Source organism: Streptomyces lavendulae subsp. lavendulae (assembly GCF_002803845.1).
Classification (GTDB): domain Bacteria; phylum Actinomycetota; class Actinomycetes; order Streptomycetales; family Streptomycetaceae; genus Streptomyces; species Streptomyces lavendulae.
The window spans coordinates 4,891,854-4,947,689 of record NZ_CP024985.1; the positions used below are offsets into that span (position 1 = coordinate 4,891,854).

Annotated in this window: 50 protein-coding genes and 1 tRNA gene (2 of these 51 running past the window's edge); 25 read left to right on the forward strand and 26 right to left on the reverse strand. The window is 73.6% G+C overall.

All coding sequences use genetic code 11. The features are described from left to right. Positions 1-1,460, reverse strand: the 5' portion of a protein-coding gene (locus SLAV_RS21715; protein WP_078950402.1) for a WD40 repeat domain-containing serine/threonine protein kinase. It extends 463 nt beyond the left edge of the window; 1,460 of the gene's 1,923 nt are visible here — the first part of the coding sequence; it begins with the start codon at positions 1,458-1,460; its stop codon lies off the left edge, out of view. A 437-nt stretch (positions 1,461-1,897) separates the two neighbouring features. On the opposite strand from SLAV_RS21715, the gene SLAV_RS21720 reads away from it, so the two are divergent. Then, positions 1,898-2,707, forward strand: coding sequence for a helix-turn-helix domain-containing protein (locus tag SLAV_RS21720; protein WP_234333677.1), 810 nt, complete (start codon positions 1,898-1,900; stop codon positions 2,705-2,707). A 10-nt stretch (positions 2,708-2,717) separates the two neighbouring features. Here the strand turns inward: SLAV_RS21720 and SLAV_RS21725 are convergent, their stop codons facing one another. The 3 genes from SLAV_RS21725 to SLAV_RS21735 all read right to left on the reverse strand — a co-directional run bounded on the left by SLAV_RS21725 (position 2,718) and on the right by SLAV_RS21735 (position 4,165). Then, entirely contained in the window at positions 2,718-3,128 is a 411-nt protein-coding gene (locus SLAV_RS21725) for a PLL family lectin (RefSeq protein WP_051841068.1), read from the reverse strand. A gap of 47 nt (positions 3,129-3,175) precedes the next feature. Beyond that, positions 3,176-3,589, reverse strand: coding sequence for a hypothetical protein (locus tag SLAV_RS21730; protein ID WP_051841067.1), 414 nt, complete (start codon positions 3,587-3,589; stop codon positions 3,176-3,178). A 201-nt stretch (positions 3,590-3,790) separates the two neighbouring features. Next, positions 3,791-4,165 (reverse strand): VOC family protein, encoded by a 375-nt coding sequence (locus SLAV_RS21735; RefSeq protein WP_030232049.1) that lies wholly within the window; start codon positions 4,163-4,165, stop codon positions 3,791-3,793. A gap of 101 nt (positions 4,166-4,266) precedes the next feature. Between SLAV_RS21735 and SLAV_RS21740 the strand changes: the two genes are divergently transcribed. Continuing rightward, on the forward strand, positions 4,267-4,614 hold the full coding sequence (locus tag SLAV_RS21740) for a GntR family transcriptional regulator (RefSeq protein WP_030232046.1): 348 nt from the start codon (positions 4,267-4,269) through the stop codon (positions 4,612-4,614). Further along, positions 4,611-5,561, forward strand: coding sequence for a DUF1648 domain-containing protein (locus SLAV_RS21745; RefSeq protein WP_051841066.1), 951 nt, complete (start codon positions 4,611-4,613; stop codon positions 5,559-5,561). The genes SLAV_RS21740 and SLAV_RS21745 overlap by 4 nt, the downstream gene beginning before the upstream one ends. Before the next feature lie 20 nt (positions 5,562-5,581). Here SLAV_RS21745 and SLAV_RS21750 read toward each other — a convergent pair whose 3' ends face one another. Further along, positions 5,582-6,313, reverse strand: a complete 732-nt coding sequence (locus SLAV_RS21750; protein WP_030232040.1) for an LppU/SCO3897 family protein — start codon at positions 6,311-6,313, stop codon at positions 5,582-5,584. A gap of 297 nt (positions 6,314-6,610) precedes the next feature. On the opposite strand from SLAV_RS21750, the gene SLAV_RS21755 reads away from it, so the two are divergent. Further along, positions 6,611-8,470 (forward strand): AMP-dependent synthetase/ligase, encoded by a 1,860-nt coding sequence (locus tag SLAV_RS21755; protein WP_030232038.1) that lies wholly within the window; start codon positions 6,611-6,613, stop codon positions 8,468-8,470. Between the two features lie 130 nt (positions 8,471-8,600). Further along, positions 8,601-10,262, forward strand: coding sequence for an alpha/beta hydrolase (locus SLAV_RS21760; RefSeq protein ID WP_234333676.1), 1,662 nt, complete (start codon positions 8,601-8,603; stop codon positions 10,260-10,262). A gap of 33 nt (positions 10,263-10,295) precedes the next feature. Here the strand turns inward: SLAV_RS21760 and SLAV_RS21765 are convergent, their stop codons facing one another. The 3 genes from SLAV_RS21765 to SLAV_RS21775 form a co-directional block, all read right to left on the reverse strand. After that, positions 10,296-11,459, reverse strand: coding sequence for a lipase family protein (locus SLAV_RS21765; RefSeq protein WP_030232032.1), 1,164 nt, complete (start codon positions 11,457-11,459; stop codon positions 10,296-10,298). A 191-nt stretch (positions 11,460-11,650) separates the two neighbouring features. Continuing rightward, complete coding sequence (locus SLAV_RS21770) at positions 11,651-12,307, reverse strand: hypothetical protein (RefSeq protein WP_030232030.1); 657 nt, start codon at positions 12,305-12,307, stop codon at positions 11,651-11,653. A gap of 85 nt (positions 12,308-12,392) precedes the next feature. After that, positions 12,393-13,403: an AraC family transcriptional regulator gene (locus SLAV_RS21775; RefSeq protein ID WP_030232027.1), complete on the reverse strand. Its 1,011-nt coding sequence runs from the start codon at positions 13,401-13,403 to the stop codon at positions 12,393-12,395. Between the two features lie 132 nt (positions 13,404-13,535). Here SLAV_RS21775 and SLAV_RS21780 point away from each other — a divergent pair, with 132 nt between their 5' ends. Beyond that, complete coding sequence (locus SLAV_RS21780) at positions 13,536-15,290, forward strand: AMP-dependent synthetase/ligase (protein WP_030232025.1); 1,755 nt, start codon at positions 13,536-13,538, stop codon at positions 15,288-15,290. Here SLAV_RS21780 and SLAV_RS21785 read toward each other — a convergent pair. Beyond that, entirely contained in the window at positions 15,287-16,495 is a 1,209-nt protein-coding gene (locus SLAV_RS21785) for an aminotransferase-like domain-containing protein (protein ID WP_030232022.1), read from the reverse strand. The genes SLAV_RS21780 and SLAV_RS21785 overlap by 4 nt on opposite strands. A gap of 127 nt (positions 16,496-16,622) precedes the next feature. On the opposite strand from SLAV_RS21785, the gene SLAV_RS21790 reads away from it, so the two are divergent. After that, positions 16,623-17,501: a hypothetical protein gene (locus SLAV_RS21790; RefSeq protein ID WP_030232019.1), complete on the forward strand. Its 879-nt coding sequence runs from the start codon at positions 16,623-16,625 to the stop codon at positions 17,499-17,501. 154 nt (positions 17,502-17,655) lie between these two features. On the opposite strand, the gene SLAV_RS21795 is transcribed toward SLAV_RS21790, so the two are convergent. The 3 genes from SLAV_RS21795 to SLAV_RS21805 form a co-directional block, all read right to left on the reverse strand. Continuing rightward, entirely contained in the window at positions 17,656-17,853 is a 198-nt protein-coding gene (locus tag SLAV_RS21795; protein ID WP_030232017.1) for a DUF397 domain-containing protein, read from the reverse strand. Positions 17,854-18,057: 204 nt separating this feature from the next. Beyond that, positions 18,058-18,945: a helix-turn-helix domain-containing protein gene (locus SLAV_RS21800; RefSeq protein ID WP_030232014.1), complete on the reverse strand. Its 888-nt coding sequence runs from the start codon at positions 18,943-18,945 to the stop codon at positions 18,058-18,060. Between the two features lie 289 nt (positions 18,946-19,234). Further along, on the reverse strand, positions 19,235-19,978 hold the full coding sequence (locus tag SLAV_RS21805) for a GOLPH3/VPS74 family protein (protein ID WP_030232012.1): 744 nt from the start codon (positions 19,976-19,978) through the stop codon (positions 19,235-19,237). Between the two features lie 185 nt (positions 19,979-20,163). Here SLAV_RS21805 and SLAV_RS42540 point away from each other — a divergent pair, with 185 nt between their 5' ends. The 3 genes from SLAV_RS42540 to SLAV_RS21820 all read left to right on the forward strand — a co-directional run bounded on the left by SLAV_RS42540 (position 20,164) and on the right by SLAV_RS21820 (position 25,320). Further along, the gene (locus tag SLAV_RS42540) at positions 20,164-23,040 is read left to right on the forward strand and encodes a D-alanyl-D-alanine carboxypeptidase family protein (protein WP_030232010.1); all 2,877 of its coding nucleotides are present in this window, start codon (positions 20,164-20,166) and stop codon (positions 23,038-23,040) included. A gap of 117 nt (positions 23,041-23,157) precedes the next feature. Next, the gene (locus SLAV_RS21815; RefSeq protein ID WP_394298623.1) at positions 23,158-25,017 is read left to right on the forward strand and encodes a DUF8823 domain-containing protein; all 1,860 of its coding nucleotides are present in this window, start codon (positions 23,158-23,160) and stop codon (positions 25,015-25,017) included. Positions 25,018-25,116: 99 nt separating this feature from the next. Continuing rightward, positions 25,117-25,320 carry a hypothetical protein gene (locus SLAV_RS21820; RefSeq protein ID WP_234333674.1) on the forward strand — a complete coding sequence of 68 codons (204 nt, stop codon included), beginning with the start codon at positions 25,117-25,119 and terminating at the stop codon, positions 25,318-25,320. Positions 25,321-25,416: 96 nt separating this feature from the next. Here the strand turns inward: SLAV_RS21820 and SLAV_RS21825 are convergent, their stop codons facing one another. The 7 genes from SLAV_RS21825 to SLAV_RS21855 all read right to left on the reverse strand — a co-directional run bounded on the left by SLAV_RS21825 (position 25,417) and on the right by SLAV_RS21855 (position 33,021). Continuing rightward, a complete protein-coding gene (locus tag SLAV_RS21825) occupies positions 25,417-27,726 on the reverse strand; it encodes a hypothetical protein (protein WP_100660935.1) in 2,310 nt (769 codons plus the stop codon). A 63-nt stretch (positions 27,727-27,789) separates the two neighbouring features. Further along, positions 27,790-28,134 carry a hypothetical protein gene (locus tag SLAV_RS21830; protein ID WP_030232000.1) on the reverse strand — a complete coding sequence of 115 codons (345 nt, stop codon included), beginning with the start codon at positions 28,132-28,134 and terminating at the stop codon, positions 27,790-27,792. Positions 28,135-28,331: 197 nt separating this feature from the next. Continuing rightward, positions 28,332-28,407, reverse strand: a tRNA-Arg gene (locus SLAV_RS21835). Positions 28,408-28,518: 111 nt separating this feature from the next. After that, positions 28,519-29,022: a nucleoside deaminase gene (locus SLAV_RS21840; RefSeq protein ID WP_030231998.1), complete on the reverse strand. Its 504-nt coding sequence runs from the start codon at positions 29,020-29,022 to the stop codon at positions 28,519-28,521. A gap of 1,075 nt (positions 29,023-30,097) precedes the next feature. After that, on the reverse strand, positions 30,098-31,054 hold the full coding sequence (locus SLAV_RS21845; RefSeq protein ID WP_030231996.1) for an endonuclease/exonuclease/phosphatase family protein: 957 nt from the start codon (positions 31,052-31,054) through the stop codon (positions 30,098-30,100). A gap of 52 nt (positions 31,055-31,106) precedes the next feature. After that, positions 31,107-31,595, reverse strand: a complete 489-nt coding sequence (locus SLAV_RS21850; RefSeq protein WP_030231993.1) for a RidA family protein — start codon at positions 31,593-31,595, stop codon at positions 31,107-31,109. A gap of 148 nt (positions 31,596-31,743) precedes the next feature. After that, the gene (locus SLAV_RS21855) at positions 31,744-33,021 is read right to left on the reverse strand and encodes a M6 family metalloprotease domain-containing protein (protein ID WP_030231990.1); all 1,278 of its coding nucleotides are present in this window, start codon (positions 33,019-33,021) and stop codon (positions 31,744-31,746) included. Positions 33,022-33,295: 274 nt separating this feature from the next. On the opposite strand from SLAV_RS21855, the gene SLAV_RS21860 reads away from it, so the two are divergent. The 4 genes from SLAV_RS21860 to SLAV_RS21875 all read left to right on the forward strand — a co-directional run bounded on the left by SLAV_RS21860 (position 33,296) and on the right by SLAV_RS21875 (position 38,093). Then, positions 33,296-34,027 carry a TetR/AcrR family transcriptional regulator gene (locus SLAV_RS21860; RefSeq protein WP_037687597.1) on the forward strand — a complete coding sequence of 244 codons (732 nt, stop codon included), beginning with the start codon at positions 33,296-33,298 and terminating at the stop codon, positions 34,025-34,027. A 100-nt stretch (positions 34,028-34,127) separates the two neighbouring features. Then, positions 34,128-35,672: an MFS transporter gene (locus tag SLAV_RS21865; protein ID WP_030231986.1), complete on the forward strand. Its 1,545-nt coding sequence runs from the start codon at positions 34,128-34,130 to the stop codon at positions 35,670-35,672. Positions 35,673-35,826: 154 nt separating this feature from the next. Continuing rightward, positions 35,827-36,609 carry a dioxygenase family protein gene (locus SLAV_RS21870; protein WP_030231983.1) on the forward strand — a complete coding sequence of 261 codons (783 nt, stop codon included), beginning with the start codon at positions 35,827-35,829 and terminating at the stop codon, positions 36,607-36,609. Positions 36,610-37,115: 506 nt separating this feature from the next. Continuing rightward, entirely contained in the window at positions 37,116-38,093 is a 978-nt protein-coding gene (locus tag SLAV_RS21875) for a sigma-70 family RNA polymerase sigma factor (protein ID WP_030231980.1), read from the forward strand. 65 nt (positions 38,094-38,158) lie between these two features. Here SLAV_RS21875 and SLAV_RS21880 read toward each other — a convergent pair whose 3' ends face one another. Then, positions 38,159-39,148, reverse strand: coding sequence for a helix-turn-helix transcriptional regulator (locus SLAV_RS21880; RefSeq protein ID WP_100660936.1), 990 nt, complete (start codon positions 39,146-39,148; stop codon positions 38,159-38,161). Between the two features lie 62 nt (positions 39,149-39,210). On the opposite strand from SLAV_RS21880, the gene SLAV_RS21885 reads away from it, so the two are divergent. The 3 genes from SLAV_RS21885 (at position 39,211) to pfkB (ending at position 42,722) form a co-directional block, all read left to right on the forward strand. After that, positions 39,211-40,800 (forward strand): MFS transporter, encoded by a 1,590-nt coding sequence (locus SLAV_RS21885; RefSeq protein ID WP_078950615.1) that lies wholly within the window; start codon positions 39,211-39,213, stop codon positions 40,798-40,800. 216 nt (positions 40,801-41,016) lie between these two features. Then, a complete protein-coding gene (locus SLAV_RS21890; RefSeq protein ID WP_030238863.1) occupies positions 41,017-41,784 on the forward strand; it encodes a DeoR/GlpR family DNA-binding transcription regulator in 768 nt (255 codons plus the stop codon). Further along, positions 41,781-42,722, forward strand: a complete 942-nt coding sequence (pfkB, locus tag SLAV_RS21895) for a 1-phosphofructokinase (protein ID WP_030238860.1) — start codon at positions 41,781-41,783, stop codon at positions 42,720-42,722. Before SLAV_RS21890 ends, pfkB begins: the two co-directional genes overlap by 4 nt. 37 nt (positions 42,723-42,759) lie before the next feature. On the opposite strand, the gene SLAV_RS21900 is transcribed toward pfkB, so the two are convergent. Next, the gene (locus SLAV_RS21900) at positions 42,760-43,530 is read right to left on the reverse strand and encodes a DUF6227 family protein (protein WP_030238859.1); all 771 of its coding nucleotides are present in this window, start codon (positions 43,528-43,530) and stop codon (positions 42,760-42,762) included. Between the two features lie 183 nt (positions 43,531-43,713). On the opposite strand from SLAV_RS21900, the gene SLAV_RS21905 reads away from it, so the two are divergent. Beyond that, a complete protein-coding gene (locus SLAV_RS21905; RefSeq protein ID WP_391386454.1) occupies positions 43,714-44,364 on the forward strand; it encodes a vitamin K epoxide reductase family protein in 651 nt (216 codons plus the stop codon). Positions 44,365-44,473: 109 nt separating this feature from the next. On the opposite strand, the gene SLAV_RS21910 is transcribed toward SLAV_RS21905, so the two are convergent. Next, the gene (locus SLAV_RS21910; RefSeq protein ID WP_030238854.1) at positions 44,474-44,884 is read right to left on the reverse strand and encodes a rodlin; all 411 of its coding nucleotides are present in this window, start codon (positions 44,882-44,884) and stop codon (positions 44,474-44,476) included. A gap of 283 nt (positions 44,885-45,167) precedes the next feature. On the opposite strand from SLAV_RS21910, the gene SLAV_RS21915 reads away from it, so the two are divergent. Together SLAV_RS21915 and SLAV_RS21920 are read left to right on the forward strand one after the other, a co-directional pair. Then, positions 45,168-45,638: a hypothetical protein gene (locus tag SLAV_RS21915; RefSeq protein ID WP_030238852.1), complete on the forward strand. Its 471-nt coding sequence runs from the start codon at positions 45,168-45,170 to the stop codon at positions 45,636-45,638. 156 nt (positions 45,639-45,794) lie between these two features. Continuing rightward, on the forward strand, positions 45,795-46,037 hold the full coding sequence (locus SLAV_RS21920) for a chaplin (RefSeq protein WP_030238850.1): 243 nt from the start codon (positions 45,795-45,797) through the stop codon (positions 46,035-46,037). An 80-nt stretch (positions 46,038-46,117) separates the two neighbouring features. Here the strand turns inward: SLAV_RS21920 and SLAV_RS21925 are convergent, their stop codons facing one another. The 4 genes from SLAV_RS21925 to SLAV_RS21940 all read right to left on the reverse strand — a co-directional run bounded on the left by SLAV_RS21925 (position 46,118) and on the right by SLAV_RS21940 (position 48,997). Beyond that, positions 46,118-46,462: a hypothetical protein gene (locus SLAV_RS21925; RefSeq protein WP_030238847.1), complete on the reverse strand. Its 345-nt coding sequence runs from the start codon at positions 46,460-46,462 to the stop codon at positions 46,118-46,120. Between the two features lie 207 nt (positions 46,463-46,669). After that, on the reverse strand, positions 46,670-47,998 hold the full coding sequence (locus tag SLAV_RS43200) for a chaplin (RefSeq protein WP_030238844.1): 1,329 nt from the start codon (positions 47,996-47,998) through the stop codon (positions 46,670-46,672). A 116-nt stretch (positions 47,999-48,114) separates the two neighbouring features. After that, the gene (locus SLAV_RS21935; RefSeq protein WP_030238840.1) at positions 48,115-48,348 is read right to left on the reverse strand and encodes a chaplin; all 234 of its coding nucleotides are present in this window, start codon (positions 48,346-48,348) and stop codon (positions 48,115-48,117) included. Positions 48,349-48,586: 238 nt separating this feature from the next. Then, entirely contained in the window at positions 48,587-48,997 is a 411-nt protein-coding gene (locus tag SLAV_RS21940; protein ID WP_030238838.1) for a rodlin, read from the reverse strand. Between the two features lie 319 nt (positions 48,998-49,316). Between SLAV_RS21940 and SLAV_RS21945 the strand changes: the two genes are divergently transcribed. The 5 genes from SLAV_RS21945 to murJ all read left to right on the forward strand — a co-directional run. Then, positions 49,317-50,432, forward strand: coding sequence for a hypothetical protein (locus SLAV_RS21945; RefSeq protein ID WP_030238835.1), 1,116 nt, complete (start codon positions 49,317-49,319; stop codon positions 50,430-50,432). 19 nt (positions 50,433-50,451) lie between these two features. Beyond that, a complete protein-coding gene (locus SLAV_RS21950; protein WP_030238833.1) occupies positions 50,452-51,660 on the forward strand; it encodes a glycosyltransferase in 1,209 nt (402 codons plus the stop codon). Next, the gene (locus SLAV_RS21955; protein WP_199922225.1) at positions 51,657-53,195 is read left to right on the forward strand and encodes an exopolysaccharide biosynthesis polyprenyl glycosylphosphotransferase; all 1,539 of its coding nucleotides are present in this window, start codon (positions 51,657-51,659) and stop codon (positions 53,193-53,195) included. The genes SLAV_RS21950 and SLAV_RS21955 overlap by 4 nt, the downstream gene beginning before the upstream one ends. Positions 53,196-53,198: 3 nt before the next feature. Further along, a complete protein-coding gene (locus SLAV_RS21960; RefSeq protein WP_100660937.1) occupies positions 53,199-54,557 on the forward strand; it encodes an O-antigen ligase family protein in 1,359 nt (452 codons plus the stop codon). Between the two features lie 512 nt (positions 54,558-55,069). Beyond that, positions 55,070-55,836, forward strand: the beginning of a protein-coding gene (murJ, locus tag SLAV_RS21965) for a murein biosynthesis integral membrane protein MurJ (RefSeq protein WP_388096881.1). Its footprint extends 1,099 nt past the window's final position; the window shows 767 of its 1,866 coding nt (coding positions 1-767); its start codon is at positions 55,070-55,072; its stop codon lies off the right edge, out of view.

Below are 55,836 nucleotides of genomic sequence, written 5' to 3' on the forward strand. Positions count from 1 at the left end.
GGGCTGAACGCCAGCGCGGTCGCCGTGACGTTCATTTTGACGACCAGGCCGGTGGCCTGTCCGAGCCCGGTGTCCCAGATCTGGAGCACCCCTCCTTCCCTCCCGGTGGCGAGGGTCTTGCCGTCCGGGCTGAAGGCCATCGACCTCAGGACGCCGCCACCGTCACCCGTGCCGGAGGGTTCGGTGAAGACGGTGCCGGAACGGCGGGCGACGTCCCACAACTGCACCTCGGTCCTGGCGAGGGCGAGCGTGGTGAGGCCGGGACCGAAGGCCACTGCCTGCGGGCGGTCGGAACTGCCGGTGGGGGTGGCCGTGCTGGTGCGTTTGGAGGTGTCCCAGAGGCGGACGACGCGGTTCCCGTCCACGCTCCCGAGGTTCGTGCCGTCCTGGCTGAACGCCATCGCCCGCACGGAACCGGAGTGACCGGCGAGGACGACCGACGGCTCCGTGCCGTCGCCCCCGAGCTTCCAGGCCGCGAACCCGCCCCCCGACGCGGCGGCCACGATGCCGAGGCCTCCGAGGACGAGGCCCCGGCGGGAGGGACCGCGTCGCGCGGCGGGGACGGCCGGCCCGGCGGGCGCGGTCTCCGGTCGTCCTGCCGCGGGCGCCGGTGCTGGAGACGGCGCGGGAGCCGGGCGCAGCAGGGCCCGGAGCCGCTCGGTGGTGGCGGGGGCGTCCGGACGGTCGGCGGGGTCCTTGGCCAGGAGGGAGGCCACCAGCTCCGCGAGGGCGGCCGGTACGTCGGCCCGTACGTCGCCCAGCGCGGGCGGGGTCTCCTCCAGGTGCCGGCGCATCAGCACCCAGACCGCCTGCCCGTCGCCGGGGAACGGCGGCCCGCCGGTCAGCAGCGCGAACAGCACGCACCCCAGGGCGTACAGATCGCAGCTCGCTTCGACGTGTTCGCCGCGCCACTGCTCGGGCGCCATGTACGACGGCGTCCCGAACACTCGGCCCGTGACGGTGAGGCCGCCGGTGGAGTCCGCGGTGCGGGCGATGCCGAAGTCGCAGATCTTCAGGCGGCCGTCGGTGAGGAGGAAGAGGTTCGCGGGTTTCAGGTCCCGGTGCACCACCTTCTGGGCGTGCGCCGCCTCCAGGGCCTCCGCCGTCCGGAGGCCGAGCCCGAGCGCCTCCGGCAGCGGCAGGCCGCCGCCGGGGGAGCGGGCCAGCAGGTGGGCGAGGTCCTCGCCCTCCAGCAGCTCCATGACGGTGAACAGCCGGTCCTCGTGCTGCCCGATGTCGTGGACGACCGTGATCCCGGGATGCTGGAGCCGCGCCCCGATCGCCGCCTCGCGCCGGAACCTGCGCAGCAGTTCCTCGGAGGCGTCGAACTCCAGCAGCACCTTCACCGCAACGGCCCGGCCCAGCTCGACGTCGTACGCCCGCCACACCTCGCCGCTGCCGCCCTGTCCGAGCCGCACGTCCAGCCGGTACCGCCCGGCCAACCGCTCCCCCGCCCGCATCGTGCCCCCTGGAATGACTCAACCCCGTTGTCGTCAGGGGCCATTGTGTAGCACGGGAGTGCGAGAGGAAGCCGTGTGGGGGAGGAGGCGTGGAGCGTGGCCGGGACCGTGAAGCGGGGGTCGGGATCCGGTGTTCCTCGACGTAAACCGATTCAAGTACCGGGGGAAATCCAACCAACCCACCCCTCCGGCTCCCCGCTCACTCACACGGGTGAACTGTGCCAACTGGGCTGGATTTCAGGAGGGTTGCCGGGCATATGCTCGCCCCGCAACCTCAGAACTGAGACGGCCCCCGCCGGGACTGGCATCCCGGGCGAGGGCCTGACCAACTAGGAAGTAGCACCTTCCCAATGGCTCTTGAGCACCCTAGCGCGCGCCCGCGCGCCGCGTCCCGGCATCGCACCGGAACCGCCCCATCAGGTGTCATCCACGTCAACGTGCGGCACGCCGATCAGTACACCGTGGTGGGCAACCACCTCGCCCAGCACCGGGTGTTGTCGCTCGTCGCGATCGGCCTCGCGCTCCACATCCAGTCGCTGCCCGCCGGTGCCAGGGTCGGCATCAAGGCGCTCGCCGAGCGGTTCCCCGAGGGGGAGGTCCGGATCGCCACCGCCCTGCGGGAGCTGGAGGCCCACGGGTACCTGGAGCGCAGCCGCGTACGGACCGAGCACGGGCGGCTGGTGACCCGGACCGTGTCCTACAACCGGCCCCGCACGCCCGGCGGCCCCGTCCCCGACCCGCCGCCACCGCCGCCGGGCCGGGTGCCCGTACCGGAGCCGGAGCCGGTGGCGGAGGCCGTGGCGCAGGCCGTGGCGGCACCGGTGGCCGAGCCGGGGCCCGCGGCCGAGGCCCCGCCGGCGGACCCCGCCCGGCAGGAGGCCGTCGACCTGCTCGCCCGGCTGCGGGCCGACGACCCCCGGCTGCTGCTCGCGGAGCGCGACGTGCGGCAGCTCGCGCCGGGGGTGACCGCCTGGCTCGACCGGGGCGCCGATCCGGAAGCGGTGCGGCACGCGCTCTCCGGGAACCTGCCCGCCGACCTGCGCAGCCCGGCCGCGGTGATCGGCTACCGGCTGCGGGCCGGGATCCCGCCGCGGATGCCGACGGCCCCAGCTCCCGCTCCGCAGGCCCGGCGGCCCGATCCGTTCCAGACCTGCGACGGCTGCGAACGCGCCTTCCGCGCCCCGGCCCCGGGCCGCTGCCGCGACTGCCCGCCGCCCGGGGGGCCGACGGCCGCGAACGCGGCGTAGCGGCCCGCCCCTACCCGCCGCACCGCATGCAGAAGAACGGGGTCCACTTCAGGCCCGGGGCCATCCGCTTCGTGGCCCAGGGCTTGCCCCCCGGGCCCGCGGCGTAGACGGTGATCGCGTACGGGTATTCGGGTTCGGGCCGTTCCTGGACGTAGATCTTGCCCCGGAACACGCCGCCGAGGTAGACCCAGCCGCTCCACTTGCCGTCCATGTTGTGGCGCGTCCACATCGCTTCGTCGGTGCCGACGATGAACTGCTCCTTGTGGCCGTCCGGGAGCGCGTGGTCGGTGACCCCGTACTCGCAGATGTAGAGGCCTCCGCCCCCCGCCTCGCACGTGGACGCCTGCGCCGCGGGTGCGGCGGCCAGGGTCAGTCCTGCGACGGCCGCGCCCGCGAGAACGACCGCCTTGATCCTCTTCATGGTGCGCGTGTGCCCTTCGGTGTTCGTCCGCGGTGGCCCGGCCGTTCCTACTCGGCCTCGGGGCACTTCAGGCAGTCGAACGGGGTCCACTCCAGCCCCGGCGCCAGCCGGGTCCGGCCCCAGGCCTTGTCCCACTGGCCCGTGGCGTAGATGGTGATCGCGTACGGGTGGTCGGGGTCGGGGCGCTCCTGGATCGAGATCTTGCTCTTGACCGGGCCGCCGAGCGAAACCCAGCTGCTCCACTTGCCGGCCGTGGTGAAGCGCGTCCACATCGCGTTGTCGGTGCCGACGAGGAACTGTTCCTTCTCGCCGCCCGGGAGCGCGTGCTTGGTGACCCCGTACTCGCAGATGTAGAGGCCCCCGCCGCCCGCCTCGCACGTGGACGCCTGTGCCGGTGTGGCGGCGACGGTCAGTCCGGCGACGGCGGCGGCCGCGAGGATGACGGCCTTCAACTTCTTCATGCTGGAACAGCCCTTCTGTGCAACGTCGGTAACCGTTGGTCGGTCGGCTCCCGTACGCCCGTTCACCCTAGGGGCGGTCCGCGGCCCCTTCCGGCGCGTGGCGGGTGCCTGTGGGAAGGGCTGCCCGAAGAAGCAGCGGCCGCGTGGGCCGGGAGGTCCGGCAGGGCAGTTCCGGCAGGTCGCGAGGGCAGGGGCGGCCGGTCAGGCCTTCCGCTCGGCGGCGCTGCGCTCGACGCAGAACTCGTTGCCCTCGGGGTCCGTCATGGTCACCCAGCCGGTGCCGTCCGGGTTGCGGTGGTCGCCCGCGACGGTGGCGCCGAGGGAGAGGAGCCGTTCCACTTCCTCGTCGCGGGTGCGGTCCTGTGGCTGGAGGTCCAGGTGCACCCGGTTCTTGGCGGTCTTGGTGTCCGCGACGGTGATGAAGAGGAGGGAGGTGCCGGGCGCGGTCACCAGCGCTTCCGGGTCGCCCGGGTGGTCGTCGTCGGCGAGGGAGCCGTCCAGGGCCCCGGCCCAGAAGCGGGCCAGGGCGTAGGCGTCGGAGCAGTCGAAGGTCACGTGGCGCACGAGAGAACTCATGGGCGGCACTATCGGCCGCCCGGGCGGTGGCTGTCCACGGAGTTTCGGGCCGTCGGCGCTTCTGGCGGGGTGGTGGTGATGGTGCTACGGTCACTAGCACCATGTTGCTGAGGCTGAACACCGCGGACCCACGTCCCCTCCACGAACAGGTGGCGGGAGCCGTCCGGCGCGCCATCGCCGAGGGCGAATGCGCCCCCGGAGACCGGATCCCGCCCGCACGGGACCTGGCGGGGGCGCTCGGGGTCAATGCCAACACCGTCCTGCGGGCGTTGCGCGTCCTGCGCGACGAGGGGCTGCTGGAGTTCCGGCGGGGCCGCGGGGTGACCGTCGCGGAGGGGGCGGGCGGGCGCTCGGGGCTGCTGGACCGCGTGCGCGGACTGGTGGAGGACGGGGCGCGGCTCGGGTACAGCAAGGCCGATCTCATCGAGATGATCAGGGAGTTGCCGTGAAGGACCGGACGGGGTGGGGCGTGGCCGGCGGGGCCGCGGGGGTTCTGGTGCTACTGGTGGGGATGCCGGTGGCCGCGAGCGGGCGGCTGCCGGAGCGGCTGGCCACGCACTGGTCCTCGGGCTCGGGGGCCCCGGACGGCTCGATGCCGCTGTGGGCGGCGGCGCTGTTCCCGGCGCTGATCTGGGCGGTCGTCGTGGCGGGGGTCGTCCTCGTCCGGCGGTTCGCGGGGCCGGGCGGCGGCTGGACCGCGGGCACGCTGCCCGGTGTCGGGGTGGGGCTGGCCGGGGCGCAGGCCGCGATCGTACGGGCCAACCTGGACCGGGCGGACTGGCGGCAGGCCGGGTCGTTGACGGCGTGGGTCGTGGGGGTCGCGGTGGCGGCCGTACTGGCGGCGGTCGGCGGGGCGCTGGCGGGCCGCCGGGATGCGGCCGGGGCACAACCTCCCGCCGCCGGGCCCCGGATGGAGATCCCGGACGGCGAACGGCTCGTCTGGCTCTCCCGCGAGAGCAACCCGTGGCTGCGGCTGACCGCCGCCGTACTGGGCCTGGTGGCGGCGGCCGGCGCCCTGGCGGCCCTGGCCGGACTGGCCGGCCCGGCGGCGTGGGCCGTGGCCGCCCCGACCGGCTTCGCCGCCCTGGCCGTGCTGATCTGCTCGTCGGTCCGGGCGCGGGTGACGGCGGACGGCCTGGAGGTCGCCTTCGGCCCGCTCGGGCTGCCGGTGCGGCGCTGGGCGGTCCGCGACATCGAATCGGCCCGCACCGAACACCGCACACCGGCCCGGGCGGGCGGCTGGGGGTACCGCATCAACGGCCTGGGCACGACGGTGATGCTGCGCGGCGGCGAATGCCTGGTCATCCGCGCGAAGGGCCACGACTTCGCGATCAGCGTGAACGACGCGGAACGCGGCGCCGCACTGCTGAACTCCCTCGTGGTGCGCCGGGGTTAGGTCCGCGCGGGGGCCGGGGGTCAGGAGCGGGAGTAGGAGCCCAGGCCGATGAGGCAGTACACGTACTGGTTGATGACGCTGCCGTTGAGCGTGTAGCGGTACGAGAAGGCGTACTCCGTGTCCGGGTTGCTCTTGCACTGCTCCATGTCGGAGGAGAAGGGGAACCGCTGGATCACCTTGTAGTGCGCGTCCGACGCCGAGCAGGAGACCTCCTTGACGTCGTCCACCCGCTGGGCCGTCTCCGAGTCCGGGAGCCGGCCGTTGAGGCAGGTGCCCTTGTCGAAGGGGGTGGGGGCGGCCTCCGTGGTGGGGAGCGGGAGCGCCGGGAGGGTGGGCAGGGTGGGGCGCGTGGTGCTCGGGGCGTAGGTGTAGGTGGGGGTCGGGTACGGGTCCCGGGTGGTCGGGGCGGCGTACGTCGGGGTGTGGGAGGCGGTGCTCTTCGAGTCGTCGTCCTTGCCGTCGTTCGTCACGACGATGGCGATGATCACGGCCGCCACGACGCCCAGCGCCAGCAGGCAGCCCAGCGGGCTCGACTTCTTCGGCGGCGCGGCCGGCGCGGGCGCGGCCCCCGTCGGTGTCACCCGGACCCGCAGCAGCACCTCGTTGTCGCCGAAGCGGGCGCGGACCAGGTCGCCGTCGCGGGACGGCGGGATGCGCAGCCGGGCCGTGCCGTTGGGCAGGGGAACGGTGACGACCGTGCCCTCGGCGGCCTGCTGCGGGGTGAGCGGTAACTGGATTTCCTGCGGCGACACCGGCGGACTCCTCACGGCGGACGGGAGTGCGGAAGCCGTCGACCGGGCCCCCGCGGGGGATTCTGCCCAGTGGGCATGGCCTGACGCAGGCGTTCCGCGGTGCTGTTGCCGGTTGGTTACCGGCCGTGGGCCGGGGGTGGGGCAGGGGGCGGGGCCGGGGCCGGGGTGCCGATTCGTGCCGGTGGGTGTGGGCAGGGGGTGGGAGGTGGGTGAAGAAGGCGTCCTGGGGGTGGTCGGGGGTCGTTACCCGTGCGTAGATTACCGGCGGTAACCCCGGAACGACCGAGGAGAACAGCCGTGGAAGCCGAGCCGAAGCTGGTCGAGCCCGTCAAGACGACCGTCGCCGGGGTGGTGCGCGAGGTGGCGGTCCCCGCCCTCGCCGGGTTGCCCGTGAGCGGCTCGCTCGGGGACCTCCCCTTCGAGAACGCCCGGCAGGCCCCGCACGAGCCCGTGCTCGCCCGCAAGGAACCCGACGGCACCTGGCGCGACGTCACCGCCGCCGAGTTCGCCCGCGAGGTGCTCGCCGTCGCCAAGGGGCTCATCGCCGAGGGCCTCCAGGAGGGCGACCGGCTCGCGATCATGGCCCGGACCACCTACGAGTGGACCCTGCTGGACTTCGCCGGCTGGGCCGCCGGGCTGGTGACCGTACCGATCTACCCCACCTCCTCGGCCCTCCAGGCACGCTGGATCATCCACGACTCCGGGGCCGTGGCCTGCGCCGTCGAGGACACCGCGCAGGCCCGCATCATCAGCGCCGAGCGCGCCAACCTGCCCTGGCTCGCCCACCTGTGGGAGTTCGACACCGGGGCGGTCGCCCGGCTCGTCAAGGCCGGGGAGCACCTGCCCGACGCCATCGTGCACGCCCGCAGGTCCACCCGTACACCGCAGTCCGTCGCCACGATCGTCTACACCTCCGGCACCACCGGCCGGCCCAAGGGATGCGTGCTGACCCACGCCAACTTCTACGCCGAGGTCGACAACGCGGTGGAGCTGCTGCACCCCGTCTTCAAGTCGGTCACCAACGATCCGGCCTCCACCCTGCTCTTCCTCCCGCTGTCCCACATCTTCGGACGGATGGTCGCCGTCGGCTGCCTGCGGGCCCGCGTGAAACTCGGCCACGCGCCGAGCATCGCCACCGAGGACCTCCTCGCCGACCTCGCCGGCTTCCGGCCGACCTTCCTGTTGGCCATCCCCTACGTCCTGGAGAAGGTCTACAACACCGCCCGCGCCACCGCCGAGAAGATGGGCAAGGGCGCCTCCTTCGACCGGGCCTCGCGCATCGCCCAGAGCGTCGGCGAGGCGCAGAGCGAAGGCAGACGGCCCCCGATGGGCACCCGGGCCGCGCACGCCCTGTACGACCCGCTCGTCTACCGCCGCGTCCGCGCCGCCCTCGGCGGCCGCGTGCGCTACGTCCTCAGCGGCGGCTCCCCCCTCGGCCGGCGCCTCGCCGCCTTCTACACCGGCGCCGGGATCGAGGTATTCGAGGGCTACGGGCTCACCGAGACGACCGCGGCCGCCACCGTCACCCCGCCGTTGCGCCCCCGGCTCGGCACGGTCGGCTGGCCGCTGCCGGGGACGGCGGTGCGCATCGCCGACGACGGGGAGGTGCTGCTGCGCGGGGCGCACGTCTTCGCCGGCTACTGGAACGTCGCCGCGCAGCAGCCCGGCGGCTGGCTGGCCACCGGGGACATCGGCGAGCTCGACGCGGACGGGTACCTCACCATCACCGGCCGCAAGAAGGACCTGATCATCACCTCCGGCGGCAAGAACGTCGCCCCCGCCCCCCTGGAGGACTGGCTCCGCGCCCATCCGCTGGTCGGGCAGTGCATGGTCGTCGGCGACAACCGGCCCTACGTCACCGCCCTGATCACCCTCGAACCGGACGGGCTGGCGCACTGGCGGCAGATGCACAAGAAGCAGGGCGTGCCGATCCGCGAACTGATCACCGACGAGGCCCTGCTCGCCGACCTCCAGCGGGCCGTCGACGAGGCGAACGCCCTGGTCTCGCGGGCCGAGTCGATACGCCGCTTCGCGGTCCTGCCGGGGGACTTCACCGAGGAGCGGGGGCACCTGACCCCGTCGATGAAGCTCAAGCGGGGCGCGGTCGCGCGGGACCACGAGCGGGAGATCGAGGAGCTGTACCGCAAGGAGCGGTGAGCCGGGCCCGCGGCCACCCGCCCGGCGCGGGGGCAGGACCCGTCCGGCGGCGGCCGGGGGGCGGTCGGGGCGGGGCGCGCTTAGGGTGAGCTGGGCTGACCGGTCCGGGGGGCCACCCGAGGAGGGTGCCGTGCACCGTTCCCACCGCCGTACCCGCACCCCCGGCCGTACCCGCGCCCGGACCGGTGCCGCCGTCCGGACCGGCATCGCCGGACCGGCCGGTGCCCCGGCCCGGTACCCGACCACCGGCCGGCCCCGTACCCCCGTCCGGGCCCGCCTGCGTGTGCGCGGGGCCGCCGCGGTCTGTGCGGTCGTGCTGGCCTCCGCCCTCGGCGCGGGCCCCGGCCCCGGGAGCGGATCCGCCGCCCCGTCGCCCGCCGCGGGGTCCATACGGTGGGGGGACTGCCCCGAGAAGCCCGTGGCCGACGGCATGACGTGCGGATCCGTGACCGTCCCCCTCGACCACGACGACCCCGCCAAGGGGACCATCCGGGTGGCCCTCGCCCGGATCCCGGCCACCGCCCCCGGCCGCCACCCCCTCGGCTCACTGCTGCTGAACTTCGGCGGCCCCGGCGGACGCGGGACCACCTCCCTCGCCGCCGACACCGCCACCTTCGCGAAGCTCGGCGAGCGCTACGACCTCGTCACCTTCGACCCCCGAGGTGTCGGCCTCAGCGAACCCGTCTCCTGCGGCGGCTCCCAGGAGGTCGGCGACCGGGTCCCGGCCGACGCCGCCTCCCAGCTCGCCGCCCTGCGCGCCGTGGCCCGCCGCTGCGCCCTGCACTCCGGACCCGTGTTCCCGTACGTCGGCACCGTCCAGGTGGCCCGCGACCTGGAGGTCATCCGCCGGGCCCTGGGCGAGCGCAAGCTCAACTACCTCGGCTTCTCCTACGGCACCCGGCTCGGCGCCGTCTACGCCGCCCTGTTCCCCCGCCGCACCGGCCGGATGGTCCTCGACGGGGTCGACACCCTCGGCGAACCGCTCGCCGAACAGGCCCTCGCCTCGGCGCGCGGCCGCCAGCGCGCCCTGGAGCGCTTCCTCACCTGGTGCGCCCACCGCCAGACGTGCGTCTACGGCACCAACACCCGCACCGCCAAGGAACGCGTCGACGACCTCGTCGCCCGGCTCGACCGGGACCCGCTCATCGGGGACGACGGCTCCTGGTTCACCGGGCAGGACGCGGTCGACGCCATCGCCACCGCCCTGTACGCGCAGGTCGCCTGGCCCGCCCTCGCCGACGCCCTCGCCCTCGCCGAGCGGCGGCACGACCCCGTCGGGCTGATGCAGCTCGGCGGCCCCACCGGCCCGGTGCCCGACGCGGGCGACGGCCCCGCCACGGTCCCCGCCGACAACGCCGAGGCCGCCCTCACCGCCGTGAACTGCGCCGACGACCCGGACCGGAGCGAGGACCGGGCCGCCCCCGCGGCGATCGAACGGGAGATCCGGGACCTGGAGCCGGAGTTCCGCGCGGTGTCGGAGGTCTTCGGGCCGGGCCAGCTGGGAACCGTACTGGCCTGCTACGGACGCCCCGCCGGTACGGACTTCATCCGCCGGATCGACCACCCGGGTGCCCCGCGCATGCTCCTCGTCGGCACCCGCGGCGACCCGGCGACCCCGTACGAGTGGACCGAGGAGACGGCCCGCCGGCTGGGCTCGGCCGTGATCGTGGACCACAAGGGCGACGGGCACACCGGCTACGGGACCTCCGCCTGCGTACGCGGATACGCGGACGCCTTCCTCACCGAGGGCCGCCTCCCGCACGGGACGCGCGCCTGCCCCGCCGGGGAGTGACGTCCCCCGGCGGGGCGTACGGCCGCGCGGCGGCTAGCAGTTCGGGTGCGTGGCGCGTCCCGCGAAGCGGTCCGCCATCCAGTTCCCGACCTCCGGGGAGTGGGTGATCACCCCGCTGACGTGCTCACCCACCCAGACGGTGTCCCACTGCACGTCCGCGCCCCGCGCGCACCACTCGGAGCGCAGCTGCCGCCCCACGGCGTACGGGATGAGCTCGTCGCCGAGCGCGTGGTACTGGTACACCGGCGCGGCCGGGGCCGTCCGGCCGAGCCGGCTCTGGTCGAGGCGGGCCCGCCAGTCCGGCTGCGCGAGCGGGTCGCGCGTGGTGAGGTCGGAGATCCGCTCGAAGGAACCGGCGATCGCGTCGACGGCGACGCAGTTCTCCTTCATCCCGGCCACCAGGGCCCGGCCCGCCGGGTTGAGGTAGGAGTCGAGCCGCAGCTCGGGGAAGGCCGCGTCCTGCCCGGCCGCCGCCATGAAGATCAGCCCGGAGCCGTAGGAGCCGTCGTTGAAGGCGGCCACCTTCATCAGGTCCGCCGGGACCCCGCCGGTCGCCGTGCCCTTCACCTTCAGCTCCGGGGCGTACGAGCCCTGCAGCTCGGCCGCCCAGCCACTGGCCTGCCCGCCCTGCGAGTAGCCGATGATCCCGACCGGGGTGTCCGCCCCCAGCCCGGCCTCCGGCAGCCGGATCGCGGCACGGGCGGCGTCGAGCACGGCGTGGCCCGCCGAGGGGCCGACGGTGTAGGTGTGGACGCCCGGGGTGCCGAGGCCCTCGTAGTCGGTGACGACCACGGCCCAGCCGCGCAGGGTGTACTGCTGGATGAGGTTGGCCTCCATCGCGGTGCCGTTCGGCAGGTTGTTGCTCGGGGCGCAGGAATCGCCCATGCCCACGGTGCCGACGGCGTACGTGATCAGCGGGCGGGGGCCGGTGCGGCCGTCCTGCGGGACGATGACGGTGCCCGAGACCACGTTCGGGGCGCCGTCGGCGGTGGTCGAGCGGTAGCGGACCTTCCAGGCCCTGGTGCCGGTGGGCTGGCCGGGCAGCGGATGGAAGGCGGACGGGGCGCTGGAGACGATGTCGCCGGGGCGGGCGGAGTCCCCGCCGTCGGCGGCCGCGGCGGGGGCGGCGGGAATCCAGACCAGGGCGGCCAGGGCGGCCACGGCGGCCAGGGCGGTGCCGGTGCTTCGGATGCGCATGGGCGGCTCTCCCGGGGGTCCGTGTGGGGGTGGGTGAGGCGAAGGTAGTGACCGACCGGTCGGCATGTGCCTGACCCGGCAGCTCACCTTTCCTGACCCGGACTCCCACCCGCCCGCGCCGCGCAGCCCAGCCGCGCCGCCCGTCCATGCCGTCCCTCGGGAGCGCCGCCGCCTCGGCCGCGCGCCGCCCCTCAGCCGAGCGTCGAGCCCGTGACCGGATCCGGCCCGAAGTGCCGGGCGGCCACCGAGGCGATGGCCGGCACCGGCCCGGACCCCGAGACGATCTTGTACGTGTGCGCCAGGCAGGTGCGGACCGGATGGGTCCGGCCGCGCCGGGTCCCGTAGAACTCCGCCTTCAGCGGCCGCTCCTGCGGGCGCGCCAGGGCGTAGCAGACGACGGTCGTGCGGGGGTCGTCGTACCAGAACCAGTCCTTGACCGCCGGGTTGGCGAAGTCCACCCCGGCGAAGGCCACGGAGACGTCCTCGGTGCCGTACGGAGCCGTCCGCAGGGCCGCCACCAGGCCGTCCATCGACTCCCCGCGCGCCAGCACCCGCGCCTCCTCGTCGGAGTCGCCCCAGGGCGGCGGATCGTCGTCCACGTTCTCCGGGAAGGGCTCCTCGGTGCGCAGGACGGTGCCCGGCCCGGCCTGCGGGTCCCAGTTGGCCTCACCGCTGACGCTGCCCCAGTTGAGGCTCGCGTTCGCGCACAGCCGGCCCGCGAGCAGCACCCACGGCATGCGCACCACCCGCTCCCGCCCCAGGTCGAGCAGGAGCCGCCCGAAGTCCTCGCGCGTGATCAGCAGCCCCGGCTCGGCGGGGGCGAAGAAGGCGTCGGTCCAGGTACCCATGGGGCCGTTGTACCGGGCGGTCCGGCCGCGCGGCGAGCGAATTCGCCGCCGCCGGGGCCGCCACCGCCGCGCCCCGCACTACCCACTACCCCCCGGACGCGATCCGGTACGCCCCCGGGGTGGTGCCCGTCCAGCGGCGGAAGGCGCGGTGGAAGGCGGTGTCCTCCGAGAAGCCGAGGCGGGCGGCGAGTTCGGCGATCGGCTCCCCGCCCTCGGCCAGCCCCGCGATCGCCGCGTCCCGCCGGACGTGGTCCTTGAGCTGCTGGAAGGAGGTCCCCTCCTGCCGGAGCCGGCGCCGCAGGGTGGCCGGGGAGACCGCGAGGCGGGCCGCCACCTCCCCCAGCTCCGGCAGCCGCGGCGACTCCCGCAGCCGCCGCGTCAGGCTCCGGCGCACCTGCTCCGCGACGGTGGTCCCGTACGCGGGGCGCGAGAGCAGGTCGAAGGGGGCCCGGCGCAGCATCGCGTCGAGCTCGGCCTCGTCCCGCACGAGCGGCGCGGTCAGCCAGTGCGCGTCGAAGGCGGCGCCCGTCCGCCCGGCGCCGAAACGGACCGGGCAGCCGAAGAGGGCCTCGTACTCCTGCGCGTGCGGCGGCGCCGGATAGGCGAAGGCCGCGTGCGCGAGGGGGATCCGGCGCCCCACCAGCCAGCTGCTGAGCCGGTGCCAGATCGCGAGCACGCACTCGGTGAGGAACCGCTCCTCGTCGCCCTCGAAGTCCTTGCGTACCGTGAACCGGGCTTGGCCGTCCGCCACTTCCAGTGCCAGCTCCGGCCCGCCCGGGAACAGCCCGTAGAAGACCGCGGCCCGCTCCACGGCCGCCCCCAGGTCCCGGGAGCCCAGGCAGGCATGGCACATCATCGCGAAGGTCCCCGGCCGGCTCGGTACGCCGGACAGCCCCAGGAACTCGTCCTGGGTGGTCCGGTACAGCGCCCGGAAGAGGCGCGCGAACTGCGCGGGCGTGATCCGCGCCCGGTCGTCGCCGAGCAGCAGCGGCGGGATGTGCGCCTCCTGGAGCAGCGGCACCAGGTCGAAGCCGCCGCGCCGCGCCCCCGCGAGCACGGCGCGCACGTGGTGCACGGTGATCGTCGGCCTCCCCATGGCTTCGACGGTAACCCCGATGAGCGCTGGGGTCAGCGGTGGTGACGCTTCCGGTCATGCCGCGGCGGGTGCGCCGGTGCCTAGCGTCGGGGGTGCGGGGTCACCTGTCACCTGTCACCGGGAGGGCAAGAGATGGACGGTCGGCCGGACACGCTGGCGGAGTTCACCCAGTGGACCGAGGAGCGGTACGGGCCCACGCCCGCGCTCCGCTTCCGTACGGGACCGGCGGAGGGGGACCCCGGGTGGCGGACCCGGAGCTACGCCGAACTCGCCGCGGAGGTAAGGACGGTGGGCCGGCGCCTGCTCGGCCTCGGCGTCGCCGCCGGGGACCGGGTCGCGGTCCTCGCCGAGACCCGGCCCGAGTGGACCTACGCCCACTTCGGGATCCTCGCGGCGGGCGCGGTGCTCGTCCCGGTGTACCCGACCGCGGGGGAGGAGGAACTGGCCTGGGTGCTCTCGGACTCCGGGGCGGTGGTGGCCCTGTGCGAGGACGCCGCCCAGGCGGCCCGGGTGGAGGCGCTGCGTCCCAAGCTGCCCGCCCTGCGCGAGGTCCTGCGGATGGACGCGCCCCAGGGGCCGCCGCTCGCGACCGGGGCGGCGCTCGCCGCCCGGGCCGCCTCGGTCACCCCCGGCGCCGACGCCGCCATCGTCTACACCTCCGGGACGACGGGCCTGCCCAAGGGCTGCCGGCTCACCCACGGCAACCTCGGGGCCGTCCAGGACGCCACGCTCCCGCTGACCCGGGGCGGGCCGGGCGACTCCACGTACCTGTACCTGCCGCTGGCGCACCTGCTGGCGCAGCTCATCCAGTTCACCACCCTGCTCCGGGGCGGCGAGCTCTGCTACTTCGGGGGCCGGGTGGAGGACGTGGTGGCGGAGCTGGCGCAGGCCCGGCCCACCCACCTGCCGTCCGTGCCCCGCCTGTTCGAGAAGGTGCACGCGGTGGTGGCGGCCCTGGCCGAGGGCACCGAGCGCGGGCGGGAGCGGTTCGAGGAAGCCGTCCGGCTGGGGCTGCTGGCGGCCGACGGCAGGCTCCCGGACACCGCCGAGGAGGCGTACGCGGAGGCGGAGCGGTCCCTCTACGCCCCGGTCCGGGCCGCCTTCGGGGGCCGCCTCGAATGGGCGCTGACCGGCGGCGCCCCGATCGCCCCCGCCACCCTGGACTTCCTGCGGGCCTGCGGCATCCGGGTCTTCGAGGGCTACGGGATGACCGAGTCCGCCGGGGTGATCAGCCTCAACCACCCCGGCGCCGTCCGCCCCGGAACGGTCGGCCGCCCGGTCGCCGGCTGCGAGGTCCGCATCGCCGCGGACGGGGAGGTGCTGGCCCGCGGGCCGATGGTGTTCCCCGGCTACCACGGCGACCCCGCCGCGACGGCACGGGTGCTGGACGCCGACGGCTGGCTGCACACCGGGGACCTCGGCAGGCTCGACGAGGACGGCTTCCTGACGATCACCGGCCGCAAGAAGGAGCTGATCATCACCTCGGCCGGCAAGAACATCACCCCGACCGAGGTGGAGTTCGCCGTCCGCAACGCCTCCCCCCTGGTCTCCCGGGCCGTCCTCGTCGGCGACCGGCGGCCCCACCCGGTGGCCCTGATCACCCTGGACGGGCCCGAGGTCGCCGCCTGGGCGGCCCGGCGCTCCCTCGACCTCGGCGCTTCCCCCGCCGCCCACCCGCAGGTGCGCGCCCTGGTCGCCGAGGCCGTAGCCGCCGCCAACGCCACCGTCTCCCGCCCGGCCCGGATCCGCGCCTTCCGGATCCTGGACGGGGAGCTCTCGGTCGCCGACGGGACGCTGACGCCGACCCTGAAACTGCGCCGCGGGGCGGTGGCCGAACGCTACGCCGCCGAGATCGAGGCCCTGTACGCGGACGGCGCCCCCGGCTAGCCCAGGGCGCGGCCCAGCCGGACGAGGCCCTCGGCGATCTCCGCCGGGGTGTGGGTGGTGAACGACAGGCGCAGCGTGCGCGGATCCGGGGTGCCCGTGAAGAAGGGCGCGCCGGGGACGTACGCCACGTCGTGGGCCACCGCGGACTTCAGCAGGGCGCCCGCGTCGTAGCCCTCGGGGAGCCGTGCCCACACGAACATGCCGCCCTCGGGACGGTTCCACCCGGAGCCCTGCGGGAGCGCCCCGCCCAGTCCCGCGAGGAGGGCGTCCCGGCGGGCCCGGTAGGCCTCGCGGACCCGGGCGACGTGGGCGTCGAGGTCGGCGGCGCCCAGGTAGTGGGCGGCGGCCAGCTGGTCCACCGTCGAGGTGTGCAGGTCGGCGGCCTGCTTCGCGACGACCGCCGCGCGCCGCAGGGCGCCGGGGGCGCGCAGCCAGCCCAGGCGCAGCCCCGGCGCCATCACCTTGGAGAAGCTGCCGAGCAGGGCGGTGCGGTCCTCGGCGCCCGGATGGGCGGCGATCCAGGGCTGGTGGTCGCCCTCGTAGCGGAGGTCCCCGTACGGGTCGTCCTCGACGAGCCACAGCCCGAGGCGGGCCGCGGTCCGGGCCACCTCGGCGCGGCGGCCGCCCGGCAGGGTGCGCCCGGTCGGGTTCTGGAAGGTGGGGACGGTGTAGAGGAGCTTCGGGCGTTCCCGGGCGGTGAGTTCGGCCAGGGCGTCGGGCAGCAGGCCCCGCTCGTCGCAGGGCACGGGTATCACCCGGGCTCCCGCGAGGCCGAAGCACTGGAGGGCCGCGAGGTAGGTCGGGTTCTCGACGAGGACGGTGTCGCCCGGCTCCAGGAGGGTGGCGGCGATCAGGGTCAGGGCCTGCTGCGAGCCGGTCGTGACCAGGACCTCGTCGGCGGTGGTGGGCAGGCCCCGGGCGCTGGCCCGCGCGGCGACGGCCTCGCGCAGCTCCGGGGCGCCCTCGGTGGTGGAGTACTGGAGCGCGCGGGCGGCGCCGGGCCCGGTGAGGGCGGCGTCGTAGGCGGCCCGCAGGCCCGCGGTGTCGAAGAGTTCGGGCGCGGGCAGGCCCCCGGCGAAGGAGATCACCCCGGGGCGTTCGGTGAGCGCGAGGATCTCCCGAACGGGCGAGCCGCCCACGGAGGCGGCGCGGGCCGCGAAGGGCGGGAGCGGGGCGGCGGCCGGGGTGGGGGAGTCGAGGGGCATGGGGGCTCCTTCGGGTGGCGGATGCCGCGCAGCCTAGCGGGGGAAGGTGTAGACGGCACCTACTGTCCAGCGGTCGAACGGCGCCCGACCCCTCCACAACTGACGTCCCATCAGCTAGACCGGTGGCATGACGACCAGAGACGAACGGGAACGGCGGGGACCGGGGCGGGAGCCCGAGGACACCCGGGCCGGGGACTACGCGGACCTGGCGGCCGTGGGCCCGTACGGGGTCCGCCCCGGCCACGCCCTCATCACCATGGTGGAGCCCCACCCGGGCCACGAGTACGCGTACAACCGCTGGTACGAGGACGACCACTACTACGCCGGCGCCATGGCCATGCCCTGGATGTACGCGGGCCGCCGCTGGGTCGCCACCCGCGACCTCCAGGAACTGCGCTACCCGGAGAAGTCGGGCGTCGCCCAGCCCGTCACCGCCGGCTGCTACCTCTCCACGTACTGGGTGACCGAGGGCCGCTACGACGAGCACATGAAGTGGACCGTCGGCATCAACAAGCGCCTCAATCGGGACGGCCGGGTCCACCAGGCACGGACCCACGTCTTCACGGCCTTCCAGGACCACGAGGCGACCGTCTACCGCGACGGGGCCGCCGGTCCCCGCGACTTCCACGCCCTCGACCACCCCTACGCCGGGCTCGTGCTCCAGGTCGTGGACGCCGAGGACCCGGGCCGGCGGGCGGAGCTGCTGGAACGTTTGTGCTCGCGGGACCTGCCGCGACGGCTCAGCGGCTCGCAGGCGGCGATGGTGACCGTCTTCCGGCCGACGCCGCTGCCCGGCGACCGGATGACCTACGTGAAGCAGGTGGAAGGGGTCGACACCCGGCTCACCCTGCTGTGGTTCCTCGAAGCCGACCCGCGCACCTGCTGGGACCGCTTCCAGGGACTGGACGCGGAGGTGGCGGAATCGGGGCTGGGGCGGGTGGAACTGGTCGCGCCGTTCATCCCGACGGTTCCCGGAACCGACCGCTACGTGGATCAGCTGCGCTGACGTCCCCGGGACGGCAGGGCCCCCTCGGCCAGGACGGCGGGCCGGTCGAGGGGGCTGTGGTCGGCGTTGCCGGACCGGCCGCGGGATCCGGAGCCGGACCCGGTATCGGATCTGGCGTCGGACAGGGCGCTTCGGTGTTCAGGCGAGGCGCCCCTTACCGGCCCGCGACGACGTCGGCGACGAAGGAGGTCCAGGAGCCCGGCGCGAAGGTGAGGGACGGACCGTCCTGCACCTTGGAGTCGCGGACCGCGATCGCTTCCACGGCGGGGGACTTGACCTCGACGCAGGCGCCGTTTCCGCCGGAGTAGGAGGACTTGGTCCAGTTTTCCGTGGCGCCCTGACGAATTGCCATGTTTCTCTCCGGTTCAGCGAGTAGTTCCGGTAGTTCCGGTCGTGCGCCGGTCAATTCCCTGACCGACGTGATCGACGCTACCGGCACCTCCCGAGGCCTGAAGGAGACGTTCACTCGACCGGGTGGCATATTCCGGTCAGGCCTTTTGTGGCCGGGTACCGACGGTGTACCGTACCGGCCCCCTCGCCACATCAGGCCATCAGGTCACTTTCCGGTCTTGCCCGCGTAGTGGTCGATGATCTCGCCGATGAACTGCCGCGTCTGGTCCACATTGAGGGCCTGGGCGCGCAGGTGCTCGTACATCACGCTGTATTTCTGGACGTCGTTGGCCTTCTCCAGGCACAGGTCGCTCGTGACGCCCTCGATGTAGACGACCGTCGAGTCGGAGGCGTCCGGGAATTCCAGAATGGCGTACTGGCCGTTCACGCCGGGGTGCGCGCCCATCGAGAACGGCATCACCTGCACCGTGATGTACGGCTGCTGCGACTGCTCTATCAAGTACTCCAGCTGCCGGATCATCAACTGCGGGTCACCCACGTGCCGGCGCAGCGCCGCCTCGTCGATGACCGCCCACAGGCGCAGCGGCCCGACGTCGGGATTGTTGTTGTCCGTCTCCGAGAGCCGCTTCTGGCGGTGCATGCGGACCTGGACGCGCTTGTCCACGTCGGCGGGGGCCGTCTCCGGCAGGGCGCCGCGGATGAGGGCCTGGGCGTACTCCGGGGTCTGGAGCAGGCCGGGGACCATCTGCGGTTCGTAGGTGCGCAGGCTGGCCGCGTCGGTCTCCAGCCCGATGTAGACGCTGTACGGGATGTCCCCGAAGGCGTGCCACCAGCCCTGCTGGCGGGAGTCCTTGGCCATCTGCATGAGCGAGTCCACGAGCCGGAGGTCGTCGACCTCGTACACCTCGCACAGGTCGCGGACGTCGCGCTGGCTGATGGACCGGCGGCCGTTCTCCAACCGGCTGATCTTCGACTGGGAGACGAGCAGGCGTTCGGCGACCTGTTCGGCCGTCATGCCCTTGTCCTCGCGCAGCTTGCGCAATTCCATGCCCAGTCGGCGGCGTCGGACGGTGGGATTGACATTGGACGCCACGGATACGGCACCTCCGCCTTCTTCTAGCTGTCTCTCTGCGTGTCTGCTGTTCAGCAGACTGCCACCGAAGGGTGCGACGCCGCTGGGGAACGGCAGGGAAAAGCAGACACGCGGGGTGGCGTGACCGGCTCACCGGTCACGCCACCCCGCGTGCGGGCGGCTTCCGCGCCGGTCCTTGGGGGACCTCCGGTCGCGGTGATCTGTGCCCCGTTCGGCGGATCAAGGGGTGTCACGGGGCCCGTGCGTGCTGCCTGTGCGTGGTGCCTGTACGGGTGTTGCGGGTCCGTCCCTAGTGCGCTGCCGCCCGTGCCATCGCACCCGTCCGGCGCGGCTGCAGCGGCACACCGCTGCTCGCCGTGGCCCGGGCGGCGGGCGGCTGGGCCGGAGCCCGGTCACGGCGCGGCTGGGCGGCCACACCGTTCTGGACGTCCATCACGGCGTGCGCCACGAGACCGCCCATGGGGTCGTGCCGGATCAGGTCCCGCAGCCGGGACCGTGACGACCGCCCCTCGTTGCCGGGGTACAGGTGCTTGCCGAGTCCGACCGCGTGGGCCAGTGCGGCGAGCGCCGCGGTCCGCGGGTCCGGCGGTACACCGGTGCGGATCGCACTGTCGAGCCGGGCACGGATCTCCCGGCTGATCGCCGTGTCGGTCGCCTGGTAGCGAGTCGTCGGCAGCACCCCGCACATCTGTCCCGCGACGGCATGCACCATGCCGCAGCGCTCCAGGTGGGCGAGGTAAATCTGGCGGAGCCCCAGCCGGGGTCCGCCGATCCAGTGGACGGCCCGGACCGGACTGCCGCGCCTGCGCAGCAGTTCCAGTGCGGAGTCCAAAGTCGGATCTCCTGTCGGCCGTGGCATCACCACGGCGATACGATCCCCGTCAGGGGCTATCCGTCCTGCCAGAGCCAGCTCCACTAGCTGTGCCCCGGCCAGGCCGAGGTCGAGCGACTGCGGCTGCGCCGTGGTTCCCGTGGCCGGGTCCAAGGCGAGCAGCAGAAGCTCCTCTGGAATTGTTCTGCGGCTCCTGCCCATCCATGCCTCCCCGCGTGGATGAGTGACAGGGTGACGCCTCTCACATTCATCTGTCGAGAGCGCCTGGCCGCTTTGCGGGGGAACCTGCAGCTATGTCGTTCTCGTCTAGCACAGGGGCGATGCCCCCTAGACGGGACACTGTTAGACGGTTCGGACAGCGACCGGACGGCGATCGAGGAGGAACGGTGGCGGGCGAGTCCCCCGACAAGTCGGTAGATGAAGGAACGTCGGGAGCGGCGAAGTCCTCCTCCGCGGAACAGGACCCGAGGCTTTCGGTCTTCCAGCCGCCGCCGCGGCGCGACGCGCTGAAGGAGGCCGTGGCCGCGTGGGTCGCGACCGCCGAGCCGGAGGACGCGGCCGCGGACACCGACGCGGATGCGGATGCGGACACCGAGGTGGACGCCGCTGTGGACGGTGAAGGCGCCGGCGGTACGGACGCGGGCGCCGGTGCCGGTGGCGGTGCGGCCAAGGCCGCCACCGTTCCGGAACCGTCCCCCGGTCGGGTGGACCCCGCGAAGCAGGCCGCGCCCGGCGTGGTCCGCCAGGGCTCGGCCCCGTCGGAGGCCTCCGAAGGCCGGGAGAAGCCGTCCGCGACCGGTTCCGGTTCCGGTGCGGCGGAGGACGCCGAGCCCGCGCGGGACCCGCGCGGAGCCGAGCCGGCCGACGCGAAGAAGGGCGAGAAGCCCGCGGCTGCCGACAGCGAGCGCACGGCCGTCTTCCGCACGGCGAAACCGGGTTCCGGTTCCGCTCCGGCGCAGGACGGGAAGCCCGCGCGGGACCCGCGCGGGGGCGAGCCCGCCGACGGCCCGAAGAAGCCGTCCGCGGACGTGCGTACCACCGCCTTCGGCGTCGTCGTGCCCGGTTCCGGTTCTGGTTCCGGTGCGGCGGAGGACGCCGAGCCCGCGCGTGACCCGCGCGGGGGCGAGCCGGCCGACGCGAAGAAGACCGAGAAGGCCGACGCGTCGGACAAGCCCGGGAAGCCCGCGGCTGCCGACAGCGAGCGCACGGCCGTCTTCCGCACCGTGAAGCCGGGTTCCGGTTCCGGAGCCGGTTCCGGTTCCGCTGCGGCGCAGGACGGGAAGCCCGCGCAGGACCCCCGCGGGGGCGGGCCGGCCGATGGCGAGAGCGAGCGCACGGCCGTCTTCCGGGCGGTCAAGCCGGGCTCCGACGGCCCGAAGAAGCCGTCCGCGGACGTGCGTACCACCGCCTTCGGCGTCGTCGTGCCCGATTCCGGTTCTGGTTCCGGTGCGGCGGAGGACGCCGAGCCCGCGCGTGACCCGCGCGGGGGCGAGCCGGCCGACGCGAAGAAGACCGAGAAGGCCGCGGACAAGCCCGGGAAGCCCGCCGCTGCCGACAGTGAGCGCACGGCCGTCTTCCGCACCGTGAAGCCGGGTTCCGGAGCCGGTTCCGGTTCCGCTCCGGCGCAGGACAAGAAGCCCGCGCAGGACCCCCGCGGGGGCGGGCCGGCCGACGGCGACAGCGAGCGCACGGCCGTCTTCCGGGCCGTCAAGCCGGGCTCCGCCCCGGCCGGGGAGAAGAAGCCGGCGGACGCCGCGAAGGGCGGGGCGCGGTCCAGCACCTTCGTGCCGCTGCGCGGGGACGACCAGCCGGCCCCGCCGAAGCCCGCGACGCCGAAGCCCACGACCCCCGCGCCCGCGGCCCCCGCGACGCCGAAGCCCGCGCCCGCCGCGCCCAAGCCGTTCGCCACGCCCCCGGCCCCGCCGGCGGCGGCCGGCCGGCTGGACTCCAGCGAGCGCACCACCCAGCAGCCGCTGCCCCCGCGCCCGCCGCTCGACATGCTGGCGGACCTCACCAACAACCCGCCCCCGCCGCCGAGCCCCCTGCGCACCGCGGTCAGGCGGTTCAAGATCTACGCTCCGATCGTGCTGCTCCTGGCCATCGTGCTCGCCGTCGCGCAGCTGGTGCGCCCGCTGCCCGCGCCGAAGCTGGCGATGACCGGGAAGGCCACGTACACCTTCCCGGGCGGGAAGCCCGATCTGCCCTGGCCCACCGAGGGGCAGGCCTCCATGGCCGCCGCCGGCCTCGGCACCATCGGCTCGTCCGGTGAGCAGAAGCCCGTGCCGATCGCCAGTGTCACCAAGTCGATGACGGCGTACATCATCCTGCGCGACCACCCCTTCAAGAAGGGGGAGAAGGGCGCGATGATCGACATCGACAAGACCGCCGAGACCGAGGGCCAAAAGGACAAGTCGGACAACGAGTCCACCCTCAACACGGTCAAGGAGGGCGAGAAGATCTCGGAGTACGACGCGATCGCCGCCCTCATGATCCCGTCGGCCAACAACATCGCGCGGCTCCTCGCGCGCTGGGACTCCGGTTCCCAGGAGGCGTTCGTCAAGAAGATGAACGACACCGCCAAGGAACTCGGCATGACGAACACCACCTACACCGACCCCTCGGGCCTGGACGCGACCACGGTCAGCACCGCCGAGGACCAGGTGAAGCTCGGTCTGAAGATCGTCGAGATCCCGGCGCTGGTGGACATCACCCGCATGTCCAGCTGGACCGACCAGACCGGCAAGGCGTGGCCCAACTGGAACCGCCTGGTCCCGTACAACGAGTCCCTCGGCATCAAGACCGGTACGACGACCAAGGCCGGCGGAAACCTCCTCTTCGCCGCCTACAAGAAGGTCGGCGACACCAACCAGCTGATCGTCGGCGCCGTCCTCGGCCAGCACAAGCCGCCGATCATCGACACGGTCATCGCCGCGAGCCGGACGCTGCTGATCCCCACCCAGAAGGCCATCGAGGGTGCGACCGTCGTGAAGAAGGGCGACGTCGTCGGCTACGTGGACGACGGCCTCGGCGGCCGGACCCCGGTCGTCGCCACCGCCGACGTCCAGGCCGTCGGCTGGTCCTCGCTGACCGTCGCCCTCAAGCTCGGCGACAACGGCACCAAGATCCCGGAGACGGCCAAGGCCGGAACCCAGGTCGGGGTGCTGACCGTGGGCGAGGGGGCCAGCCAGGTGAAGGTGCCCGTGGCGCTCCAGCGGGAGCTGGTCGCGCCGGGCGTCGGCAGCAAGCTGACCCGTATCGGCTGATCCGATCGCAGGTGCGTCGCCGCGGCGCCCCGGGCAACCCCGGGGCGCCGCGGCGCGTCTAGGGTGCCGGGGCGGGACTCGTGTGTCGTGTGTCGTGTCGGGGAGAGAGCGTCGGTTGTGACCACCGCTGAGCAGCATGAGCAGCACGAGCAGGGCCGGGGGCCGGCCGGGGCGTCCCCCGGGCGGCCGGGCGCCCTGGGCGCCCGGCTGCTCGCCGGGGCGCACAGCCGTCCCGTGGCCGTGGCCGTCGCCGTGGCCGCCGTCCTGCACGTGGTGTGGTTCTTCTGCTTCGCCAACAGCGGCGGGGACCTGGCGGCGCAGGACGCGTGGGCGGAGTTCGTCGGCCGGCACCCCGACACCGCGTACAACCTCGCCTGGTACGGGGGCATGCACCCGGTCTCGTACAGCGTCGTGTCCCCGTACGTCATGCACATGATCGGCGTCCGGACCACGATGATGATCGCCGGCACCTGCTCGGCGGGGCTCCTGGCGCTGATCCTGACCCGTTGCCGCGGCGCCGTCCGCCGCCCCCTGTGGCCGGCCCTGGCCGGGGTCTACGGACTGCTGTGCAACGCCCTGTCGGGCCGGGTGACCTTCGGGCTCGGGGTGCTGTTCGCCCTCGGGGCCGTCGCCGCCGTCTTCTGCTGGCCCCGCAAATGGGCCCGGCGGCGCTGGGCCAAGGCCGCCGTCGCCGTGCCGCTCGCGGGGCTGGCGACCGCGGCCAGCCCGGTCGCGGGGCTGTTCCTCGGGGTGGTCGCGGCCGCGCTCTTCCTGAGCGGGCGACGGCCGGGTGCGTACGCCCTGGGGCTGGCCCCGGTGGCCGTCGTGGGGCTGTCGGCCTGGCTGTTCCCGTTCTCCGGTACGCAGCCGATGAAGCTGGGCTCGGCCTGGCTGCCCTTCCTCTTCGGCCTGTCCCTGGTCTTCCTGGTGCCCAAGGGGTGGAAGACGGTCCGGATCGCCTCGGCCGTCTACACCTTCGGGGTGTTCCTGACCTGGGCGATCGACTCCCAGGTCGGATCGAACGTGACCCGCCTGGTCATGCTCTTCGGCGGGGCGGTGCTGCTCGCCGCCCTCCCGTACTGCGCCCCGCGCTCGCGGCGCCGGTACGCGGTGCTGGCGGCCTTCGTGGGGCTGACCGCCTGGATCACCACCAACAGCGTCACCGACATCGTCCGCACCACCCCGGTGGCCGCCTGGAACCGGGAGCTGGCCCCGCTGGTCGACCGGCTCCAGAAGGCGGACGCCGACCGGGGCCGGGTCGAGGTGGTCCCCGCCAGCAGCCACCGCGAGTCCTCGGCCTTCCCCGCGTACGTCAACCTCGCGCGCGGCTGGAACCGGCAGGCGGACCTGGAGCGCAACCCGCTCTTCTACGACGGCAGCCTCACCGCCGACGGCTACCGGGCCTGGCTGGAGCGCTGGGCCGTGCACTACGTGGTGCTGCCCGCCGACAAACCCGACTCGGGAGGGGAGGCCGAGGCGAAGCTGGTGCGCGCGGGGCTCCCGTACCTCCGTGAGGTGTGGGGCGACGAGAACTGGCGGCTGTTCCAGGTGACCGATCCGACGAACCTGGTGTCCGGACCGGCCTCCGTGGTGCGGGCCGGCGCCGATCAGCTGGTCATCGACGTCAAGGCCCCCGGCCGGATCCTCGTACGCATCCCCCACTCGCCCTGGCTGGGCCTGGTGGACGAGGCGGGCAAGGCGGTCGAGCCCCCGCAGGAGACCCCCGCGTCCAAGGCCCGCGGCACCGCCGCCTCCGGTACGGGCGCGGCGCCCAAGGAGTACGCCAACACGTCCGGGTGCCTCTTCAAGGCGGCCCCCGACGCCGCCGGGGACACCTGGACGGAGCTGCTGGCGCCCGCGCCGGGGGAGTACCGGGTGGCGGCGAAGTACCAGCTCCCGCGGGGTACGCCCTGCCCCGAGGAGCTGATCCGGGCCACCGTGGGCACCCCGCAGCGGCCCGCCGCGCCACGGCCTTGATCCACCATTCTTTACGTATGGTCCGGGTGCATTGGTCCGTATATCTGCATACGATCCCAGTAGTCCGATTGGGTGCTTCCCGAGGGAGTTGACGACGGGATGAGCAAAGAGCAGAAGCAGGACGTCCAGGCGGCGATCACGAAGGCGGGGCAAGGGCTCCACCTCCCACGCGCGCAGGGTCACGGCTTCGAGGGTCCGGTCCGGAGCAAGGTGAAGGGCGGGGCCCACACCAAGGCGTCCCTGAAGCGGGCCGGCACTCCCCAGGGCGACCGGATCGGCGAGCGCAGCAGAGGCCTCAGCTGACCGGCGCGGCCCGACGCGCCGCCTGCCCCGATCACGACGCACTTCGCCCTCCCGGCCCGGCCGGGAGGGCTTCCGTCCGCGCCGGCCGGGTCCCGCCTAGCCCCGCCCCTCCTCCGTGTCCTCCCCGTCCTCCCCGTCGTCCTCCTCGTGCAGGTCCTCGGTCCGCCGCCGCAGGTTCTCGATGTCGGTGGTGAGGCCGATCAGGATCCGGTTCAGCTCCTTGAGGCCGGGCAGCGGGATCACCGGGGTGTGGGCGCCCACCTCGGGCTCCAGCAGCTTGAGCCGCTCCAGCGCGTCGTGGGCGGCCGCCAGGCTCGTGCGCAGGACGTCGCGGTCGTCGGCCGCCCGCTGGCTCGCGGGCCGGCCGTCCAGGCCCGCGGGCGCCAGGAAGACGGCCGCGGCACCCGGCCCGCCGCCCCCGTCCGCCGCTCCCTCCGACGAGGCGGCGCCGGTGCCGGCGGCGGCGTCCGGCGCGCCGGCATCCGCCCCCGTCCCGGCTCCGGCCCCCGCCCCCGCCCCGGCGGCCGCCTTCGCCGGCTTCGCCCGCTTCTCGTCGGACGCGGCGACCACGTCCCACTGGTACAGCTGCTCCGGGACCCCGTTCTCGTCCCGGGCGATCCTGTCCGGCTGCGCCAGGTCCACCCGGAAGTGCACGTACGCCCGGCCCACGGCCCCGACGTCCGGATCCTTGCGGATCAGCTGGCGCAGGGTGACGGCGTTCTCGGGCAGGGCGTCGGCCCGGAAGGCGTTCGCCGCCAGCGCGAGGGTCCACAGGCCCAGCTCGTTGTCCTGCCGGGACAGGTCCTGGACCACCTGGTTCACGTCCGAGCGGAACGGGACCCCGCCCTTCTCCTTCGCGGCGCCCAGCGCCGAACCGACGTTGCGCGTCAGCAGCTTGTCCGCGATCAGGGCGATGCCCCCGGCGACCGCCAGGGTGCAGCGCGCGTTCAGGTCCCCCTGCGAGGCCGGCCCGATCAGCGAGGTGAAGTCGCCGGTGGGGACGGGGTCCCAGTCCAGCATCACGTCGTCGGTGAGGACACCGCCGTTGTTCCACGCGTTCCGGGCCTGCTTGGTCACGGCCCGCTTGTGACTGCGCCACGGCAGGTCGACCAGCGGCCCCAGGAGTTCCGCGAACCCCTTCGGCCCCATCCGCCGCCCGCCCTTGATGGTCTTGGCCTGGTCCTTCAGCTGCTCGAACAGCCCGGCCCGGGTGAGCGCGTGGACGAGGTAGACGCTGCGCCACAGCGGGGTGCCGGGGATGGTGTGGTCGCGGAACGCGGTGGGCAGCTCGCCGGGCGAGGTCCGGCCGACGGCGAGCCCGTAGACGGCCTGGAGGTCCTCGGCCGGGACCAGCGAATCGCCCTGCTGGATGACCCGCTTGAGGGCGCGGGTGATGACCTCGACGTGCTGGGCCGCGGCGTCCCACTGCTTGAAGTCGACGTGGACGCTCGCGAGGATCGAGCGGATCGCGTCGTCGAAGAGGTCCTGCGGGGCCAGCGGGTGGCCGGGGTGGTGCCGGGCGCCCACCGCGATCTGCGCGGGCACCACGAAGGTCTGGGCGATCTGCGCGGCCCGCAGTCCGGGCTCCAGCAGACCCATCTCGTGCGCGAACTCCTTGCGGATGCCCTCGCGCCACTGCTCCCGGTGCTCGGCCAGCCGCTCGTCGAGCGCGGGCGCGGCCTCACCGGCGTCCGGGCGGATGCCGCCGAAGAGCGATCCGACCGCGTGCGTCGCCGTCTTGGCGGCGTCGGCGTCCGGGCCGGCGAGTACGTTCCAGGCGCTGGCCAGCCGGGTGATGCCGTCGCGGACGACCAGGCCGTGGAAGGACGGGGTGCCGTCCTCGAAGGTGACCTCGACCGGGTGCGTGATCAGGCTCCTGGTCACCTTGCGGGCCAGGATGGAGGAGGCGTAACTGTTGATCGACAGGGTGCCGTGCAGGGTCTGCCAGACGTGGTCCTTCAGGTGGCCGAAGTCCTTGTACCGGTAGCGCACGACGGCGCACGGCTGCCCGTCCCGCGTGAGCCCCTCCACCTGCGGATCGGGTACCTCGTTGACCTCCATGCCGGTCCGGGGCTGGATGCCCGGCAGCAGTTCGCTCAGGTGCACCCGGGTGACCACCGAACGCAGCGTGGCGCCCTCGACGTTCTCCTCCAGCAGCAGCCCGCCCGGATCCCGCGGGGACGTCCGCAGCTGCAGGGCGATGCCCTCGGGCATGGTGGTCGCCCGCGCTATGGCCCGCCAGGCCCCGTCGGGCAGCAGGGCCTGCGGGTTGGCGGCACCGGCGGCGATGACCTCCCCCTGCGCGGAGGGCTCGCCGGGGGCCGGGAGGTCGTGATCGATGCTGGAGACGATGACGGACTCGGAGCCCCAGGTGACGGTGAGGGACCGGGGGGTGTTCACGGGCATGGGCAGGTGACCTCCGAAGCTAGTTGATTCATAAAGATTCAAGCTCTAAAGTCTGAAATCCGCTCACAGCAGCTGGTCCCGCGCGAGGACGTACTTCTCGAACAGCCCGGGCAGCGGATTCCGGCCGCTCCGGTCGAGGGACGCGTACGCGGAGGCGATCAGCACCGCCTGCGCCAGCGGATGGCTCGCGGCCATGACCCACACGGACGCGTTCTCGGACGTGGGGAGCCGCCGGGGAAAGGTGATCAGCCCGAGGCTTTCGAGTTCCTGAGTGATCTGATGACTCAGATCGGCACTGAGCCGGTTGCGATCCGGGGCCGCGCACTGCTTGATGAGCCGCATCGAGATTTCCTTGACGCCACCGTCGAGCGCGACTCCACCGACAATCGCATCGATGTTGAGCTTCATGGCCGAGAACACTAAAAGCGGAACACCCCACCGGCCCAGTGCTGTTCCGGTCACCTTGCCGCCTGCGCTGGCCTGAACTCCGTCGAACAGAAATGCGGCGCACCGCACCGCGCCGCTAAAACCGCAGAATTAATTCTGTTAATCCCGACGGGCGGGCAGCGAAACGGCCCGGAGCGCGATCGCTCCGGGCCGTTCTGTGGTGCCCCCGGCAGGATTCGAACCTGCGACACCCGCTTTAGGAGAGCGGTGCTCTATCCCCTGAGCTACGAAGGCGTGGCCGCCACGAGGGCAGCCCAGGGACAGGGTAGCGGATCAGGGCGGGGCTCCGCGGCTGGGTTTCGAGGAGGTCCCGAGGCGCGACACGCGCCCGCCGGGAGCGGCGGGTCAGTAGTCGACGCGGTCGGACTTGGCCAGCCAGGCGTTGAACGGGGCCGTGCGGGTCGGGAGCTCCAGCTGCTCGACCGGCGTCGGCCACAGCGACGCGGGCTTCTTCTCGAACAGCTCGTAGAACTTGAGGTCGTCGAAGCCGGCCACCGCCGCGTCGTGCCGGTCGGCGCAGTAGAGGATCCGGTCGACGCGCGCCCAGAGGGCCGAGGTGAGGCACATCGGACAGGGCTCGCACGAGGTGATCAGGACGCAGCCTTCGAGGGAGAACGTGCCCAGCTCCTTGCAGGCGGCGCGCATCGCGCTCACCTCGGCGTGCGCGGTCGGGTCCAGGGTGGCGGTCACCTGGTTGTTCCCGACGGCGACGATCTCGCTGCCCTTGGCCACCAGGGCGCCGAACGGACCGCCGCCGTTGGCCACGCTGTTGGTGGCCAGGTTGATGGCCTCGTCCATCCAGGCGCGCTGGAGTTCCTGGATTCTGATCTCTTCGGTGTACGCGGTCATGATCGCTCCTTTTGGAGAAGGTGGGGGACTTTCCGGATGCTCTGCCCGTGCGGAACACACATCCGGGGCAACTGGTGGGGTCCGCGGAGACCGTCGCCGTGAGGCCCCGGGGGGCGCGGGGGCTCGGCCGGAATCTGCGTCGTCCGGGTCAAGGCGTCGGGTCCTTCGGCGTACGGCATGGCTGGGGTCGTACGCGCAGGTGGACTCCGGTGTTCCTGGGGTGCGGGCGGAGGCCGGGCGGGCCGATGGGGCGGGTGGCGGTCGGGCGGGGCGTGCGGTGGCCGCGTGCCGGTCCTGCCGAGCGGACCTCGGCCGGGACCGGGTCCTCCGTCGGTCGGACGGGGTTCCGTGGGGGCCGGAGGGCTTCGCGCCGGGCCGGCATCGCTTCCGGTCGGATCCGTCCGAAGGGGGATGCGGGCGCCGACTCCCGTGGATGACGGACGTCGGATTCCGCGTTGAGGGTGACGTCCGGACCGGGGCAGGCGAATACGACGCTCGGACCGGATAACGTCTCAGTCAAGGCTTTCCCTTCGTTCCGCGAGATGTCAGGAAGAGCGAGTTCCTGGCCGGAATTCGGGCATCACACGAACGCCTCTCGCATGTGGCCGCCGTGCGGGCACGACGGCCACAACCCCCCGCTGCATTGCGACTTGTGAGGAGTACACAGCCAACCGGCCGGAGTCAGCTAGGGGGCAAAGACATGAAAACTTCGCAGGTTGAGACCGTCTCTTCGTAGGGTTCTACGAATGTTGGTCCGCTCGTCATGTCGCCCCTGGCGAATACTCCAGCGGCCCGACCTGCGGTGGGGGTTCAGGGCCCGGCGGGCGGCCGCGCCCGCCGGAGCGGGGGGAGCGGGAACGGGTGCGGCCGCGCGATATGGCGTGATCGCGTCATCGGATGCGCCCGTGCCGCCCGCGTGGGTGATGTGCGGCCGGCGATGCCGTCGGCCGCCCCCGCCGGGGGTGGACGGCGTGACGGCGTCCGCGGGCCGGGAGCGGCCCCTTGGAGATACGTATGAGGTCCGGAGCGCTCGCGGTGCCGTCCCTGGGTGGATCCTCCGTGGCGAGGGCGGGCGTCAGAAGCGCAGGGCCGCCGCGATCGGGAGGTGGTCGCTCGGGGTGCGCGGGAGGGTCCACGCCGAGACCGGGGTCAGGCCGCTGACGAGGATCTGGTCGATCCGGGCCACCGGCAGCGCCGCCGGCCAGCTGAAGCCGAAGCCCGCGCCCGCCGCCTGGGCGGAGGTGAAACGGTTCGTCACCCCCGCCAGGGCACTGTCGTCCGTGGTGCCGTTGAGGTCCCCCATGAGGACGGCCGGCCCCTCCGGACCCTCCCGCAGCACGGCGTCCAGGCGGCCGGCCGCCGCGTCGCGCCGCCCGGTGGTGAAACCGCCCACGCCCAGCCGGACCGAGGGCAGGTGGGCGACGTAGACGGTGACGGGCCCGCGCGGGGTGTCCGCCGTGGCGCGCAGCACCAGCCGCCACGGCACCACGGGCGTCGCGGTCACCCCGCGCAGCGGGAAGGTGCTCCAGAGCCCGACCGTGCCCTCGACCGCGTGGTACGGGTGACTCCGTGCCAGCGCCCGTTCGTACGCGCCCCTCGCGGGCGGCGTCAGCTCCTCCAGCGCGATCAGCTGAGCCCCGGACGCGGCGACGGCCCGCGCGGTGCCCGCCGGGTCGGGGTTGGCGTCGTCCACGTTGTGGGTGGCCACGGTGAGGTCGGCCGGGCCGCCGGTGCTCCGGTCCCCGGCCAGGGTGCGCCCGTGGAGCAGGCCCCACACCAGCGCGGCCACCAGGACGGCGCCGAGCGCGAGGCGGGAACGCCGCAGCAGGGCGGCCGCCAGCAGCGGCACCACCAGCAGCCCGGTCCACGGCAGGAAGGTCTCCACGAGACTCCGGACGTGCCCGGCCGCCGCCCCGCCCGGGAGCAGGCGGTGCAGCGGCATCACGAGGGCGGCGAGGACCGCGAGGGCCGCGGTGATCCCCCCGCGGCGGCGGCCGGCGGGAGGGGCCGCAGGCCCGGAGCGCGTGGTCACGTACGGGAGGACGCCCGTGCGCCCCGCCGGGTTCTCGCGCGGCGGCGCCCCCTCACACCCCCATCGGGGTGTGCAGCTCCACGGTGATCTCCACCTCCACGGGGGCGTCCAGCGGCAGCACCGCCACCCCGACCGCACTGCGCGCGTGGATGCCCGCGTCGCCGAAGGCCGTACCGAGCAGCTCGCTCGCGCCGTTGACCACGCCCGGCTGCCCGGTGAAGTCGGGGGTGCTGGCCACGAAGCCGACCACCTTCACCACCCGCTTCACGGCGGACAGGTCCCCGGCCACCGACGCGACGGCGGCCAGCGCGTTCAGCGCGCACCGCCGCGCCAGCTCCTTGGCCTGTTCGGCGCCGACCTCGGCCCCGACCTTGCCGGTCACCGGCAGGGCGCCGTCCACCATGGGCAGCTGGCCGGAGGTGTGGACGTAGTGCCCGCTGACGACCGCCGGTACGTACACGGCGACGGGTGCGGGGGCGGGCGGGAGCTCCAGCCCGGCCGCGGCCAGGCGCTCTTCGGGGGTGGTGGGGGTGGCGGTCACGACGGGCTCCTCGGGGGGAAGCGGATCAGTGGTCCGACCATGCCCGCATCCCGCGCCGAAAGCGGGTGAAAGCGTTCCGCCATCAGGGTGGGATCCGGCGGCGGCCCGCCGCCGTCCGCCCGTCCGTCCGCCCGTCCGCCCGCCCCCCTCACGGCCGCGTCACGCGCACCTGGTAGCTGCCGTCGCGCAGTTCGCCCACCACCGAGACGCTGATCCCCGCCTTCTCGTCGGTGAAGGTCTCGCCCGGCCGGTACGGGGCGTCCGACAGCTCCGCGTGCACGTTGGGCCGCCGCGTACAGCCGCCGCTCCCGGTCACGCTGTCCGCGACCGTCACCGGGCCGCGTCCGGTGTCCACCTCGGAGTCCACCTTGTAGATGAGGACGCCGGGCTTGCAGATTGCCTCGTCGTTCCCGGCCCGGGTGCGGACCTCCACCGCGTACCCGGCGCTCTCCGAGAGCGGGACGAAGGCCAGCTTGGTGCCGCCCTCGACGGCCAGCGGCGTCAGGACGTGGTCGCTGACCCCCGACTTCGAGGCGCAGCTGACCTGCGAGCCGTCGAGCCAGCCCAGCTTCCACTTGTGCCAGCCGAGGAGGTCGTTGTTGGCTCCCCAGTCCTCGCTCATGATGTCCCAGTGGCCGACCGTGCCGCCCCCGTCCGGGGTGTAGAGGTCGGGCAGCCCGAAGACGTGCCCGTTCTCGTGCGGGAGCACCCGGTAGCCGGTCTCCCGGTAGGTCCCGGAGCCGTCGTCCTGCCGGCTGTAGACGAAGGACGTGTTCGCGAGCGGCACCCCGTCGGCCATCGGCGCCTCTCCGTTGCCGGAGAAGGTGACCGACAGGACGGTGTCCAGGGCGGACGGTCCGGCGTTCGGGGTGACCAGGATGTTGATCAGGTCGTACCGGCTGAAGTCCACCTCGGAGTCGGCGGCCCGCGCGATGTGCTCCACGAGCTGGCGGTAGCCGGGCTCGTACGCGGAGCCCCGCTCGATCCCGTACGCCGCGAAGGGCATCGGCATCCGCAGCCAGTTCCGTATCGGGGCCTCGGCCCGGTAGGTGAGCCGCCCGTAGGAGCTGGTGCGGAACCAGTCGGAGGTCTGGGGGAAGAACTCCGCCAGCCGGTCCAGTGCCGAGCCCTCGCCCTTGGCGTCCGGGAAGTCGATCATCAGGTTCAGCGCGCGGACCTCACCGGTCGAGCGGGAGTACCCGGGCGGCGTCGGCAGTCCCTCCGACATCTGGACCCCCATCGTCCCGGCGATCCGGCAGGGCGCCAGGACGGACTCCGCGCTCGACGCGACCGGGCCGGAGGCCGAGTGGCTGCGGCCGGATATGCCGGTGCTGGCGGTGGCGGTGACGCCCAGGGCCAGTGCCGTCAGGCCGATGTAGGCGCTGGTGCGGCAGGGTCTGCGTATCCGGTGGCGGGTCTGCGGCATGGAGATCGCCTTCGGGTCCGCGGCAGTCGGCCGGGTCCGGACTGCGCTCTGTGCGCTCACCCTCCGTCGGCCGCGGCGCACCCGCCCGTCGGAAGCGCCCAAACGAGACGAAACAGCCCAAATTTATATGTGATCGGGGTCACACTCAAGAGTGAAATAACCGGGGACGCAATCCCCGTTTGCATGGGAGTCCCGCTAAGCGGGGACCGGCTCCCCGTTTGGTGGCGCCGATTGGCCCGTACGAGTACCGCCACCAGCCCCAGGGAGGCCCCGGATGAAGAGCTCCGCCCGTACGCCCGCGGCGACCGCCCCCGAGGCGTCCGTGGACCTCGGCGCGGCCCCCGGCTGCTCAGCCGCGGCGGCTCCTGCCGCAGCCCCCGGCCGGGTCCCGAAGCCGCGCGCCGACGCCGTGCGCAACCGGGAGCGGATCCTGGCGGCCGCCCGCGAGATGCTGGTGGAAACCGGCGCGGAGGCGCCGCTCGACGAGATCGCCCGCCGGGCGGGCGTCGGCAACGCCACCCTCTACCGGCACTTCCCCGACCGGTCCGCGCTCGTCCACCACGTGGTGCTCTACGTGATGGACCGGGTCACGGCCCAGGCCGAGGACTCCCTGGCAGAGGAGGTGGACGCGTTCGCCGCGCTCTGCCGCTTCACGCACGCCGCGGCCGACGAGCGGATCGGCGCCCTGTGCCCCATGCTCGCCGCCGGCTTCGACCGCGAACACCCCGAACTCCTCGCCGCCCGCGACGCGTTGGAGACCGCCGTGGAAACCCTGGTCGCCACCGGCCAGCGCGACGGGCTGCTGCGCACCGACATCGGCGTGGGCGACCTGATGGTGGCCCTGTCCCAGCTCAGCCGCCCCCTGCCGGGGACGGACTGCGGGGGCGCGGACCGCTTCGTCCACCGCCACCTCCAGCTCTTCCTCGACGGGCTGCGGGCCCCAGCCCGCTCCCAACTGCCGGGCGCCGCAGCCACGTTGCAAGACCTGAGGCGTAAAACCATGTGACGCGACCACCCCGCATCCCCTAGCTTCGACACCGCATTTCGGTCCTTTCATTTCTCAGTAGTTCTTTTCAGTCATTCCGCACAGTGAAGTGGGTACCCCCATGTCCAAAACAGCCGCGGCCCCCGCGCCGGCCGGCGCCGATCCCAGTCGCTGGAAGGCCCTGGTCTTCATCGCGCTGGCGCAGCTGATGGTCGTCCTCGACGCGACCATCGTGAACATCGCGCTCCCCTCCGCCCAGACCGACCTCGGCATCTCGGACGGCAACCGCCAGTGGGTCATCACCGCGTACGCGCTGGCCTTCGGCGGACTGCTGCTCTTCGGCGGCCGCATCGCCGACAAGTGGGGCCGCAAGAACGCGTTCATCACCGGCCTCGCCGGCTTCGCCCTGGCCTCCGCGCTGGGCGGCGCCGCGACCGGTGAGGCGATGATGCTGGGCGCCCGCGCCCTGCAGGGCGCCTTCGGCGCGCTGCTCGCCCCGGCCGCGCTCTCCCTGCTGGCCGTCACCTTCACCGACGCCAAGGAGCGCGCCAAGGCCTTCGGCATCTACGGGGCGATCGCGGGCGGCGGCGGCGCCGTCGGCCTGATCCTCGGCGGCTTCCTGACCGAGTACCTCAACTGGCGCTGGACCTTCTTCGTCAACATCCCCTTCGCGATCGTCGCGGCCGCCGGTGCCTGGATGGTCATCCGCGAGCCGGCCGGCTCCCGCAACGCCGCCCGCCTCGACGTCCCCGGCGTGATCCTCTCGACCCTCGGGCTGGTCTCGCTCGTCTACGGCTTCACCCGCGCCGAGTCCGCGGGCTGGTCGGACGCGATCACCGTGTCCCTGTTCGTCGCCTCCGCGGTGCTGCTGCTGGCCTTCGTCGCCGTCGAGTCCAAGGTGAAGTCCCCGCTGCTGCCGCTGCGCGTGCTGCTGGAGCGCAACCGCGGCGGGGTCTACCTCTCGCTGGGTCTCGCCGTCATCGCGATGTTCGGCCTGTTCCTCTTCCTCACCTACTACCTCCAGGTCGTGAAGGGCTTCTCGCCCGTCAAGACCGGCTTCGCCTTCCTGCCGATGATCGCGGGCATGATCACGGGCTCCACCCAGATCGGCGCCCGCCTGATGACCCGCGTCGCGCCGCGGCTGCTGATGGGGCCGGGCTTCCTGCTCGCCGGCGCCGGCATGCTGCTGCTGACCCAGCTGGAGGTCGGCTCCTCCTACCCGGCGCTGATCCTGCCGGCGCAGCTGCTGCTGGGCCTGGGCATGGGCACCGCCTTCATGCCGGCCATGTCCCTGGCCACGTACGGGGTGAACCCGGCCGACGCCGGTGTGGCCTCGGCCATGGTCAACACCTCCCAGCAGGTCGGCGGCGCGATCGGCACCGCCCTGCTGAACACCATCGCCGCCTCGGCGACCACCGCGTACCTGACCGACCACGCGGCCCAGGCCGCGGCGGGCGGCGAGGCCGGGAAGCTGGTCCAGGCCCAGGCCATGGTGGAGGGCTACTCCACCGCCATCTGGTGGGCCGTCGGCATCCTGGTGATCAGCGCGACCATCGCGTTCACCCTGATCAACACGGGCCGTCCCGGCTCCGGCGGCCCGGTGGCCGGCGGCGCGGGCGCCGACTCCGAGGACGCCGAGTTCAAGGTCCCGGTGATCGCCCACTGACGGGGGCGCCACCGGTACGGGAATGACTGATCACCCCGCTTCGTTCAAATTTGAACGAAGCGGGGTTAGTCTTTGTGGAGCGGCCCGCGCCGCCCCGCGGCCCCGCCCCCGAACCGCCCGCCGCGGCCCGCACCGATGACCGAGGAGCGCCCCGATGACCACCGCCACCCCCCGCATGCCGGCGCTGTACCTCAGTCACGGGGCCCCGCCGCTCGCCGACGACCCGCTCTGGCCGTCCGAGCTCGCCGCCTGGTCCGCGGACCTGCCCCGGCCGCGCGCGATCCTTATGGTCTCCGCGCACTGGGAGGAGGTCCCGCTCGCCCTCGGCGCCGTCGAACCGGTGCCGCTCGTCTACGACTTCTGGGGCTTCCCCGAGCACTACTACCGCGTCCGCTACGGGGCTCCCGGCGCCCCCGGGCTGGCCGCCTCGGTCCGGGGGCTGCTGCGGGCCCCCGGCACCCCCGTCCAGGACATCCCGGACCGCGGCCTGGATCACGGCGCGTACGTCCCGCTGGTGGAGATGTACCCGGAGGCCGACGTGCCGGTGCTCCAGATATCCCTGCCCACCCTGGAGCCGGCCCGGCTCATGGACATCGGCCGCAAGCTGGCCCCACTGCGCGACGAGGGCGTACTGATCGTCGGCAGCGGCTTCTTCACGCACAACCTGGCCGCCCTGCGGCACACCGGCCCCGGCGTGCCCGGCTGGTCGGCGGAGTTCGACGCGTGGGGCCGCGAGTCCCTGGCCGCCCGCGACGTCGACGCCCTGCTCGACTTCGAGACCAAGTCCCCGGCGGGCCGCCTCGCCCACCCGCGTACGGAACACTTCGCCCCGCTCTTCGTCACCCTCGGCGCCGCCGAAGACGACCTCCACGCCCAGCGGACCCCGGTGGACGGCTTCTGGATGGGCCTCTCGAAGCGCTCCCTCCAGTTCGGCTAGGCCCCCTTCGGCCAGGCCCCCGGCGGGGCCCGGTGGCCGGCGCGCGCGCCGGCACGGCGCTTGCGGGTGCGGTCGCAGGGCCGGTCAGGGGGTGAAACATCCCACTTGTGACGGATTCGGGCATTCGATCGCCAGTCCAGGCAACCGGGGGCCGGTGCGGACCGTCTTCAGGGGTGGAAGTGCGGCCGGGAGCGGTGCCGCGTCTGGGTGAAAAGCGCCCCACGGATGTGACGGCGGTCTCACGGGGGCGGTGGCCGGGCCGGCCGGCGAGGGTGTGCGCGATGGCCTTCGTCTCCGCTCTGACCTGCGCATCCACCGGCTCTTGCGAGGGTTCTGTCAGCTCCGTGTAAAGAGTGGCGGGGCAGGATACTGCAAGATCTCGAAGAACAGGGACCGACTGGGGAATTCTGTCCCGATTCCAGTCGTTGTTTCCTTCGGAAGCGGGCACTCGGGAGAGTGTCCGAGGACGCACCGCGACCGACTCACCGCATCGCAAGGGAGCACGCATGGCAACCCGCGCCGTCGCCCGTCGTCAGTCCACGAGCAGCGCCCGCGCTGTGGGCGGGGAGATCGCCGATCGCGACCTGGTCGGCATGTACCTCGACGAGATCGCGCGCACCCCGCTGCTCGACGCCGCCAAGGAAGTGGAGCTCTCGCAGATCATCGAGGCGGGCGTCTACGCCCGGCAGATCCTCGACGAGGCGACGCCGCGCGAGGGGGAGTCCCCCGCGCGCGAGGAGCTGGAGGCCCTGGCCGCCGAGGGCGAGCGCGCCAAGGAGGTCTTCATCCGCTCCAACCTCCGTCTGGTCGTGGCCGTGGCCCGCCGCTACCCGCGCAGCGGCCTGCCCCTCCTCGACCTCATCCAGGAGGGCAACGCCGGCCTGGTGCGCGCCGTCGAGAAGTTCGACTACGCCAAGGGCTTCAAGTTCTCCACGTACGCCACGTGGTGGATCCGCCAGGCCATCACCCGTTCCATCGCCGACCAGTCCCGCACCATCCGCCTCCCCGTCCACCTGGTCGAGGAGCTCGGCCGGATCCGCCGGGTGCAGCGCGAGTTCAACCGCGAGAACGGCCGCGACCCGGAGCACGCCGAGATCGCCGCCGAACTCGACTCCACCGAGAAGCGCGTCGGCGACGTCCTGGACTGGGCGCGCGACCCGGTCAGCCTCAACATGTCGGTGGACGACGAGGGTGACACCCAGTTCGGCGACCTCCTGGAGGACACCTCGGCGATCTCGCCCGAGCAGTCCGTGCTCTCGCTGCTGCGCAGCGAGGAGCTGGAGGACCTCCTCGGCAAGCTGGACCAGCGCACGGCGTCCATCATCAAGATGCGGTACGGCATCGAGGACGGCCGCGAGCGGACCCTGACCGAGGTCGGCAAGCAGCACGGCCTCACCCGCGAGCGGATCCGCCAGATCGAGAAGCACGCGCTGCTCGAACTCAAGCGCATGGCCCGCGACACCGGCTTCGACGCCGTGGCCTGACCGGCCCGCGTCCAGCCCCCCGGACGAGCCCCGGCACCTAACCCCCCCCAGGTGCCGGGGCTCCCTCACGCCCGCCCCGCCCCGTCCCCCTCCGGGCCGCCCGTCCCCGCCGCCGCCCCCGCCCCCGCCGCCAGCCGCCCCGCCAGCGTGCGCGCGCTGCGCACCAGGGACTCCGGCCCGCGCACCGTGAACGGCACCCCCGTCAGCGCCAGCCGCGCCGCCACCCACTCCGGGGCGTCCCCGCTCTCGAAGCACACGCGGGAGCCCTCCCCCTCCGCCACGGCGCTCTCGCGCAGCCACCCCGGCAGCTCCTGCGGCGGCGCCGCGAAGGACACCTCGACCGGGTACGTCTCCCCGCCCTGCAGCCCGCGCCGCACGAACGCGGCCGCCTCCATCGGCAGCTCCCGCGGAACGAACCGGGCCCCCGTCGCGAACGGCTCGCTCACCCGGTCCACCCGGAAGGTGCGCCAGTCCTCCCGCTCCAGGTCGTAGGCCACCAGGTACCAGCGGATCCCGGTGCTCACCAGCCGGTACGGCTCCACCAGCCGCCGCGTACCGGCCCCGTCCCGCGCCCGGTAGGCGAACCGCAGCCGCTCCGGGCCGGCCACCGCCCCCGCCATCGTGGTCAGCGTGCGCGGGTCCACGCTCGGGCCGTCGCCGCGCGTCAGCGCGACCGTCGCCGACTGCAGGGCGCCCACCCGGTGCCGCAGCCGGGCCGGAAGGACCTGTTCCAGCTTCGCCAGCGCCCGTACGGAGGCCTCCTCCACCCCCTCGATCGCGTGCCCGGCCCCCGCCCGCAGCCCCACCGCGATCGCCACCGCCTCCTCGTCGTCGAGCAGCAGCGGCGGCATCGCGGCGCCCGCCACCAGCCGGTACCCGCCCTCCGCGCCCAGCGAGGCCTCCACCGGGTACCCGAGGACGCGCAGCCGCTCGATGTCCCGGCGGATCGTCCGCGCACTCACCTCCAACCGGGCCGCCAGTTCGCTGCCCGGCCATTCGCGGGGGGTCTGGAGCAGGGACAGCAGGGTGAGCAGCCGGGCGGGTGTGTCGTTCATGGATCCAGATTGCCAGCGAATGAGGACACCATCTGACCTACATCCCGTCTAGGTTTCTCTCCATGAGCACCGAGACGTCCACGACATCGCCCGAAAGAACGAACGGGCCCGTACGAGAAGAGCGGAACGCAGACCCGGCCGCAGCAACAGGCTCCCCCGTCGACCCGCGCCGCTGGCTGGCGCTCGCCATCGTGATGACCGCGGCCTTCATGGACCTGGTCGACGTCACGATCGTCAACATCGCGATACCGAGCATGCGCCAGGACTTCGGCGCCTCCACCAGCGCGATCCAGTGGATCACCGCGGGGTACGCCCTCGCCTTCGCGGCGGGCCTGATCACGGGTGGCCGCCTCGGCGACATCTACGGGCGCAAGCGCCTCTTCCTCATCGGGGTCGCCGGCTTCACGGCCGCCTCGCTGCTCTGCGGCATCGCCGCCGACCCCTCCATGCTCGTCGCCTCCCGCATCCTCCAGGGCGCCATGGCGGCCATGATGGTCCCGCAGGTCCTGGCGATCATCCACGTCACCTTCCCGCCGCACGAGCGCGGCAAGGCCTTCGGCATGTTCGGCGCGATCATCGGCCTCGGCGCCGTCTCGGGCCCGATGCTCGGCGCACTGCTCACCGAGTGGAACATCCTCGGCCTCGAATGGCGCCCGATCTTCCTGATCAACCTGCCGGTCGGCATCGCCGCCATCCTCATGGGCCGCGCGTTCATCACCGAGTCCAAGGCCCCCAAGGCCCTGCGCCTCGACCTGGGCGGCGTCGTGCTCGCCACCCTCGCGCTCGTCATGCTGATCTTCCCGCTCACCCACGGCCGGGAGAACGACTGGCCGCTGTGGGGCTTCGTCTGTATGGGCCTGGCGCCGGTCGTCTTCGCCGCGTTCGTCCTCTACGAGAAGTACAAGATCCGCAAGGACGGTTCCCCGCTCGTCGAGCTGTCCCTCTTCAAGGTCAAGAGCTTCGCCGGCGGCATCGCCGTCCAGCTGACCTTCGGCATCGCGACCGGCATCTTCTTCCTCGTCTGGACCCTCTACATGCAGATGGGCCTCGGCTGGAGCGCCCTGCGCGCGGGCACCACCGGCATCCCCTTCTCGATCGCCGTCTCGGTGGCCGCGGGCATCTCCGTCCAGAAGCTCGTCCCACGCTTCGGCCGCAAGGTGCTCCAGGCCGGCGCGCTCCTCATGGCCGCCGGTCTGCTCCTCTACATCTGGGAGTCCGACCACTACGGCATGGCCATCGCCTCCTGGCAGATGGCGGCCCCGCTGGTCGTCATGGGCCTGGGCATGGGCCTGATCGTGGCGCCGCTCACCGACACCGTGCTCTCCCAGGTGCCGCGCGAGCACGCCGGATCCGCCTCCGGCCTGATCAACACCACCGGCCAGATGGGCAACGCCCTCGGCCTCGGCCTGACCTCCGTCGTCTTCTTCGGTGTGCTCGACGACGACATGATCTACGGCCCGCCCTACGTCGAGGCCTTCCGCAGCGCCCTGTGGTGGGTCGTGGCCGTCCTCGTCCTGATCTTCGCGGTGATGTTCCTGCTGCCGCGCAAGCAGGTCCCGATGGCCGACCAGCAGCGCGAGTACGAGAACGAGAACGGGAACGGGAGCGGCGGCGAGGACGCGGCCGAACCGGCCCCGGTCCCGGCGGCCTAGACCCCGGTCCCGGCGGCCTAGACCCCGGTCCCGGCCGCCTGGACCCCGGTCCCGGCCGCCTGGACCCCGGTCCCGGCCGCCTGGACCCCGGCTCCGCGCACGGACATGCCCGCCTTCACCGGCGGGCATGTCCGTTTCGTTTGGTTATATCCCCCATGTGCAGGTACCGTCGACTGCGAGGTCACACAACCGGGCATCGAACGGACGTAAACCCACATGTACGCACCCGAGCGCCAGCAGGAGATCCTGCGCCTCGCACGCGAAGCCGGACGGGTCGACGTGCTCTCCCTCGCCGAGCGGTTCCAGGTCACCTCCGAGACCGTCCGCCGCGACCTCACGGCCCTCGACCGCGCCGGGCTGCTGCGCCGCGTGCACGGCGGCGCCATCCCGGCCGGCCGGCTCGCCTTCGAACCCGACCTCACCTCCCGCGAGACCGCCGCCCCCGACGAGAAGGACCGCATCGCCGCCGCAGCCCTCGCCCGGCTCCCCGTCGGCGGCAGCGTCATCCTCGACGCCGGCAGCACCGTCGCCCGCGTCGCGGCCGGGATGGCCCGCATGGAGACCCTGACGCTCACCGTGGTCACCCACGCCCTGCCCGTCGCCGCCGGACTCGCCGACCACGCCGGCGTCGACCTCCACCTCGTGGGCGGCCGCGTCCGCCACCGCACCCTCGCCGCCGTCGACGCCTGGGCCCTGCGCGCCTACTCCGAGATCCGCGCCGACGTCCTCTTCCTCGCGACCAACGGCTTCACCGCCGAGGTCGGCCTGACCACCCCCGACCCCGCCGAGGCCGCCGTCAAACGGGCCGCGATCGCCGCCGCCCGCCGGGTGGTGCTCCTCGCCGACTCGGCCAAGGCCGGCCAGGAACGCTTCTCCCGCTTCGGCTCCTTCGCCGACGTGGACGTCCTCATCACCGATACCGGGCTCGACCCGGCCCACCAGGCCCCGATCGAGGCCGCCGGTACGGAAGTCGTGCTCGTATGATCCTCACCGTCACCCCCAACCCCTCCCTCGACCGGACCTACGAGGTCCCCGCGCTGGTCCGGGGCGAGGTGCACCGCGCCGCCCGGGAACGCGTCGACCCCGGCGGCAAGGGGGTCAACGTCGCGCGGGCCGTCGCCGCGGCCGGGGTGCGCACCACCGCCGTCCTCCCCCTCGGCGGCGCCCCCGGCGCCCTGCTCGCCGAACTCCTCGGCGCCCAGGGCGTGGACGTCACCGCCGTCTCCATCGCCGGAACGACCCGGTCGAACATCGCGGTCGCCGAACCCGACGGCACCCTCACGAAGATCAACTCCGAGGGGCCGGAGCTCACCGCGGCCGAGTCGGCCCTCCTCCTCGACACCGTGCGCACCTGCTCGGCCGGCGCCGCCTGGATCGCCTGCTGCGGCAGCCTGCCGCGCGGCCTGGAGCCCCGGTGGTACGCCGAGGCCGTCGCCGCCGCCCACCGGGCGGGCGCCCGCATCGCCGTCGACACCTCCGGGGCCGCCCTGCTGGCCTCCCTGGAGGCCCGCCCGGAGGTCGTCAAGCCCAACGCGGCGGAGCTCGCCGAGGCGGTGGGCCGCCCCCTGGCCACCCTGGGGGACGCGGTCAAGGCCGCCGAGGAACTGGTCGGCCTGGGCGCCGGCGCCGTCCTGGCCTCCCTCGGCCGACGCGGCCAGCTCCTGGTCTCCCGGGACGGAGCCTTCCACGGCACGGCCCCCGTCACGGCGGTCCGCAGCGACGTCGGCGCCGGCGACGCCTCCCTGGCGGGCTTCCTGATCGCGGGAGGCACCGGCCCCGCCGCCCTCGCCTCCGCCCTGGCCCACGGGGCGGCCGCCGTACAGCTCCCGGGCAGCGCCGTACCGACGCCCGCGGACCTGCGCCCCGAGGCGGTCCGCGTCACCGCGGACCCGCCGCTGGACCTCCCCCTGACCGAAGCCTGACCGGAGCCGGGGGAGCCGGGGAGCCTGGGGAGCCGGACTAGCGGACCCGGGTGCGCAGTTCCATCGCCCCGCGCGCGGCGGCCTCGCTCTCGTAGACCTCGCACATGTGGCGGCCGTCCGGCGTGGCCGTGTGCTCGACCTCCCACAGGCTGAGCTCCGTCCCGTCGAGCAGCACGAAGGAGTGCTCGTACAGGCTGAAACCGGCGTCCCGGCCGTCGGCCAGGCACTGGCGGCCGCCGAACGCCTGGGTGATCTGGTGCGCGTACGCCGAGCGCAGCAGCGTCGCCACCCGCTCCCCGGGACGGTCGGCGTTCTCCGCCCGCCGCAGCACCCGGCGGGCGTGGTCGGCCGACTGCTCCACCGTGTACTCGCGGTGCCGCTCCTGCGGCGAGGCCGCGAACAGGGAGCCGAGGAGCGCCAGATCGCGCTCGGTCCCGTCCTCGTCCTCACCCTCCCCGAGCGGCGACAGCGCGCCGTCCGACGGGGTCTCACCGAAGACCCGGGCCACCGCGAGCCGGAGCCCGTCCTTGTCCGGGTACACCTCGCACCGGGTGCTGCGGTCGCCCTTCAGCCGGTAGGCCAGCTCCCAGAGGGAGACGGCGGTGCCGTCGGGCAGCAGGTAGGTGTGCCGGTGGGTCTCCCGCCACAGCCCCGCCGACGGGCTGTGGTGCGTGGTGTACAGCGAAGAGCTGTGGGCGAGCGCCGTCCCCAGGCGCTCGACCAGCGCGTCCGGCAGGTCGAAGGAGTTGAGGGCGCGGCCCAGGAGTCGGTCGAGGTGCGCCTCGGTTGTCTCGTACGGATCGCTCAAGGTGGGTCTCCAGGCCGTCGCAGCTTGTCACTTCGCGGAAGCACAACGTAGCCCCTGGCTCTGACATCACGTCCGGGGTTCGGTAAAACGTCCGGGAAGTATCAGGGGTTCCCACCACACCTTCAGGTCAACTTGCTCATGCCTGGGCAGGGTTGGCCCCGATATGGGGTGATCGGAGGGAATATGGGCGGCATGGCAACGAATACACTGAGCGTCCCGCGCCAGCAGCGCCGCTCCGGCACCCGCCCCGAGGACGAACCGGCCCCGCCGTCAAAGGCGTTGGCCTGGCTGCTGGCGATCACCGGGGCCGCCGGACTGCTGGCCTCCTGGGTGATCACCCTCGACAAGTTCCTCCTGCTGGAGGACCCGGACTTCAAACCCGCGTGCAGCCTCAACCCGGTGGTCTCCTGCGGCAGCGTGATGAAGAGCGAGCAGGCCGCCGCGTTCGGCTTCCCCAACCCGATGCTCGGGCTGGCCGCCTACGCCGTCGTGGTCTGCGTCGCCGCGGGCCTGCTGGCCGGGGCCCGCTACCGCGGCTGGTTCTGGCTGGGACTGAACGCCGGCACCCTCTTCGGCACCGGCTTCTGCGCCTGGCTGATGGTGCAGTCGCTCTACGAGATCAACGCCCTGTGCCTGTGGTGCTGCCTGGCCTGGGCGGCGACGCTGCTGATGTTCTGGGCGGTCACGGCGTACACCGTCCGTACGGGGATCCTGCCCGCCCCCGGCCCGCTGCGGACCTTCTTCGCGGACTTCGGCTGGGCGCCGCCCGCGCTGCACCTGGGCGTGATCGGCATGCTGGTCCTCACCCGGTGGTGGGACTTCTGGACCGGCTGACCGCGACTCCGGCTCCGCACGCGCGGGGGCCCCGGCGGCTGGACGCCGCCGGGGCCCCGTCATTTCGCTCCACGGGCGCCGTGGCCCGGACCGGGAGGGGGAGCGGTGATCAGCTGCCGACCGAGGCGTTGCCGGACAGCACCGGGATGTTGTCCAGGATGTGCGAGAGCGGCTCGTCGCCCTTGGCCTGGGTGGAGTTCTCGGTGCACTGCTGGTTCTGCGGGTTGGACAGGACGTTGATGTCCTGGACGCCGATGTTGAGCAGGGCGATCAGCGACTGGGCGTTGACCTTGGCGGGCAGGCCGATGCAGGGCTTGTTCAGGCTGCCCTGGACCAGGCCGAGCTGCGGGCTGAGGTCGCCCTCGGTCTTCTGGTTGCCATAGATCTGCTGCGCACCGTTGCCGTTGACGGTGTTGATCCCGTTGTCGTTGCCGATGGCCATGGCCGGGGTCGCGATGGCGGCGCCCGCCCCGACGGCGACGGCGGAGACCGCGGCGGCGGTCATGATCTTCTTGAACATCAGTAGGTCCTTCTTTCGCACGAGTGCCCACGTGTGGAGCGCCCTGGTCAACTGGCCCGCCGGGGGGTTGGTTCCGCCCCTTCACTCAATCGGCCCGATCCCGCGGTGCTTTTCCCCGGCCCGGGTGAGCCCGTCCCGGACGCCTGCGCGAAGCCCGTACGCAGCCCCTGCGACCGGGCGCGCGCCCGAGGTCCGGTTGCGCTCCGTACGAGGGGTTCGCACGGTGGGTGAAGAAACGGATCACCGTGTTCCGCTTTCGTGCGACCACAGAAGGAAGCCCCCCATGCACCGCACCAAGCCGTCCCGCTCCCGCGTCCTCGTCCCGTCGGCCCTCGCGGTCGTCATACTGTCCGGCGCGGCCGCTCCCGCGGGCGCCGCGGACGGTTCCGGTGCCGCCGTCACCGAACGGGTGGCCTCCGTGCAGCGGCAGGTGGAGAGGATCGAGGAGCGGGCCGCGGCCGGCCCCGTCGACGACCTCCTCGCCGGCCTCACCAAGACGCTGGAGGACCTCCTGAAGTCCCTCACGGCCCTGCTGCCGGCCGGGGTGAGCCTGCCGCCGATCCAGCTGCCGAAACTGCCCGCCCTGCCGGACATCCCGGGGCTGCCGGACCTCAAGCTCCCGGCGGTCGAGCTCCCCAAGCTCCCGGTCACGGTTCCGGCCCTGCCGGCGACTCCGGCCGTCCCGCCGGTGGACACCCTGGTGCCCGCGATCCCGGCGATCCCGGCGATTCCCGACATCCCATTGCGCAACTAGCCCGCGGAGGGGGCCGGTTCCGGGCCCGATGGTTACGACTATTGGGCTGAACAGGTCAGATCCGGCCCGGAACCGTGTCGTCTCGGGTGGTGGACCGTTTCGCTCGGTGTGAGCCCCGGGATCGGGGCAGGACATCGAAGAGAAGGTGCACTTCCCATGAACTCTGCTGCCAAGAAGGCCGCCGTGGCCCTGGCCTCCGCCGGTCTCGCCGTTGCCGGTGCCGCGGGCGCCGCGTCCGCCGACTCCTCGGCCGAAGGTGCGGCCGTGGGTTCCCCCGGTGTTCTCTCGGGCAACCTGGCCCAGGTCCCGGTCCACATCCCGGTCAACGTCTGCGGCAACTCCGTGAACGTCATCGGCCTGCTGAACCCCGCGTTCGGCAACGTCTGCGTCAACGACTGACGTTCGTCCCAGTCGGCGCCACACGACCGTGGGCGCCACCGGCCTCGCCGGTGGCGCCCACGGTCACGTCCGGGACCGGTTCACTGGCCGCCGTTGAGCTTCACCCCGCCGAGCAGCGGGGAGGCCTGGGTGGCGCCGTTCGCCAGACCGAGGACCTCGCCGGGGGCGTTGTTGCGGATGGTGTTGACCTTCTGGACGGTGCCGACGGCCTTGTCGACCGTCTGGCCCTGCTCGGCCAGCCCGTTGCCCACCGTCTGCGGGAGCGACTCGGTGACGGGACCCGCGGCGTTCAGCACCTCGGTCAGCCCGCCCGTCGCGCTCATGGGGGGCATCGAGGCCGGGGCGTCGGCGGCGAAGGCGGGGGCCGCGGCGCCGAGGGCGGCGACGGAGCCGACGACGACAGCGGCGACCTGGGAGAGCTTCATTATCGAAAATCCTCATTCTTTTCGAGGGCAGAGGCGTCAGCGGCGACCGTCGTGCCGCTTTCGTCCTGGGTAACGATTACCCGCCGCTGCGGAAACGCGAACGGGACGCACGGCAGCGGCCGGAGAATCCGTCAAGGGATTCCCCGGCCGATATTTCTTCCGATTCTTCTGATTCTTGTGATTACCGGTATTCCCGGCCGGGCGGACTCAGGCGATCCGGGACCGCCGGTAGAGGATCGCGCCGCCGAGGACCAGGGCCGTGGCGAGGGCGGCCGCGGCTCCCGCCGGGCCGGACCCGGTAGCGGCCAGCTCCGGTGCCGGAGCCGTCGCGAGGGCGGGTGCCGGAGCCGTCGCCGGGCCCGGCGCGGGGGCGGCGGTCACCGGGGGAGCCGGCGCGGGGACGGGAGCGGGCGCCGGGGGCAGGTGCACCGGGAAGTCACCGGCGGGGGCCGCCGGGGGCTGGTCGACCGCGGGCACGGTCTGCGCAGCCGGTACGGGGGCGGGCGCGGGGCGCTCCACGGGCTGGCTGCCGTGCGGCGGCCGGGGAGCGGGCGCCTCCTCCTGCGCGGCGGGGGGCGCGGGGGCCGGCGCCGGGACGGGCGCGGGGAGGGTGTGCGGCTGCTCCTCGGGGCGCTCCTCGGGCAGCGGGGGCCGGGGGGCCTCCCGGACCGGGGGAGGGACGGGCGCCGGGAGGGTGTGCGGCTGCTCCTGCGGCTGCGGCCGCGGGGCGGGTGCCTGCGCTTCCGGGACGTGCGGGGCCGGGGCGGGGGCCGGGTGTTCCGCGGCCGGGGCCGGCCGGGGCGCGGGGTGCGGGTGCGGGTGCGGCTGGGGCTTCGGCTGCGGCGTGTGCGGCGGCGTGTGCTGCTGCTCGTGCTGGGGCTTGGGCTGCGCGTGGTGCGGGGCGGGGGCCTGCGGGGCCGGGTGGGGCGCGGGGTGCTCGGCGTGGGGCGCGGGCTGCGGGGGGTGGTCGTCGCACTCCTCCTCGCCCTGCGGGCCCCGGTCCTCGTCCCCGGGGCCGTAGCCGCCCCGGTCCTCGTGCCGGTCCTGCCCGGGGCGGGGCGCCGCGTGCCGGGGGGCGTGCGCGCGGGGCTCCTCGGGGCCGCGGTCCCCGTAGCCCTGTTCCCCGTAGCCGCGTTCCTCGTCCTGGCGCTGTGCGGGCAGCGCGTGCCGGCCGCCCCGGTGCTGCGCGCGCTCGTCGCGCTCGTCGAGGTAGCGCTCCAGGGCCGCGGAGTTCTCGGGGCTCAGGTAGCGCTCGTAGTCGTGGCCGGCGTCGGAGCCGGTCGTGCTGACGCAGGTGTTCCCCATCGCGGGGTTGAGCGCCGCACCGCCGTCCACGCTGTTGCCGCACACGTTGGGCGCGAACGTGATCGGTACCGAGACGCTGTTGCCGGACAGCACGCCCGGCGAACGCGAGGCCTCGGACATCGCCCCGGGATGCGCGTAGGCCGCACCGGCCGCGATGGACAGCAGGCTGGAGGCGGCCGCCGCCGTGAGCACCCCCTTGCCGAGTACCTGTCGGCTCAGTACCTGTCGCATGGGTCCTTCCCTGTCTACCGGCGCGGGGGCCGGTGCTCAATCGAAGACGGCCTCGGAGTGCACCGCCGTGCACTCCGAGGCCGTCCGAGGAGGTCTGCCCTGGTGCGGGCGCTGCGTCAGGCGTTGACGCAGGTGTTGCCGAACGCGGGGTTCAGCAGCGCGATCACGTTGACGGTGTTGCCGCAGACGTTCACCGGGACGTGCACCGGGACCTGGACGAGGTTGCCGGACAGCACGCCCGGGGAGCCGACCGCCTGGCCCGCGGCGCCCGCGTCGGCCATGGCGGGGGCGGCGGCACCGGCGGCCATCAGGATGCCGGCGGCCAGCACGACTGCCTTCTTGTAAGTCATTTGATTTCAATCCTTCCCGCAGAGGTGTATCCGCTGCACAAATAACAACGAGCGGCCCGGGGAAAAGAAACCGGGATTTTTCGCAGGGTGTCGACGAATTCACCCCGATGGTCCGGCCGCTCGCCGTGCAATTCCCGCCCCTATTTGCGGTGACGGAATTGATGGGGGCCCGACATGCGGCGAGGCCGCCGCGACCCTGGGGTGCGGCGGCCTCGCTGGCGCGGGGCGCTGGGTGCGGTCAGCTGCCGGCGGAGGCGTTGCCGGAGAGGACCGGGATGTTGTCCAGGATGTGCGAGAGGGCCTCGTCGCCCTTGGCCTGGGTGGAGTTCTCGGTGCACTGCTGGTTCTGCGGGCTGGACAGGACCGGGATGTCCTGGACGCCGACGTTGACGAGGGCCAGCACCGACTGGACGTTGGCCTTCGCGGGCAGGGCGATGCAGGGCTTGTTGAAGGAGCCCTGGATCAGCGCCATCTGCGGGCTCATGTTGCCGTAGGTGGCCTGGTTGCCGTAGATCTGCGCGGAGTTGTTGCCGTTGACGGTGTTGATGCCGTTGTCGTTCCCGATGGCCATCGCCTGAGGGGCCATGGCGGCACCGAGACCCACGACGGAGGCGGCAACCGCTGCGCCGGCCACAAACTTCTTGATCATTATCATCCCTTTTTTGCAGGATTGCCCGGTACAGGAGCACCCGGATCAACGGCCCGCCCCCGGCCCGGGTTGCGTGACTTCACCCGGATGCCGCCGTTTCGGACGGCGCGGTTGACGCTCAGGCGTTCACCCGGGCGTCCGCCCGTCTCCGTTTTCGCTTTCGGTTCGAACAATGGTGCAAGCGATAACGACGCGCCCGACATGAGGGTGCGTGTTATCGCCCAAAAGGCCGTAAGAGCGAGTCCGGCGTGATTTCCAGCCTGATTTCTGACAAAGTGCACTCCTGTTTTGTCCCCTTGATCGAAAATGGAGACAGGTCATGGGTTCCTCCCGCAGAATCCTCGGCACAGTCGGCCTGCTGTCCTGCCTCACGCTTTCCGCACTCGTCCCCGTGGCGGACGCCGCCGCGCCCGCCCCCGCCCCCTCCGCCGTCCGCGAATCGCCCCGGGTCCCCTTCACGCAGCGTTACCAGGCCGTCCAGCACGGCGGCGTGGTGCGGGCCTCCAACTCCTCGATCAGCTGCCGCTCCGCCGAGTCCCCCCAGGCCGAGCCGTGTCCGGAGGTGCAGAAGGGCGCGGCCGGGGTCAACGGCGACTTCGAGATGTTCTACGACGAGGTCGACAAGGACCCCGACACCTACAACTCCACCCGGGCCGAACTCCGGGTGCCGCAGGGCGCGAAGGTCTCGTACGCCCGTCTGTACTGGGGCGGGAACCTGCGCGTGGGCGAGCAGAAGCCGCCCGAGGACAACGGCCGGGTCCTGGTCGCCGAACCGGGCGGCGCCTACAAGGCGGTCCTCGCCGACACCGTGGTCGGCCACCACACCGACGCGGGCAGCGACGCCTACCAGGCCTCCGCCGACGTGACCCCGATGGTGCGCAAGGGGGGCGCCGGGATGTGGACGGTCGCCCAGCTCAACATCGCCATGGGGCACTCGGAGGTGGGCGCCTGGGGCGGCTGGACCCTGGTCGTGGCGTACGAACACCCCCAGGAGCCGCTGCGCCGGATCTCCCTGTGGGACGGCTTCGAGTCGCTGGCCGCCGGGGCCGGTGAGGCCGCCGGGGAGACGGTGGAGATCGCGGGGCTGAACGCGCCGGCCGGGTCGGCGGGGCGCGCCGGGGTGGTCGCGTACGACGGGGACCGCGGGACCCTGGGGGACTCGCTGACGGTGACCGCCGACAGCGGCCGCCGGATCAGCATCAGCGATGCCGAAAACCCTTTCAATGATGTGATGAATTCTACGATCACAGAATTCGGACGCCCCTCGTTCGTGCGACAGCCCGAACATATGAATAACCTCGGATATGACGCGGACGTGTTCGATCTGAGCCCCGCCCTGTCCGGAGGCGCCCGCACCCTGAACTTCAGGTTCACGGGCGAAAGCCAGGGTCAATTCCTCGGTGTGCTCTTCGTTCAGACAGACGCGCGCCGCTGAACGCAGGAGACCACTCCCCGTGCGGAAACAGTCCTCACCAGCCCCCACACCTGCCCCGGAACCCCTTCCCCCGACCGTCCTGCACCTCGTGCAGCCCGTCGACGGCGGGGTCGCCCGGGTCGTCACCGACCTCGTACGGGCCCAGGCCGCCGCCGGACTGCGGGTCCTCGTCGGATGCCCGCCCGGCGGGCGGCTCACCGACGACGCCCGCGCCGCCGGCGCCGAGGTGCTCCCCTGGCGCGCCGCACGCTCCCCGGGCCCCGGCCTGCCCGCCGAAGTGCTCGGCGCCGCCCGGCTGATCCGCCACGTCCGCCCCGACCTGCTGCACCTCCACAGCGCCAAGGCGGGACTGGCCGGGCGGATCGCCGTACGGGGCCGCGTACCCACCGTGTTCCAGCCGCACGCCTGGTCCTTCGACGCCGTCGGCGGCGCCACCGCCGCCCTCGCGATGCGCTGGGAACGGGCCGGAGCCCGCTGGGCCGACCGGGTGCTCTGCGTCAGCGAGTCCGAACGCCGGGCCGGGGAGGCCGAAGGCATCACCGCCCGCTGGTCCGTGATCCGCAACGGCGTCGACCTCGACCACTTCCGCCCCGCCCACCACGACCCGGACCGCGAACGCGCCGAGGCGCGGGCCGCGCTCCCGCTGCCCGCCTCCCTCACCGGAGACGGGCCGCTCGCCGTCTGCGTCGGCCGGCTCTGCCCCCAGAAGGGCCAGGACGTCCTGCTGCGCGCCTGGCGCGAACTGCTGGGCAACGTCCCCGACGCCCGTCTCGCCCTCGTCGGCGACGGCCCCGACGCCGAGCGGCTGCGCCGCACCGCCCCGCCCGCCGTGCACTTCGCGGGCGCCGCCGCCGACATCCGACCGTGGCTTCGGGCCGCCGATCTCGTTGTACTGCCGTCGCGGTGGGAAGGCATGGCGCTCGCCCCGCTCGAAGCCATGGCCTGCGGCCGCCCGGTCCTGGTCTCCGACGTCAGTGGTGCCCGGGAGAGTCTGCCGCCCGGCCAGGGACGGCTCTGCCTGGTGCCGCCGGAGGACCCGACGGCGCTGGCCAAGGCCCTGGGACGGCTGCTCACCGAGCCGCGGCTGCTCACCGAACTCGGGGAGCAGGCCCAGCAGCACGCCCGGACGGAGTTCGACGTGCGGCGGACCACGGACGCGGTCACCGGCCTGTACCACGAACTGCTGGGCAGGCCCCGGCCCTTGAACCAGGAGAGCGTCAGCCGATGACGATGGACAGCGCACCCGCCCGGCACTCGGGGCAGGGCGGCACGGCGCCCGCCGGCGGCGGCGCCTTCGCGCCCGCGCCACCCGCGGAAGCCCGCCGTGCCGTGCCCGCGATCCACCCCCCGCGCGGACCCCGGACCGACCGGGCCCGGCCCGCCGTCCGGCCCCAGCGGGTCCACCGCCGCGACGGCGTCACCGCCCTGATGAGCGCCGACACCCTGGCGACCGCCGTCACCGCGGCCACCCTGCCCGCCGGCGTCCTGCCCCCGTCGGCCACCGGCCCCTGCATCGTCCTGCTCCTCGTCCTGCTCACCGCCCTGCACGCGCAGGGCGGCCTCTACCGGCCCCGGCTCACCCCCTCCGCCCTGCTCGAACTGCCCGCGCTGGCCGGGCGGGCCGCCGTGCTGTGGTGCGGGGCCGCCGCCGTCCTCGCCGCCACCGGGCCCCGGCAGTCCCTCGGCTGGGACACCCTCCTGGGTGCCGTCGCCCTCCAGACCCTCCTGGTCTGCGCCGGCCGCGGCACCGTCCACGCCCTGCGCCGCCGCTCGGCCCTGCGCCACCCCGTCTCCACCCTCGTCGTCGGCCCCGGGGACGGGGCGGGCGCCGTCGCCGCCGCGCTGCACGGACGCCCCGAGTACGGACTGCGGCCCGTCGGCATCGCCGACACCGCCGGCCCCGCCGACGGGGAACGCGGCCAGCTCCCCGTACTCGCCACCCACGAGGACGTCCGGCGCGCCGTCATCCAGAACTCCGTCCGGCACGCCGTGTTCACCCGGCCCCCCGAGGCCGACGAACGCACCGCCTCCCTGGTCCGGCTCTTCCACGACCACGGCTGCCGGCTCTGGCTCGCCGACCCCGCCGGGACCGCCAAGGTCACCGGCATGCGGGTCGCGCAGCCCGCCGACCAGCTGTGGGGGTACGCCGTGCAGCCGCTGCTGCCGCGCCCCGCCCGGACCGCCGAGCGCACCGTCAAGCGGGCCATCGACTCCCTGCTCGCCGCCCTCGCCCTCCTCGCCGCCGCCCCCGTCATGGGCGCCTGCGCACTGGCCGTACGGCTCTCCGACGGACCCGGGGTGATCTTCCGTCAGGAACGGGTCGGCCTCTACGGACGCCCCTTCACCCTGCTGAAGTTCCGCACCCTGCGCGCCGACGAGCACGAGTCCGCCACCCGCTGGACCGTCGCCGGCGACCGCCGGATGAGCCCCGTCGGCTCCTTCCTGCGCAAGTCCTCCCTCGACGAGCTGCCGCAGCTGTGGAACGTCGTACGGGGTGACATGAGCCTGGTCGGCCCTCGTCCCGAACGCCCCTTCTTCGTAGCCAAGTTCAGCAGCGTCCACCCCGGCTACGAGGCCCGCCACCGGATGCCCGTCGGCATCACCGGACTCGCCCAGATCAACGGACTGCGCGGGGACACCTCCATCGAGGACCGGGCCCGCTTCGACAACCACTACATCGACACCTGGTCGCTGTGGCAGGACCTGTGGATCCTCGCGCGGACCGCGGCCTCCTTCTTCCGCTTCCGGCTGGGAGGTAGCTGACCGATGAGCCTCGCCGCCGCCGGGCCCGCCCGGATCACCGACCTGGCCGGCCCGCTGCGCCGCCACTGGCCGCTGCTGCCGCTGGCCGCGACCGTCCTGTTCCTCCTCGCCCCGCTCCCCGCCGGGGACGCCACCGCCTCCGGGAAGGTCGGCCCCGCCGACGCCGCCTCCCTGCTGCTCGCCTTCGTCTGCGGCGTACAGGCGCTGCGGGGTCGGGTACGGAGGCTGACCCCGCTGGGCGTGCTCGTCCTCGGGGCCCCGGCCGTCGGGCTCGCCGTCTCCACCGTGACCGCCGGGGACCCGTACGCCGCCCTGCCCGGGTTCGTGCGCTACCTCCAGGTCTTCGTGCTCGTCCCGGCGGCCGTGGTGCTGCTAGTGCGCGACGCCCGCGAGTTCCGGATCGCCGCCGGGTGCTTCGTGGTGCTGGCCCTCGTACAGGGCGCCGTCGGCGTCGCGCAGTTCGCGACCCACACCGGCGCCTCCTACCAGGGCGAGGACATCAGGGCCGTGGGCACCTTCGGCCCCGGCGACGTCATGGGCATGGCCACCGTCGTCGCGTACGGGCTGATCGTGGCCACCGCCGCCGCCCTCGCCCCCGGCCTGCCTGCCCGGGTCCGCCGGATCGCCGGGGGCTGCGCGCTGGTCCTGGTCGTACCGCTGGTGCTGTCCTTCAGCCGGGGCGCCTGGATCGCCACCTTCGGGGCGGCGCTGCTGGTGATGGGCCTGGCCGGTGTCCGGCGGGCGCTGAAGGTGCTGGTCGCGCTGGCCGCGCTGGGCGTGGTGCTGGTCGGCGGGCTCGGCGTCGGCTCCGAGATGGTCGCGGAGCGGCTGGCCTCCATCACCCAGGTGTCCAGTGCGCCCGACCAGTCGGTCACCGACCGCTACACGATGTGGGCCGCCGCCGAGTCGATGTGGCGGGAGCGGCCGGTGGTGGGGGTGGGGCTCAAGGGCTTCCCCGCGCACCGGGACGGCCACTCCTCGCTGGGCCTGTCCTCCGGCAGCGACACCGCCGGCGCGGGCCAGGCGTTCATCAAGCAGCCGCTGCTGTCCCCGCACAACATGTACCTCCTCGTCCTCGGCGAGCAGGGCCTGACCGGACTGCTCGCCCTGGGGGGCGGCTGGGCCGCGCTCCTCGTCGCGGGCCTGCGCCGGTACGCCGACCGCTCCGCGCGGGGGATCAGGGACTGCGGGCTGGTCGCACTCGGGCTCTTCGTGTGGCAGCTGACCGACTTCCTGTACGCGGACATCGGAGGACCGTCCACCGTGCTCACCGGGGTGATCATCGGCCTGGCGGCCTGGTGGGCGCTGCCGTCGCCCGGGGCCGGTCCGGGCCGGGCCCTCCAGGGACCGGCCGCCCGGTGACCGACACGACTCCCTGGCGACGGCCCGCGGCCGCGGCGACCGAAGTCGCCGCGCCCGCGGGCCGTCCGCCGCACCCGACCCCACCCCCCGGCCCCACCGCCCCGACCGGTTCCGCCGGCTCGGCCGGTTCCGCCGGTCCGGCCGGTTCCGCCGGTCCGGCCGGTTCCGCCGGTCCGGCCGGCTCGGCCGGGTACCCGGGACCCGCCGGTTCCGCCGGGAGGTACCCGGGATCCGCCGGTCCGGCCGGTTCCGCCGGGTACCCGGGTCCCGCCGGTTTCCCGGGACCCGCAGGTCCGGCCGGTTTGCCGGGGGCTGTGGGGTCGGCCGGTTCGCCTGGGTCCGCGGGTCCTGCCGGTTCTCCCGGGGCCGCCGGTTCGCCCGGGGCCGTCAGGGCCACTGGTTCCGCCGGGCCCCCTGGATCCACCGGCTCCGGTTCCTCCGCGGGGGCCGCGCCCGGCACGGCCGGGGTCGAGGGGGCGCAGGAGCCCCGGCGCGCCCGTGAGGCCGACGCCGTGTCCGCGGGCCGACGGGCCGCCGTACGCGCCGCCGGACCGGGAGCACCCGGAACGGCGCCCGGGTACGCCCTCGCGGGGCACCGCCCCACCGCCGGCCCGGGAGCACCCGCCCGGGCCCCCGGACCGGCCGGCTCCGGCCCGGGCGGGCCGGGCGTGCGCCGCCGGGCCGCCGGCGGCCCGGGCGTCGGATCCGGCGGCTCCGCCGGCTCGGGCGGCTCCGGCAACGGCCCCGCCCCGCTCGGCCGGTTCCTCGCCAAAGCCGCCGCCGTCACCGCCGGACTGACCGCCGCCGGAGCCGTCTTCGGCCTGGTCCGCGACCAGACCATCGCGCACCTCTTCGGCGCGGGACACGACAGCGACGCCTTCCTGATCGCCTGGACCGTCCCCGAAATGGCCTCGACCCTGCTCATCGAGGACGCCATGGCCCTGCTGATGGTGCCCGCCTTCAGCCACGCCCTCGCCCGCCGCGCGGCCAGCCGGGCCGGCCTCACCCGCAAGGAGGCCCGCGCGGCCGACCCCGTACGGCTCCTCGTCGCCGCGACCCTGCCCCGGCTCGCCGTGTTCCTCGCCGCCGTCGCCTCCGTGCTGATCGTCGCCGCCCCGCTCGTCGTCGCCCTGCTCGCCCCCGGCCTGCCCGACCCCGAACTGGCCGTCCAGTGCACCCGGATGACCGCCCTCACCGTGCTCACCTTCGGCGTCGCCGGCTACTTCAGCGCCGCCCTGCGCGCCCACCGCTCCTTCGTCCCGCCCGCCGCGATCTACGT

Excerpts from the sequence above, each read along its gene's own strand:
- SLAV_RS21725 (WP_051841068.1), bottom strand. The coding sequence starts at position 3,128 with ATGAAGAGGATCAAGGCGGTCGTTCTCGCGGGCGCGGCCGTCGCAGGA.
- SLAV_RS21730 (WP_051841067.1), bottom strand. The coding sequence starts at position 3,589 with ATGAAGAAGTTGAAGGCCGTCATCCTCGCGGCCGCCGCCGTCGCCGGA.
- SLAV_RS21735 (WP_030232049.1), bottom strand. The coding sequence starts at position 4,165 with ATGAGTTCTCTCGTGCGCCACGTGACCTTCGACTGCTCCGACGCCTAC.
- SLAV_RS21740 (WP_030232046.1), top strand. The coding sequence starts at position 4,267 with ATGTTGCTGAGGCTGAACACCGCGGACCCACGTCCCCTCCACGAACAG.
- SLAV_RS21765 (WP_030232032.1), bottom strand. The coding sequence starts at position 11,459 with ATGCGCATCCGAAGCACCGGCACCGCCCTGGCCGCCGTGGCCGCCCTG.
- SLAV_RS21770 (WP_030232030.1), bottom strand. The coding sequence starts at position 12,307 with ATGGGTACCTGGACCGACGCCTTCTTCGCCCCCGCCGAGCCGGGGCTG.
- SLAV_RS21775 (WP_030232027.1), bottom strand. The coding sequence starts at position 13,403 with ATGGGGAGGCCGACGATCACCGTGCACCACGTGCGCGCCGTGCTCGCG.
- SLAV_RS21780 (WP_030232025.1), top strand. The coding sequence starts at position 13,536 with ATGGACGGTCGGCCGGACACGCTGGCGGAGTTCACCCAGTGGACCGAG.
- SLAV_RS21785 (WP_030232022.1), bottom strand. The coding sequence starts at position 16,495 with ATGCCCCTCGACTCCCCCACCCCGGCCGCCGCCCCGCTCCCGCCCTTC.
- SLAV_RS21790 (WP_030232019.1), top strand. The coding sequence starts at position 16,623 with ATGACGACCAGAGACGAACGGGAACGGCGGGGACCGGGGCGGGAGCCC.
- SLAV_RS21795 (WP_030232017.1), bottom strand. The coding sequence starts at position 17,853 with ATGGCAATTCGTCAGGGCGCCACGGAAAACTGGACCAAGTCCTCCTAC.
- SLAV_RS21805 (WP_030232012.1), bottom strand. The coding sequence starts at position 19,978 with ATGGGCAGGAGCCGCAGAACAATTCCAGAGGAGCTTCTGCTGCTCGCC.
- SLAV_RS21820 (WP_234333674.1), top strand. The coding sequence starts at position 25,117 with ATGAGCAAAGAGCAGAAGCAGGACGTCCAGGCGGCGATCACGAAGGCG.
- SLAV_RS21825 (WP_100660935.1), bottom strand. The coding sequence starts at position 27,726 with ATGCCCGTGAACACCCCCCGGTCCCTCACCGTCACCTGGGGCTCCGAG.
- SLAV_RS21830 (WP_030232000.1), bottom strand. The coding sequence starts at position 28,134 with ATGAAGCTCAACATCGATGCGATTGTCGGTGGAGTCGCGCTCGACGGT.
- SLAV_RS21840 (WP_030231998.1), bottom strand. The coding sequence starts at position 29,022 with ATGACCGCGTACACCGAAGAGATCAGAATCCAGGAACTCCAGCGCGCC.
- SLAV_RS21855 (WP_030231990.1), bottom strand. The coding sequence starts at position 33,021 with ATGCCGCAGACCCGCCACCGGATACGCAGACCCTGCCGCACCAGCGCC.
- SLAV_RS21860 (WP_037687597.1), top strand. The coding sequence starts at position 33,296 with ATGAAGAGCTCCGCCCGTACGCCCGCGGCGACCGCCCCCGAGGCGTCC.
- SLAV_RS21865 (WP_030231986.1), top strand. The coding sequence starts at position 34,128 with ATGTCCAAAACAGCCGCGGCCCCCGCGCCGGCCGGCGCCGATCCCAGT.
- SLAV_RS21870 (WP_030231983.1), top strand. The coding sequence starts at position 35,827 with ATGACCACCGCCACCCCCCGCATGCCGGCGCTGTACCTCAGTCACGGG.
- SLAV_RS21875 (WP_030231980.1), top strand. The coding sequence starts at position 37,116 with ATGGCAACCCGCGCCGTCGCCCGTCGTCAGTCCACGAGCAGCGCCCGC.
- SLAV_RS21880 (WP_100660936.1), bottom strand. The coding sequence starts at position 39,148 with ATGAACGACACACCCGCCCGGCTGCTCACCCTGCTGTCCCTGCTCCAG.
- SLAV_RS21885 (WP_078950615.1), top strand. The coding sequence starts at position 39,211 with ATGAGCACCGAGACGTCCACGACATCGCCCGAAAGAACGAACGGGCCC.
- SLAV_RS21890 (WP_030238863.1), top strand. The coding sequence starts at position 41,017 with ATGTACGCACCCGAGCGCCAGCAGGAGATCCTGCGCCTCGCACGCGAA.
- pfkB (WP_030238860.1), top strand. The coding sequence starts at position 41,781 with ATGATCCTCACCGTCACCCCCAACCCCTCCCTCGACCGGACCTACGAG.
- SLAV_RS21905 (WP_391386454.1), top strand. The coding sequence starts at position 43,714 with ATGGGCGGCATGGCAACGAATACACTGAGCGTCCCGCGCCAGCAGCGC.
- SLAV_RS21910 (WP_030238854.1), bottom strand. The coding sequence starts at position 44,884 with ATGTTCAAGAAGATCATGACCGCCGCCGCGGTCTCCGCCGTCGCCGTC.
- SLAV_RS21915 (WP_030238852.1), top strand. The coding sequence starts at position 45,168 with ATGCACCGCACCAAGCCGTCCCGCTCCCGCGTCCTCGTCCCGTCGGCC.
- SLAV_RS21920 (WP_030238850.1), top strand. The coding sequence starts at position 45,795 with ATGAACTCTGCTGCCAAGAAGGCCGCCGTGGCCCTGGCCTCCGCCGGT.
- SLAV_RS21925 (WP_030238847.1), bottom strand. The coding sequence starts at position 46,462 with ATGAAGCTCTCCCAGGTCGCCGCTGTCGTCGTCGGCTCCGTCGCCGCC.
- SLAV_RS43200 (WP_030238844.1), bottom strand. The coding sequence starts at position 47,998 with ATGCGACAGGTACTGAGCCGACAGGTACTCGGCAAGGGGGTGCTCACG.
- SLAV_RS21935 (WP_030238840.1), bottom strand. The coding sequence starts at position 48,348 with ATGACTTACAAGAAGGCAGTCGTGCTGGCCGCCGGCATCCTGATGGCC.
- SLAV_RS21940 (WP_030238838.1), bottom strand. The coding sequence starts at position 48,997 with ATGATCAAGAAGTTTGTGGCCGGCGCAGCGGTTGCCGCCTCCGTCGTG.
- SLAV_RS21945 (WP_030238835.1), top strand. The coding sequence starts at position 49,317 with ATGGGTTCCTCCCGCAGAATCCTCGGCACAGTCGGCCTGCTGTCCTGC.
- SLAV_RS21955 (WP_199922225.1), top strand. The coding sequence starts at position 51,657 with ATGACGATGGACAGCGCACCCGCCCGGCACTCGGGGCAGGGCGGCACG.
- SLAV_RS21960 (WP_100660937.1), top strand. The coding sequence starts at position 53,199 with ATGAGCCTCGCCGCCGCCGGGCCCGCCCGGATCACCGACCTGGCCGGC.